Source organism: Pseudarthrobacter sp. L1SW, from assembly GCF_020809045.1.
In the GTDB taxonomy this organism is placed as follows: Bacteria; Actinomycetota; Actinomycetes; order Actinomycetales; family Micrococcaceae; genus Arthrobacter.
The window spans coordinates 2,620,842-2,678,512 of sequence record NZ_CP078079.1; the positions used below are offsets into that span (position 1 = coordinate 2,620,842).

Below are 57,671 nucleotides of genomic sequence, written 5' to 3' on the forward strand. Positions count from 1 at the left end.
CCTCTATCGAGACGTCCTTCAGGGCATGGAACTTCTCCGACAAATCACCTTTGCGACCTTTAGCCAGCCATACAACTGCTTCTTTGATGGATCTGGTGTGCCGTAGTACGAACTGCTTGCTGATATTTGAAACTTCTATTGCGTTGACCACTTAGAGCTCCTGCGCGAAGCGGCCCTCAAGCCGCCGAAAAGTGTATTGCCCTAGAACCAGGACCGCGAGTGCTACGCCCATCCCCAGGGGCAGCCAGAGGCTGAACAGGTGTGGGGGCATGGATGCGGTTCCATCAGTGGTGGGGAACCAGAAAGCGTAGTGGAACAATTCCACGCCTATAGTGATCGGGTTTGCCTGGTAGAGGGCGTACGCCGTCGCGCCGAGCTTTTCTTCGACCATGGTCCATGCGTACATAACGGGTGACGCCCACGTGGCTACCATCAGTAGCATGTCCACAAGATTTTCCGAGTCCCGAAAGTACACGTTCGCGGCCCCGAACAGCAGGCCCAACCCTGTGGCGAGCAGTCCCACGATGAGGAAGCCTGCAACCGCAGCAAGCAGCTGTACCAGATTCGGACGCCAGCCAGCGAAGATACAGCCAACTACAAGAACTACCAGCTGAGGAAAAAAATGGACCGCCGAAACCCAAACAGAGGCAACCGGAAACAGCTCGCGCGGCAGGTAGATCTTCTTGATCAGGTTCCCGTTGTTGACAATCGACCTTGCCGCATTTCCTAAAGCTTCGGAAAAGAAGTTTATGAGGACAATGCCCGAGAACAGATAGACAGCATAATTCGCCAGCCCTTCCGGATTCCTGGGACTCCGCTCCAGCCCCAGAAAAACGCCCAAGGCCACATAGAAAACTATGAACTGAACGCCGGGCTTGACGTAGGACCACAGCAACCCCAGTACGGAACCGCGGTAGCGGACCTTTAGCTCTTTCCGTACCAAGAGTTTGAGGAGGAAGCTGGATTGGCGAATGTCACGCAGTCCGCTCCCGAGCCCTGGCGTAGTCAGTTCACTCGGCGAAATTGCACTCACTTGATCTCGTTCTGGGTGTGCTGCTCGAACGTCTTCCTCCAGGACTCGATGGAGGTGAGTTCGTGCAGGGCAGCCTTGTACTTCTTGCTGAGCGCGGGCCACTCCTTGAGGAGGGCAGCATGAAGCCGAGCGCTTTCCGCCAGCATTTTCCGGAGCTGCTTTGGATCACGCCGGTACCAGGATGCGCCCGTTCCCTCGGCGTTCGAGACCACGGCGCTATCATACTGGGCCATGCGCCACCAGCGGTTGTCCTGGTGGGCCACCGTTGTCTGGGGCCGCTCGGCGGTCGTGCCTTGGACGGGGCTGGCCAACTGCCGGACAACTGTTTTCGCTGCCCATGGCAGCAGGGTGATTTTTGAGGGCTGCGAGGGCCCATGACCTCGGCGGGGCGGCTTGTCCATTTTCGGCGAGGGAAAGTCTTCCGGATCGGGCCGAAAAACGGAGTCCGAGTGTCCCGACATCATTTCGCGGATCTTGGGCAGCTTCGTGGCAAGCAAATCCGGCAGAACCGACGGGCCCTTAAGTACGTCTTCCAGCGCCCACTGACGTCCCTCTGCTGTTGCGTACTGCATGGAAACCAGGTGCTTCACGTCGGCGTACTGGGACTCCTTGATCACGCGGCCACCAAACTCGTAGGGGCTATGCAGGAGAGCCGCCACCACCCTGTTCCGGGCGTGGAAGTATGCCTGCCAGCCTACGAGGTCGTCCTTGTCGATCCAGGAAACATGCCAGACGGCGGAGCCCGGGAGGGAAACAGTCGGATAACCATGCGCCTTGGCGCGCAAGCCGTATTCAGAGTCGTCCCATTTGATGAACAGAGGCAGCGAAAGTCCGATGTCCCGAATCACCTTCGTCGGGATCAGGCACATCCACCAGCCGTTGTAGTCAACATCGCAGCGGCGGTGCAGCCAGGACGTCTGACGCAGGTTGGAAGACATGAAGTCGTGCCCAAGGATCATTTCATCATTGGGAAGCGCCGGCTGGAACCGGTAGGGGTTCACGATCTCGCCGAACGTGTGGAGGACAGTTCTGTTGTACAGATCAAACATGTGACCCCCGACAAGCGTCGGGGTCTTGCACCGGTCAGCGAAGGTCAAAAGCCGAATGATGCTTTCAGGTTCGACAACGACGTCATCATCCATGAGCAGCACGTAGTCACTGCCGTTTTCCACGGCTTCGAACATGCCCCGGGCGAACCCGCCGGACCCGCCGAGGTTGGACTGGTTGATAATGCGCAGTTTCCCGTCCAGCGACTTCTTAACGTCGTCGAAGCCTTCCGCGTCCGAAAGCTTCTGGGTGCCCTGATCGACGATGAGGATCTCTTGAACGTGTTCGAGCGCTTCCTCGCTCTCGGCAAGAAGCCGGAGGTTGTTGAGGCAAAAGTCGGTCTTGTTCAGAGTAGTGATCTGGAGGGTGACAGATCCCGGTGTGCTCTCTATCGCCGGCCCCTGCCACTCGGCGTCGAGCATGATGAGCGGCTCGGAGCCCGCTACCAAGTCGAACCAATACCAGCCGCCGTCGCCAAAGGGCGCGAGCGAGAGCTCGAAGTAGTTATCTGCAATTCCTTCAACACGGCGCGTGTCCACCCGCTGCAGGGAGCCCCGGGCATTGGATTTATACACGATGACGGAACCCGTACCTTGAGTCCGGACTTGCAGGCGGACCTTGTCCACCGTGGTCCAGCGCCGCCAGTAGCTGGCCGGAAAGGCGTTGAAGTAGCTGCCGAATGAGACTCGTTCGCCTGAGCGGACTGACGTGGAATGCCGCGAAAGGAAGTCCTCGACATGGGCTTCCTTGGTAGGGCTGCTGATGGTCCGGGCCTTGGTGGGTTTTCCGTCCCGGTCACCCACGGTGGGCAGTTGAATGCCGGTAGCAGTCCCCATATCCATGTAGAGGGGCACAGTGTCCATTTGGCTGGCGCTCGGAAGAATCACCCGCTGCAGTGTCTGCCAGTCGCTGCCGGCGTCATCCGATGATGCCGTCGGAGTGTTCTTCTTTGGGCTTTGGGTTGAGATGCTCATGCGTCCACGCCTCCGCTTTCCAGCTTTACGCCGCTTTCGAAGTGCGGCCGGATCTTGTTGTCGAACATGCTCAGCGCAGAACCGATGGCCATGTGCATGTCCAGGTACTTGTACGTGCCGAGACGCCCGCCGAAGAGTACGTCCTTCTCGGCCGCTGCCAGGTCACGGTACTTCAGGAGCCGTTCCCGGTCCGCCGACGTGTTGACCGGGTAGTACGGCTCATCGCCCTTCTCGGCGAAACGTGAGAACTCGCGCATGATGACGGTCTTTTCCGTCTGGTAGTCACGCTCCGGGTGGAAGTGGCGCGGTTCGATGACACGGGTGTAGGGGACGTCGTCGTCGTTGTAGTTCACAACGGACGTGCCCTGGAAGTCCTCCATGTCCAGCACTTCTTCCTCGAAGTCGATGGTGCGCCAGGACAGGTCACCTTCGGCGAAGTCGAAGTAGCGGTCCACCGGGCCGGTGTAGATCACCGGGATGTTGCCAACGACCTTATCCTTGCTGTACTCATGCGACTCGTCGAAGAAGTCAGTGTTCAGCCGTACCTCGATATTCGGGTGTTCTGCCATCTTTTCAATCCACGCGGTGTAGCCGTTGGTGGGCAGACCCTCGTACTTGTCGTTGAAGTACCGGTTGTCGTAGTTGTACCGCACAGGGAGTCGCGAAATGATGCCGGCGGGCAGGTCCTTGGGATCCGTCTGCCACTGCTTGCCGGTGTAATGCTTGATGAACGCTTCGTACAGCGGCCGGCCGATCAGCTGGATGCCCTTGTCATTGAGGTTCTGCGGATCGGTTCCGGCAAGCTCACCGGCTTGCTCCTGGATGAGTTCCCTCGCTTGGCCGGGCGTCAGGTTGGCGCGGAAGAACTGGTTTATAGTCGCCAAGTTGATGGGGAGTGAGTACACCTCGCCCTTGTGCACGCCATAGACCTTGTGGACGTAGTTCGTGAAGGTCGTGAACCGGTTGACGTACTCCCACACCCGCTCGTTGGATGTGTGGAAGAGGTGGGCACCGTAGCGGTGCACCTCGATGCCGGTCTGCTCTTCTTTTTCGCTGTAGGCGTTGCCGCCGATGTGGTGGCGGCGGTCGATGACGACGACCTTCAAGCCGAGCTCGGTGGCGGCCTGTTCTGCGATTGTCAGGCCAAAAAAGCCGGACCCTACGATGACGAGGTCAGCGGTCACAAAATCTCCTGGATTGAATGCGGGCAGCGCAATTGTGCGCATTGTCTGCTGCTCTAGCCTACCTGAGGGACTGTGGCGCCCGTCGAATCGGCCGATCCCATCCAGTTGTCCACATAGGAGATTAAGCAGGGGTTCCTGAGCGTGACGCCTGGCTAGGTTGGGTTCCAAAGGCACCGAAGGATCCACCCATGACTCTCCACTTCACCCTTGTCCGCAGCCCCGACGCGCCCCGGCCCGGGCCACCGGTGGAACTTTCCATTACGGCACCTCCCGGCACTTCGGGCGCAAAGATCCACGCCTGTCTGGTGGAGAAATTCGGGACTGGTGCCGTCTTCATCGGCCAAAATGACCTGAGTTCCCTGAGCCTCGGCACAGCGCCCCTGGTGAACGGCGCCGTCCTGGTCGACGGCGGGAGCCGGCCCGTCAGCCGGAAAAAGCTGCGGCGCCCGGCCCCCGATCCCGCTGCACCCATCGCCCTGGCCGTGCACACCGGCGCGGGGGCAGGCATCCTCGTCCCGCTGCGGCGCGGCACCTACACGATCGGCAGAAGCAATACCCGCATCGTGGTTCCGGATCCTGAGCTCTCCCGCGAGCATGCCCGCCTGGTGGTCACCGAGAAGGACATCATGCTCGTCGATCTGGACAGCGCCAATGGCACCTACGTCGACGGCGGCAGGGTCCGCCGTGCGGTTGTCACCACTGACTCCGCCATCCGCTGCGGCAATACAACAATGTCCCTGGTCTTTTTGGACCTGCCGGACAGAGCACTGGCCGACGCCGGGACTTCAGTTAAAGTGCCCCTCACCATTGCGCGCCGCACGGAGTCCGGCAATCGCGGGATCCTGCTGCTCACGGCAGTTCTCCCCCTGGCCATCGGCATAGGGCTCGCGGTCCTCACAGGAATGTGGATGTTCCTTGCCTTCGCCGCCGTCTCGGCAGTATCCGCACTCATCCCCCTGGCGGCGGGTCGCCGACAGGGGCGCGAGTTCGCGCAAAAGATCCATTCAGCCGTGGAGGAGGACCGGAAGCGGCGGCAGCGGGCAGGCCCCTCCCTTCCGTATCTGGTGCTGGCAGCACGGCACGGCCAGCTTCCGACCTCCCCTCCCGAGGAGAATGGCCGGGTATGGCTTCGCCTTGGCCAGGCACACCAGGCGGCCAATCTGAAGGTCGATTCGGAGACCGCGCCCAAGGCCACTCCTTCAGCCGGAGAGGTCCCCGTGTTGCTGGATCCGGGTCCCCCCAACACCACGTTCCGTGGACCTCCATCAGTGGCGGAGGGGATGATCAGGTCGCTTGTCATGCAGTTGGCCGGCTACCCCCGTGGCCGGAGGACCCGCATCATCATCTGTGGGCCGCCAGGAACTCTTCCGCTTCCCGCCCGCTACCTTCCCGCCATGACCCTCGCAGCTTCCCCGGAGGCCGGCCTGCGGGCGCTGGCGGATGGCTTTGGCTCCGCGTATGTCCATGGCGTCCTCCTGCTCACCGGGACATGGACAGTGGACGGCGGAGGACTATGCGACGAGGCGGCGCGGCTGGGGTGGCAAGTGCTCCAGTTTTGTGCGCCTGACTCGGCCCCAGGTGTCCCGGATGTGGAACTCGGCGAGCGGCAGTCATACCTGCGCGGCCTGGGGAGCCAGATTGCCTTCGTCCCGGACCTGGCGCCCGAGGAGGTGTTCAGCAACTTCTGCCGGCAGGTGGCAGCTTCATCGAGGCCGCTGGAGGAACACGAGCTGGGGATTCCCGCTGCCTGCAGGCTGGGGGACGTGCTGCCGTTTTCTCCCGCGGACGTTGCCGCCCGTTGGAATGCGAGCGCCCGCGCTCATGATCTCGGCGTTGCCCTGGGGCTTGCAGCATCAGGGCCCCAGACCCTGGACCTTCAAGCCGACGGCCCCCATCTGCTGGTTGCGGGAACCACCGGCTCGGGCAAGTCTGAACTGCTGCGAACCCTGGTGGTGGCGCTGGCACTGAACCATCCTCCGGACCGGGTCAATTTCCTCTTTGTCGATTTCAAAGGCGGTTCGGGGCTTGGTCCGCTGGCAGGCCTGGTTCATTGCGTCGGAGTGCTGACGGACCTGGCCACCCACGAACTCGAACGGACGCTCGCTTCGCTCCGTGCGGAGATAAGGCTCCGGGAGGAAGCACTCGCTGCGGCCGCGGTTCCGGACCTCGACGCCTACCGTTCCACACGGGCATCCCGTATTCGTCCCCTCCCCCGGCTGGTCATCGTCATCGATGAGTTTCGGATGCTCGTGGACGATGCCCCGGAGGTGCTCCGGGAACTCATGCGGATCGCCGCCATAGGGCGTTCGCTCGGCCTTCACCTTGTCATGGCCACCCAGCGCCCCCAGGGAGCGCTGACCGCCGATATCCGCGCGAACGTCACGTCCAGCATTGCGCTTCGCGTCCAGTCCGACGCTGAATCCCACGACATCATCAGGACCGCGGCCGCAGCCGGAATCAGGCGGGATACCCCTGGACGCGCCTTTATAGCCCGGGGAATGGAGGAGCCCCGGGAATTCCAGACGGCGTCAACCGGCGGAGCGTTCCATGCCACGGCGCTGGAGGATGTCGAGGTGCAGCTCACCATGGAGTATCTGGCCGATATTGGCGGATCCAACGGTGCCGGGGCCCGCCCACCGGACCCCACGCCGGCGGAGGCGGCGGCCCCTCTCGTCTCGATGGTCCGGGATCTTTGGGCATCACAGGCAGGAGCAGCACCACGCCAGCCGGTGGCGCCTCCCCTGCCACAGAAGCTCACCCAACCCGACCGGACAAAGGCCCCCGGTGCTATGTCCAGCGAGGCAACATTGAACGCGGGCACCAGCCAGTGGTCCATTGATCTTGGTTTGATGGACTTGCCCGAGCGGCAAGAGGTGAAGCGCCTGTCATGGGACCCCGCAAGGGACAGCCATCTCGCGTTGATCGGAGGTCCGGCGTCGGGCGCACCTGAAGCCCTTGACCTGGCCGCCGGCGAAGTGGCCAGCCATGCAACCGAATCACATTGCTACTTCCTGGACGCCGGCGGAACCTTCCTCCGCCTCGCAACGCATGACCGGACGGGAGCCCATGCCGGCCTGCACGAGCTGCGGCGTGGCGTCCGCATACTTGAACGGCTTGGCCAGGAACTGGCCAGCCGCCTGAGCCGGGCTGGCCGCGGCATTCCGCTGGTCCTTGTGATCTCCGGCTGGGGATCCTGGGTCTCGGCTTTTCGGGCAGGACCGCTGGCCTGGGCCGAAGACCTTGTCCAGGACCTGGTCCGCGACGGTGCAAGGGCCGGCATCACGGTCATGGTCTCCGGCGAGCGGGAACTCGTCACGGCCAGGTTCTGCGGGTCAATTCCGAACCGTATCTACTTCCCCACAGGCTCCAACGAGGACAGCCGCATCGCATGGCCCAAGATGCCACCCACGGCTGCGGTCAAGGGCAGGGGCGTGGCTTTCGGCCCGATCACGGGCGGTACAGCGGCAGTGTGCCAGCTCTACGAACCCGCCCCTCGAAGTTCGCGCAGCACCCCGCAGAACGGCGCCAGCCCGGCTGGCTTCATCATGGCAGGCACCCGGCCTTTCCGGGTTGAGCCGCTTCCGTCCCTGATATCGGTCCCGGAGGTCCGGGCCCTGGCTGACAGGATGGACGACGTCGGGGCGGGCGTTCCCGAAGCCGCGGCACAGCGTGCAGACGGCCAGGCCATGGCGCCGCGCGGGAGCGCCGGCGAAGCCCGGTTCCCGGACCTGCTGCTGGGCGTCGCTGGCGATGAGGTGCAACCGTTCACCATTCGGTTTCCCGCCGGGGGCGTGTTCGCGGTCCTCGGAGGAGTCGGTTCAGGGAAAACGAACGTCCTGCGCACCCTGCGGGCGCTGAACCCCGCAGCGGGGCCGTGGACCTGTCCGGAGAGCGGCATTGATCCGGAGGAATTCTGGAAGTCTTCGCTGGCCCGGGCCAAGGCGGGGGAACTACCCAGGGAAGCGGTGCTGTTGGCGGACGACGTTGACCTCTTGCCTGCCGGCGCTTTACGGGACCTGACAGAGCTGCACGCCCTGGGCCACCCTGTGGTCCTCACGGCAAATTACAGCCCCTTGCTGCTGCAGCGTGTTCCGATCATCATGGACTCCCGCGCCGCAGGAACAGGACTCCTGCTATCCCCGCGGTCCACATCGGAGGGGGACCTGTTCGGGGTGCGCTTCGACGTCGAGCCGAATTCCCCGTCGGGCAGGGGCATCCTGATCTCCCGGGGGCGGTCGTCCCCGGTCCAGGTTGCCTGGGCGGGGCCGACATGAACGCACCACCACCGGCGGCAGAACGGCTAAAGCGCCGGGGGCCCCCCGCCGGTGCGCGAGGCGTAGCTGACCACCTTGCTGTGGAACAGAAGGACGATGGCAGTGATGGCCGGCACCAGCATTGCAATCCCGGCAAGCAGGAGCCCGCTGCTGAAGGTGGGAAATCCTATGGTCAGAACGAACAACTGCGCCACGAGGGCCGCAGCGCGGGTCCAGCGGTAGCCGCGGTTCAGGAAAACTGCCACCGCGTACAGCCAGGCGGAGAAGGCCAGCAGGAGCACAAGGGTGAACACCGCTCCCCAAAAGGACAGGACGGGGCTCCCCGCCACCAACTGATAGCCATACCAGGCTGCCGCGCTCAGGAGGACAGTGGCCTCCGCGGCCACCACCAAGGCCACCACGAGCACGGCCCCGGGTCGGCTGCGCGGGCCTCCACCATCCTCGCCGTTCCGGTCCTGGCCGGCATCTTCAGGGGGTAGCGGCGGCTCTGCTGGGTTTACCGGGGGTCTTGACACACTGGCACCCTACCCGACATAGTCGGACAGTGGTGAGGGCCAGCAGCGCCGGTGTGATGTATCGCTCAGCTTTCCGGGGATATCAAGCGTTATTACCCCTTGTTTACACAGCGTTAACATGACAGGCTTGATTCAGATGACCAAGGGGGCCCTGCCGGGCCCTTTTCCTTTGTAGCTACTAGTGAATAATTTCACAAGGGCTCTTCCCAGAAATGGAGCAACTGATCAGCATGGATTGGCGTAACCGCGCAGCGTGCCTCGAAAAGGACCCCGAACTCTTCTTCCCCGTCGGGAACACGGGGCCGGCCCTCCTGCAGATCGAGGAAGCAAAAAGCGTCTGCCGCCGGTGCCCCGTTGTGGATACCTGCCTGCAGTGGGCCCTGGAGTCCGGTCAGGACGCCGGCGTCTGGGGCGGCATGAGCGAAGACGAGCGCCGGGCGTTGAAGCGCCGCGCCGCCCGCGCCCGCCGCGCTTCCTGATCCAGCCGGAAGCCTCCCAACACAAACAGCCCCGGCTGCAACCTCCCAAGGTTGCGGCCGGGGCTGTTTCAGTTACTAGTCCGGGGGTTATAGGACAAAACGGAGCGGACCGGCCCGCGCAAGGCCAGCCGGCCTCCCCGCCTACTTGCCTGCCAGGCGAAGCCGGATCTCGACGGCGGTGCCGCCACCCTCGCGCGGCTTCCACTGGATGGTCCCGCCCAGTTCGCTGGTCACCAGGGTCCGCACGATCTGAAGCCCAAGCCCCTCAACGTGGGGTGTATCGGGAAGCCCCACACCGTCGTCGGCAATGGTCACGGTGAGCTCCTCGCCGTCGTCCCCGTCGGACCGGTCAGCGATCAGCCAGACGGTTCCGGCCCTCCCCTCCAGTCCGTGCTCCACGGCGTTGGTTACCAGTTCGTTGATGACCAGGGCCAGCGGGGTGGCAAGGTCGCTGGGCAGCTCCCCAAACGTGCCGGAGCGTTCGGTCCTCACCTGCTGCGACGGCGAGGCGACCTCCGCGGAAAGCCGGAACTGCCGCCCGATCAGCTCATCGAAGTCCACGCTTTGGGTCAGGCCCTGGGACAGGGTCTCGTGGACCAGGGCGATGGTGGCCACCCTGCGCATGGCCTGCTCCAGGCCCTGCTTCGCTTCGTCGCTGACCATGCGCCGGGACTGCATGCGCAGCAGCGCCGCGACGGTCTGCAGATTGTTCTTGACCCGGTGGTGGATCTCCCGGATGGTGGCGTCCTTGGTGACGAGCTCCATTTCACGCCGGCGCAGCTCGGACACGTCGCGGCACAGGACCAGCGCGCCAAAGCGCTGCTGCTCGTCACGCAGCGGAATCGCACGAAGGGACAGGCTTACGCCCCGCGACTCGATCTCACTGCGCCATGGCATCCGGCCCGTGACCACCAGGGGCAGTGTCTCGTCCACCATGCGGCGGTCCTTCAGCAGGCTCGCGGTGACTTCCGCCAAGGACCGGCCCTCCAGGGACTCCCCGTCACCCAGACGCCTGAAGGCGGAGACGCCGTTGGGGCTGGCGTACTGCACAATGCCCTCTGCATCCAGCCTGATCAGGCCGTCCCCCACGCGCGGTGCGCCGCGCCGGGAACCCGTCGGCGAGGCGAAGTCCGGCCACAGCCCCAGCGTGCCCATCCGCAGCAGGTCATAGGCGCACTGCCGGTATGTCAGCTCCAGCCGTGACGGCATCCGCGAGCTGGACAGGTCCATGTGCGTGGTGACCACGGCCAAGGTTCGCCCGTTGCGGACCATGGGGACCGCCTCCACCCGAAGCGCCATGTCGCTGCTCCAGTTGGTTTCGCTGGAGCGTTCGATGGAACGGCTGTTCCAGGCCTTGTCCACGAGGGGCTGCAGGTCGGACCGGATACCCTCCCCTACGAAGTCGCCATGGAAGACGGTGTGCGTGGTTGAGGGCCGGACGTGCGCCAACGCCACATACCCGTGGTCCGGGTGTGGGAACCACAGCGCAAGGTCGGCGAACGCCAGGTCCGCAACCATCTGCCAGTCCCCCACCAGGAGGTGCAGCCATTCAGCATCGCCCGGCCCAAAATCAGCGTGTTCCCTGATAGGGTCCGTAAAGATTGCCACTGCACCTCCATTTGCGACGCCGGACTTGGCTAGCGTCGAACGATTGACCTCAAGAGCCTCAATGCTACCGACAGTGACGCCATATCGTCGGCCTCGAGTGAATTGACCTCGTCGAACATGGTCTTCGCCCTGCTCAGCTGCTCGGCGTTCTGGGCCTCCCAGTCCTTCAGGCGGGCCTCCGGCGAGTCGCTGGCAGCGGTGGCGTCCAGCACCGCCATCGTTATGTCCGAGATGGTTGAGTACAGGTCGTCCCGCAGGGCCGCCCTGGCCAGCGCCTGCCACCTGTCCTGCCGTGGCAGGCTGCTGATCCGTTCCAGCAGCGAGTCGGCGTGGAACCGGTTAAAGACGGTGTAGTAGACGGCCGCGATCTCTTCCACGGGGTCCTTGCGGACATGCGCAATCTTGGCAATATCCAGCAGCACGAAGCTTTCGAAAAGCTCCGCCCAGCGGAGGGCCAGGCCTTCCGGCAGCTCCCATTCCCGCGCCGTCTCCAGCCAGCCCGCCACCCTTTCCCGGTCATCGCCCCGCAGGTAGTCCAGAAGGTGGGCGCGCATCGGCTCCATCACCGGCTTGAACTCAGACACAACATCGGCAATCGGCCGGGATACGGCCCCCTGCCCAAGGAGCCAGCGGACCGCTCGGTCAAGCAGCCGCCTGATGTCCAGGTGGACAGCGCTCCAGTGCTCGGTGGGGAAGGACGCCGGCAGGCTGTTCAGCTCCCCCACCATGACGTCCAGCTCGTAGATCTCCCGCAGGGCAACAAATGCCTTGGCCACGGCGGCCTCGCTGGCCGAGGTTTCTTCCATTACCCGGAACGCGAACGTGATGCCGCCGAGGTTGATCATGTCGTTGGCGACCACCGTGGCTATGATCTCGCGCCGCAGCGGGTGGGTGTCCAGCTCGGCGTCGAACCGCTCCCGCAGCTGGGCAGGGAAGTAGGAGCGCAGCGTCTGCCTGAACCAGGGGTCGTCCGCCATGTCGCTTTCCCGGAGGGCGGTTGCCAGCTCGATTTTGGCGTAGGCGGCCAGCACCGACAGTTCCGGCGACGTCAGCCCTTGCCCCTGCTGCAGGCGCTCCCGCAGCGTTTCGGTGGTGGGAAGTGCCTCAAGGTCCCGCTTCAGGTCCGCTTTCTTTTCGAGCCAGTCCATCAGCCGTTCGTAGCTCGGGCTCCATTCGGCAACCCTGGTCCGGTCATTGAGCAGCAGGATGTTCTGGTCGATGTTGTCTTCGAGAACCAGCCGCCCCACTTCGTCGGTCATCGCTGCCAGGAAGCCGGCGCGTTCTTCCGCCGACAGCTTTCCGGCAGCCACCATCCGGTCCACGAAGATCTTGATGTTGACTTCGTGGTCGGAGCAGTCCACGCCGGCGGAGTTGTCGATGGCGTCCGTGTTGAGGATGACGCCCTGCAACGCCGCTTCAATACGGCCGCGCTGGGTCATGCCGAGGTTTCCGCCTTCGCCCACCACCTTGACGCGCAGGTCCCGGCCGTCCACCCGGATGGCGTCGTTGGCCTTGTCCCCCACCATGGCATTGGTCTCGGTGCTCGCCTTGACGTAGGTCCCGATGCCCCCGTTGTAGAGCAGGTCCGCAGGGGCCAGGAGGATTGCACGGAGGAGTTCCGGCGGGCTGAGTTCCGTGGTCTCGGCCGGCAGCCCCAGGGCGGTCCGTACCTGGGGCGAAACCGGAATCGACTTCGCCTGCCGGGCAAACACTCCGCCGCCCTCGCTGATGAGTGCCTTGTTGTAGTCGTCCCACGAGGACCTCGGCAGCTGGAACAAACGCTGCCGCTCCACGAACGAGGCTTCCTCGTCCGGGTTGGGGTCGAGGAAGATGTGGCGGTGGTCGAAGGCAGCGAGGAGGCGGATGTGGCGGGACAGCAGCATCCCGTTGCCGAAGACGTCCCCTGACATGTCCCCCACGCCCACCACGGTGAACGGCTGCGTCTGGGTGTCCAGGTCGAGTTCGCTGAAGTGGCGTTTCACCGACTCCCACGCGCCCCGCGCGGTGATGCCCATTGCCTTGTGGTCGTACCCCACGGAGCCGCCGGACGCGAACGCGTCCCCAAGCCAGAAGCCGTACTCCGCCGCCAGGCCGTTGGCGATGTCGGAGAACGTCGCGGTGCCCTTGTCGGCAGCCACCACGAGGTAGGAATCGTCGTCGTCATGCCTTACAACGTCCGACGGCGGCACAAGCCTTTCACTGTCACCCTCGGTGAGGAGGTTGTCGGTGATGTCCAGCAGGCCCCTGATGAAGGTCTTGTAGCTTTCGATCCCCTCCGCCATCCACGCGGCCCGGTCAACGGTGGGGTCCGGCAGCTGCTTGGCGAAGAATCCGCCTTTCGCTCCCGTAGGCACGATGACGGCGTTCTTCACAGTCTGCGCTTTCACGAGCCCAAGGATCTCGGTGCGGAAATCCTCACGGCGGTCGGACCAGCGCAGCCCGCCGCGCGCCACCTTGCCGAAGCGGAGATGGACGCCCTCAACGCGAGGGGCGTAGACCCAGATCTCGAACATCGGCCGCGGGAACGGCAGGCCTTCGATCCGTGCCGGATCGAGCTTGAAACTCAGGTGGGGCTTGTCCTGGTAGTAGTTGGTCCGAAGCGTCGCCTCGATCAGGTTGACGAAGGTGCGCAGGACCCTGTCGGCGTCGAGCGTTTCCACCTTTTCGATTGACGCGTCCAGGTCCTTGCGGGCGGATGCCTGCGCCTCGAAGCGCTCGGCATCACTGAGGGAAGGATCGAAGCGGGCGGCGAAAAGCGCAGTCAGCCCCCTGGTCACGCGCGGGTTGGCCAGCAGGGTGTCTGCCATGAAGCCGAAGGAGTTCGTGTTGCCCATCTGGCGCATGTACCGCGCATAGGCCCGGAGCACGGTGATCTTCCGCCATTGCAGCCCCTCGCGCAGGACCAGCCGGTCGAAGCTGTCCGACTCGGCTGCACCGGTCACGGCAGCGCCGAAGGACTCAGCCAGCAGCTGGCCGGTGGAGACCGGGTCCACCTTTGCCGGATACTTCAGGCCAAGGTCGTACAGGAAGAAATCGCGGCGGTCCGCAGTCTCGATTTCGAAGGGCCGCTCATCCAAAACCTCCAGTCCCAGGTTGTGGAAGTACGGCAGGATCTGGCTCAGGCTCTTGGGCTCCAGCATGTAGAGCTTGACCCGCGCGTCCTCTTCCAGCGTTGCCCCCGCGCCTTCCGGCAGGTAAACATGGACGCCGGGCCGCTCCTGGACAGTACCTTCAGCGCGCTCGGCGGCCGCGCCGTACTTCTCGAACCGCGCAATGTCCTCGAGTGCATCTTCGACCTCGTAATCCACCCGGTAGCTCGCGGGAAACGCCTCCGACCAGATGGCGGCCAGCTCCTTGGCCTCCGCAACGTCCCGGCCCTCGCGCAGGACCTCCGCGATCCCTTCGCTCCAGGAGCGGGCAGCACGCACAAGGCGCTTCTCCAGCTCCTCGGCGTTGACGTGGCTGACGTCAGCGTTCTTGGGCAGCCGAATGCGGAAGAAGAGGCGGGCCAGCGCCGACTCCGTCATCCGGGCTTCGTAGTCAATGGAGACGGCCTGGAACGTCTCCCGGAGTTCCTGCTCGATGCGGAGCCGCACGTTCGTGGTGTACCTGTCCCTGGGAAGGTAGACGACGGCAGACATGAACCGGCCGTAGATGTCCGGCCGGAGGAACAGCCGGGTGCGCCGCCGCTCCTGCAGTTTCTGGATCCCGAGGGCAGTGGCGGCAAGGTCCGGTACCTCGATCTGGAAGAGTTCATCCCTGGGGTACGTTTCCAGGATGCCCAACAGGTCCTTGCCGGAGTGTGAATCCGGCGGGAAGCCCGCGCTCCGGAGCACCGCGTCAACCTTTTCGCGCACAATCGGGATATTGCGGACAGAGCCGGTGTAGGCGCTGGTTGCCAGGAGGCCAATAAAGCGGCGCTCGCCGTTGACGTTCCCCGCGGCGTCAAAGCTCTTCACACCGATGTAGTCCAGGTAGGCCGAGCGGTGGACGGTGGAGCGGGAGTTAGCCTTCGTGATGACCAGGGCGCGTTTTTCCCGCGCTTTCTTCCGGCCGGTATCCGTCAGGTGCTGGATGTGGGGCGAGTCGGTGGAGGCCCGCAGAAGTCCGAGGCCGCTGTCTTCACGAAGTTCCAGGACATCTTCGCCGTCAACGTTGACCAGGTCGTATTCCCGGTAGCCCAGGAACGTAAAGTTCCCGTCATCGAGCCAGCGGAGGAGGTCCTGCGCCTGCCGAAGTTCGGCGATTTGCGAGGGGTTGGCTGTCTGGTCAAGGCTTTCCGCGATCTCGATGGCCTTCTGGCGCATCTTTGGCCAATCCTCGACGGCGGCGCGGACATCCTTGAGGACCCGTTCAATGCCTTCGAGGAGGGCTGCTTTCGCGTCTTCCGAGACACGGTTGATCTCGACGGCGATCCAGGACTCCATGTGGGAGGCGTTCTCGCCCTGGGCGATGAGGTGGGACAGGCTGGGCATGGCGGCGGTGTCTCCGCTGGAAATCCCGAGGTGCGCCGGGACCCTGTTGACCTTGGCGAGCTCGCCGCTCTCCCTGTTCCGGGTGGCGACGAAAAGGGGGTGGATGACCAACTTGATGGCGGCATGCTGCCGGACGAGCTCGGCGTTGACAGAGTCCACCAGGAAAGGCATGTCATCTGTGACGACGAAGACCACGCTGCTGTCTTCCTCGTCCATGATGGCGACCTTCGCCTGGCCGGGGCGCCGGACGGAGGCGACATCCCGGTGGTGGCCGGCCCGCGCCACCAGCACGTCCCGGGGGTACGTCCGCGCGTCCTCTTCGGCTAGGTGCTGGTAGTAATCCCCAATGAAGCCCTCATCGCCTTCAAGAGAAAGGGGCTGATCCTCCACGCTGGATCCAGACGACATCGACAAACGCCTCCATCACAAGATATTTGCTGCACCGTTGCAGCTCTTATGGCGAGCCTAGTCCTTCGCCCGGCGCCGTGCTGTGGAAGAAAAGACAGAGGATTTGCGATTTCGCTGGTCGGATGCACAAACCAAATCGCGAATGGCATGCCGGAGGGAAGATTCGGGGGCCACCTCGAGCAGCAGGGACCCTCCCAACAGCGCGGCATCCGCCGCGGCCATGTCGTATGGCAGGAATGCCCTGAGTTCCGACGCAGGACCAAACCTTTCCCAGGCTTCCCTCAACTGCCGCTCCGGTCCCCTGCCCACGGACGAAGCACGCACCCGGTTCATCACAACAATGGGTGACGCCTGGGGAACGGCTGCCTCAAGCTCAGCCAGGCCACGGACCAGCCTCGGAACGCCCACCGGGTCCGCAGCGCCCACGGCATAGAGCGTGTCAGCCAGTTCAAGGGACCGCAGTGTAGCTGCGTTCCGCCGCGGGGCAAGAGTGTCAAAACTGAGTTCCTCGTCCGCTTCAAGGCAGAATCCGGCATCCACCACTACAACCTCGGCAATCTGCCGCGAGCGTTCGAGGACCAGCGCAAGGGCGGATGCCCGGAGCTCGGTCCAGCGGTCCGCCCGGGTAATCCCGGTCAGCACCCTGAAGGTGCCCGCTTGGGTTGCCACTGGCGCCGCGATCTTCTCGAGGGCTTCCCGATCCAGCAGGCCTTGGTCCGCGAGCCTGCATGCCTGGGCCAGGCCCGCCGACTCATCGAGCAGGCCCAGGACGGCCGCTATGCTGGCGCCGTAACTGTCGGCGTCAACAAGGAGTACAGCTTTTCCTTCCGCCGCGAGCTCCCCAGCGATGTTGGCCGCCACGGTGGTCCGCCCGGGAGCTCCGGCCGGCCCCCAGACCGCAATGATCCTGCCAGGACCCGGCTCGTCCGGCCCAGCCGGCGGTTCCGCCTGGAGAGGCTTCAGCGCAGCACCGGGATCAGCCGGGCCGCTTCTCCGGGCGGCACCAGGCCCCGTTCCCGTAAGTTGGGCTACCGCCTCGGCAATCCTGTCGGAGAGGGCGGCGGACTCCACGCCGGTCAGCGCTGAAGCCACCCCTATTGACCGCAAGCGAGCGGCTTCGTCGGCGTTGTCAGTCAGGGCGATGATAGCCACGCCGACGGCCGAGAGCCTGTCCACAAGGGAGGACGTCAGGCCTTCGGACCCGTCCGCCACAACCGCAGCCCGGGCCAGGCCACTCTGGCACGCCGCCAGAAGCTCGGGAAGTTCCGCGCACCTCCTGACCACAGTGACCGGTCCGTGCAGGCGTTCGAGCCCGCCCACCAGGTCTTCCCGGCTCTGGCCAACGGTAACTACCGGGATACTCATTTGGCGCCGCCACCCGGGTTCCAGACCACGGAGATCTTCGCCTTGTTGGCCTGGGCTCCCAGAAGGGCCGGCATCTGGCCGTCCTCCACCAGCACCATCAGCACGATGGTTTTTGATGATCCCAGGGCTGTGGAACCGGAAGCTACTTCCGCGATCTCAGCACCTGGAAGGAGGAGTTTCGGTTCACTGAATCCGTTGCGGGCGTCCGGCTGCGCAACCCAGACGTCCACCCTCGCGCCGGCCACTGCCTGCGCCGGGAGGGTTTCCTCGATGGTGAGCGCTACCGGCTTCCGGTCGAGTTCGTCCACTGATCCAAGGCTGGCGCGCGGCACCAGCTGGTCCTTGCCGATGCGCTGGACCGCCACCACGCCGTCGGGGAGCCCTGATTCCGCCGTGATGTACTGCTGCTCCGTCTCGCCCAGGCGCACCTTTGCCCTGACCACGTTGTCCGGCGTCAGCCGCTCCCCCACTGCGATTCCGTCACGGGCCGCAAATACCTCGGTGGTGCGGTCCGCACTGCCAACGAGCAGGACAACACCCGCCACGGAAACCAGGACCAGGAGGAAACCCACCAGCAGCCGGGGGTCCTTCCATGATGGTCGCTTCAGTCTTACCGCCGCGGCAGGTGAATCAGGAACCATGAAAATTCTCCCCCTATGTGTACCGGCCCTGTTCGCCGTGTCCAAACACCCTCATTGTTGCCGCCAAGGCGCTGGAACGAAAGTCACGATGCCAAACAGCGCCAATCTGTGGATAACAGCAGCATGCTGTCCCATTCGATGGCAAAATGGAGGCATGCCCAGGTTCCTCACGCTCGCAGATGTTGCCGAGCAGCTTCAGATCAACTCCCCGGCCGCATACGCGCTCGTCCGCAGCGGAGAACTGAAGGCCATCCAGGTCGGCGGCAGGGGGCAGTGGCGGGTCGAAGAAAAGATGCTGGAGCAATACATCGAGGAGCGTTATGCCGAGGCCAGCCGCATGATCCAGGAAGCAAAGTCCAAGTCAGTCTGAGCCCGCTTGGCAAGAACGGCCTGAGCCCACTTGGCAAGACCGGCGCCAATAGCACGTGCCGCTAGAAGTCACCGGGCCGTCGGGACCTGATGGCCGCCAACCCGGCGAAGGGGATGACCGACACCTGGCTGACCTGGCTGCTGCGGCGCACCTCCCCCGGCGTAAACGTCGCCAGGTCCAGGTAATCCTTCCCCACCCTGTCGATGACGCCAGCCAGCCTCACTGCTCCCGCACCGTGACCCACTGTCACCGCCAGTTCCGCGCGGTCCCGCGCCAGGGCGCGCAGTGCATGCGCCAGCCCCAGCGACCTGCGCACCGGCGACGGTTCAGCCACTGAGAACCTCCCCAGGCCCACATACCGGACCACGGCGGAGTACGGGACCAGGACCTGGTGCTGCTCCTCATCCAGGACCAGGGCGTCCGCGGCGGCATGGCTCAGGACGCCGCGGACAACGTCGCCACAGGCGAGATGCACCACTAGCCGGCACCCCAAGGCGCCGCGCAGCCGGTCCGCCAGACCGGCGTCCACCATCTCGGCCCGGGTCCGTTCGTTGATTTCGGCGTCCAAGGAAAGACGCTCCGACTCTGCGAACTGGCCTTCCATGTCATCAAAGAGTGCATCCCAGCGCATTGCGCCAGCGTAGGACCGCGCGGGGTGCCCGGTCAATGCAGCAAATAATTCTTTCCAGCGTATGGACAAACCCGCGCAGGCGAGATCAAACTATGCTTATGCGAATCAAACTGCATCAAAGTGCATCAAACGGGCGGCTCCGTGGCTAGGGCAGCGTGGTCGCGGTTGTCCGCCGACGCCGCCGGAGCGGCAGCAGTCCTCCTGTTGGGCATCCTGCTCTGCCTCATCAGTTCGGGGCTTCTGGCGCAATGGAAAGATTCATCGGCAAGGCTCCAAGAGCCCGGGGTCGAGGAGCTTCTGGCCACCGCGGCGGGCGCCGCCGGGACGGGCATTGTGGCCTGGTGGTTCACGTCGCTGGCGTGCGCAGCTGCCTCCGCCGTGCTGGCCAGGAAAGGCCGGACCCGGGCAGCAGCAGCCACCCGCAAACTTTCTCCTGCGTTCATGCAGCGATTGGTGCTGGGCGCATTGTCCGTTCAACTGCTGTCCGGGCCCGTTGCCCATGCCTCGGTACCGGCACCCGGTCCGGAGTGGGCACCCACGCAAGTGCACTCATCCTCGGCTCCCGCCACCGCAGGAGCCGTTTCCGGGGCCGTCCCGGCGGCAGATGCCACGGCAGGAGGCGCACCGACAGCCGGCATCGGGGCATCCTCACGGGGCCCAGCATGGACAGCGCCAGAACCAGTTCCAGTTCAATCCCTGCCCGTCGGTAAGGAGACGCCGGCCAGTGCAGGAAACCAGCCGGGAAAAGAAGCCCCTGCGGGCAGCGAGGCACCGGTCCAGGCAGGGAAGGAACACTCCGCCGTCGTAGCGACGACGCCACCCCCGTCCGTCCACCCCGGCTGGCAGCCCGTCCCGCCGGTGGTGAACCCGGGCATGCTTGCAGCTCCCGCCAGCCGGGCCCCCGCGGAGGCAACGGCTGCTGAGGCCGAGGCCGTCACCGTCCAGGCGGGCGACACCCTCTGGGACATTGCCGCCCGGGCTTTGGGACACGGTGCCTCTGACGTGGACATCGCACTTCAGTGGCCCCGTTGGTATCAGGCCAACGCGGCACTCATCGGACAGAATCCGGATGTGCTGCTCCCGGGCCAAATTCTTCAGCCACCCTCATCCGTCCACAAATAGTCCAGGGCCCTTTCCGTCGGGCCACAAACAATCCAAGCCGATCCCATCCGGGATCCAACAGACCGGCCATCCACCTTTAGGGGAAATCCGATGAGTGCAGTTACACCGATACGCGCCGCCCAGGCCACAACTACGGCAGGCCAAAGGACGGACCCGGGACCGGCGGAGGCAGGACATCCACCACCGCGCCGGGCTACCACCGCAACCACGGCACCCCTGTCGGCGCGCCGCCACACTCCCGCGTCCCTGTCTCCCGCCCACCGGGGAGCTCCCGCGCCTTTGCGTCCCGCCGACGACATGGCGGAAGTCCGCGCGATCGCCCGCAACACAGTACAGGCGGCTATGGAGGTACTCGCGGGCATCCGGCCGATCCATCAGCTCGCCCGGCGCCTTGACCCCCGCTGCCTGGCGGCACTGCAGCACCGCGCCGCCCTTATCCGGCGGGAGCTCACCCGTACCGGCAACCCGGCCCTGGCCAGGCTCCATCGAAACTCCACAGTCAGGTCGGTCCGGGTCTGCGAGGTCGCGGACGGCATCTATGAAGCCAGCGCGGTGGTGGTGGACGACGTCCGTGCCCGTGCTGTTGCCGTCCGGCTGGAGCAGAGCAAACAGGTGTGGCGGGTGACAGAACTTGTCATCGGCTGAAGACGCAACGGAAAAGGAAGAGGGCCGGGAACCCTGTTCCCCGGCCCTGCCTCCACTGCATCGCCCGCCGCCGCGGCCGGCAAGTCCGCCAGTGGTCAGCGGCGCTTCTTCTTTGCGGGCCGCTTGGCCGCATCCTGCGCGGCTGCCTTGGCCGGATTTCCGGAACGGCCGGAGGAACGGGTCTCCACCCGGGTCTGCGTTCCACCGGTTTCGCTCGGAGCGGTGTACTGCAGCTGGGCAGGCTTTTCGGGAGCTTCCAATCCGGCAGCCCGCACCTGCGGTTCAACATGCTCGGTGTGTCCGCCCTGCGCATCGGCCACCACCACATCCTGGGCGGGCGTGACTTCCACTTCAAGGTTGAACAGGAACCCGACGCTCTCCTCGCGGATCGCCTCCATCATGCTCTGGAACAGGATAAAGCCTTCACGCTGGTACTCCACGAGGGGATCACGCTGTGCCATGGCGCGCAGGCCGATGCCCTCCTTGAGGTAGTCCATCTCGTACAGGTGTTCCTGCCACTTGCGTCCAATGACGGAGAGGACCACCCGGCGCTCGAGTTCCCGCATGCTTTCGGAGCCGATGGCTTCCTCACGTGCCTGGTACACCAGCCGCGCGTCGGACAGCAGCTCCTCCTTCAGGAACTCGACGGTAAGCCTGGACTTTCCGCCGGCTTCCTCGATGATCTCTTCCGGAGTGACGCTCACAGGGTAGAGCGTCTTGAGGTTGGTCCAGAGCTGGTTATAGTCCCAGTCGTCCCCGTTGCCTTCGGCCGTTGCGGCATCGATGAAGGCGGTAATGGTGTCCTCGACGAAGAACTGGACCTTCTCGTGCAGGTCATCGCCTTCGAGAATCCGACGCCTGTCGCTGTAGATGGCTTCACGCTGGCGGTTCAGGACGTCGTCGTACTTCAGGACGTTCTTGCGCTGTTCGGCGTTGCGCCCCTCAACCTGGCCCTGCGCGGAGGCGATAGCCCGGGACACAAGCTTCGACTCCAGTGCGACGTCGTCCGGCACGGAGCTGTTCATGAGCCGTTCCGCCGCCCCCGAGTTGAAGAGCCGCATGAGGTCATCGGTCAACGAGAGGTAGAAGCGGGACTCGCCGGGATCACCCTGGCGGCCCGAACGTCCGCGGAGCTGGTTGTCGATGCGGCGTGATTCGTGGCGCTCGGTGCCGAGGACATAGAGTCCGCCGAGGTCCAGGACTTCCTCGTGCTCGTCCTTGACGGACTGCTTGGCGGCCTCCAGGGCGGCGGGCCACTCGGACTCGTACTCCTCGGAGTTCTCTTCCGGGTCCAGTCCGCGCTTCGCCAGCTGGGCCACGGCCGTGAACTCGGCGTTGCCGCCGAGCATGATGTCGGTACCGCGGCCGGCCATGTTGGTGGCCACCGTGACGGCGCCCTTTCGGCCTGCCTGGGCAACGATGGCGGCTTCGCGGGCATGGTTCTTCGCGTTCAGGACCTCGTGGCGGATGCCTTCCTTGGCGAGGAGCCGGGAGAGGTATTCGCTCTTTTCAACGCTGGTGGTGCCCACCAGGACGGGCTGGCCCTTTTCGTGCCGTTCGGCGATGTCCCGCACAACGGCGTCGAACTTGACCGTTTCGTTCTTGTAGACGAGGTCCGGCTGGTCGATGCGCTGCATGTCCCGGTTGGTGGGAATGGCCACCACGCCCAGCTTGTAGGTGCTCATGAACTCGGCAGCCTCGGTCTCGGCGGTGCCGGTCATGCCCGAGAGTTTGCCGTACATGCGGAAGTAGTTCTGCAGCGTCACGGTGGCCAGGGTCTGGTTCTCGGCCTTGATCTCGACGCCTTCCTTGGCCTCGATCGCCTGGTGCATGCCCTCGTTGTAGCGCCGGCCGGCCAGGATGCGGCCGGTGTGCTCGTCGACAATCAGGACTTCCCCGTCCAGGATGACGTAGTCCTTGTCCCGCTTGAACAGTTCCTTGGCCTTGATGGCGTTGTTCAGGAACCCGATGAGGGGCGTGTTCGCGGATTCGTACAGGTTCTGGATGCCGAGGTAGTCCTCCACCTTCTCGATGCCGCTCTCCAGGACGCCAACGGTGCGCTTCTTCTCATCGACCTCGTAGTCCTTTTCCGGCTGCAGCCGGAGGACAACCTTGGCGAATTCGCTGTACCAGCGGTTGGTGTCCCCCTGCGCGGGGCCGGAGATGATCAGCGGCGTACGCGCTTCATCGATAAGGATGGAGTCCACCTCGTCAACGATGGCGAAGTTGTGCCCGCGCTGGACGAGTTCGTTCCTGTCCCACGCCATGTTGTCGCGGAGGTAGTCGAAACCGAACTCGTTGTTGGTGCCGTACGTGATGTCCGCGGCGTACTGCTGGCGCCGAACCGCCGGGTCCTGGTTGGCCAGGATGCATCCGCTGGTCAGGCCGAGGAAACGGTAGACGCGGCCCATGAGGTCGGACTGGTATTCGGCGAGGTAATCATTGACGGTGACCACGTGGACACCCTTGCCGGTCAGCGCGTTCAGGTAGGCGGGAGCGGTCGCCACCAGGGTCTTGCCTTCACCGGTCTTCATTTCTGCGATGTTGCCCAGATGCAGGGCGGCGCCACCCATCAACTGGACATCGAAGTGGCGCATCCCGAGGGTCCGCGACGATGCTTCGCGGACCGCGGCAAATGCCTCGGGGAGCAGGTCGTCCAGCTGCGCGCCGTCCTGGTGGCGTTCTCGGAGCCGGTCGGTTTCTTCCCGGAGTTCGGCATCCGTGAAGGTTTTGAAGGAGTCTTCCAGGGCATTGATGGAGTCGGCATAGTTCCGCAGTTGCCGGAGTGTCTTTTTGTCACCGGTGCGGAGAAGTTTTTCGATAAGTGATGCCACGTGAAGATGCTCCCAGTCTCATGCCGCCGAATTCTGGCGTTTTTAGTCTACGGGAGAGACACCGCCGCGAGTCCCGTTTGTTCCCTCAGAGCGGATACTCCGCCCCCGGCGACTGCAGCGGCGAGGCTGCCGGCCAAGTCACCCACCGGGAAAACTTCCACTTCGGACAGCCCGAGCCAGTCGGCCATGAGCCGAAGCTCCGCAGCGAGTTCGACGGCGGTGTCCGGCGGGGCGTCCGGCTCCGCGAAGGCAGACCTGGCCAGCAGCCTTCCGCCTTGGCGGTCCGCCTTCAGGTCCACGCGGGCGACGATCCGGTCGCGGAGGAGGAAGGGCAGGACGTAATACCCGTGCCGCCTCTTGTGTTCGGGCGTGTAGATCTCGATCCGGTAGTGGAAGCCGAACAGTTCCTCAAGCCGCCGGCGCTCAAAGACCAGCGAGTCGAACGGGCTGAGCAGGGCACTTCCGCTGGCCCGCCGCGGCAGCCTCGACTCGACGTGGCGGAAGACGTCACGGTCCCAGCCCTCCACGGTGATGCGTTCCAGCCTGCCCAGCTTCACCAGATGTTCGACGGCGGCCCCCGCGGCCTTCGGAGGCGTGCGGAAGTAGTCGGCGAAACAGCGGACGGTGCCAATGCCGTGCGCCTGGGCTGCAGCATCGATCAGCCGGTTCATCGCTTCCGCAGGGGCGGCATCCCCTGCTGCCGCCGTGGGCATCCCGGGCAGCACCTTGGCAGTCAATGTGTACCGCCGCTCGAACTGCTCGGTCCGCGATGCCACAGAGACCACACCTTCCTCGAACAGGTGCTCGAGGACCCGTTTGACGGCGTTCCAGTTCCAGCCCCAGTTGGCCGTTTCCTTTTCCTCGACGTGGCCCATCCTGACAGTCAGCTGGGCTGCGGTCAGGGGCCGGGAATGTGCCAGCGTGTCAAGGATCTTCCCCGTGATGGCAGTGCGAAGGTCAGGGTCCATGCGGGAGGCGCCAACCCAGGACCGTTTCTGCCACAGGAGGAGGTCCGCGTAGTGCTCCGGACGGATGTAGCTCGCCTCGTGTGCCCAGTACTCCACCATGCGGCGGGGATGGACGGTGGTCATTCGCTGCAGGATGGTCCGGTCGTAGTTTCCCAGCCGCGAAAAGAAGGGCAGGAAGTGGCTCCGGGAGAGGACGTTCACGGAATCGATCTGGACGAGCTGGATTCGGGCAAAGGTGCGGCCCACCGCCCGCGGGGTCACGGGGCCGGTGGGCCGTCCTTTGTCGAGTCCCTGTGCTGCCAAAGCGATCCGCCGTGCCTGGTCCAGGCTCAGCGTCGCTGACACATCAGTCCTCTCTGTGGATGGTGTTCACCACCCTAAGCGTTGGCGGCGGCGTCGTCCGAACGGTACGCAATGACTTTTTCCTCCACCACGGTGTCCCCGGGCTCGCATTCATGGTCCAGGGTAATGACCCCGTAAGTCCAGCCGCGGCGCCGGTACACAACCGACGGCGTATTCGTGGCTTTGTCCACGAAAAGGTAGAAATCGTGGCCAACAAGTTCCATGTTGTCCACGGCGTCGTCGAGGGAGATGGAGGCGGCAGGAAAAACCTTGCGCCGGATCAGGACCGGGGAGTTGCCGGCGGGGATGTCATTCTCGACATCGTAGGGAGACTTTTCTTCCGGGGCGGCGACGGCCTCATTCCGGTGGCTGGCCTCGACATATAGCGGCTCGTGCGCGCTGGCGGGTTCGAGGGTGGCCGTTGCTTCCCGGACGGCCTTAGGGGTGTGCCGTCCATGATGGACCTTCTTGCGGTCCTTGGCCCGCCGGAGCCGTTCAAGCAGTTTGTTGTAGGCGAGATCGAATGCTGCGAACTTGTCAGCGGCGCTGGCTTCGGCACGGATCACGGGTCCCCGGCCCAGTACTGTCACCTCAACGGTCAGCTGATCGCCGGTCTGCCGGGCATTGGTCTCCTTTGAGACTTTCGCGTCGACCCGCTGGACCTTGTCCCCAAGCGACTCGATTTTCGAAATCTTTTCCCCGGCATATTCACGGAACCGGTCTGAGACTGTCAGATTTCGTCCGCTGATCATAAACTCCATGGTGCCCTCCAAATGACTTCGGTGACACGACGGCGGCGCTTCCCTGGGCCGATCTGTGTGACAGTCGAGCCCCTCTCCGAGCCGCCATCGAAAGGTACATTCTGTTCTTGGTACCCACCACCGACGTTAGTTCATAGGCACCCTTTATTCATCCTTTCTTGGTTTATTTTTTTCTAAGTCACGGTGGCTTCCGCGGGTCTTCGGGGGCGGGGCGCTGTGGCCCTCGGCGTCGGGCGGGCGTGTCGCAGCGAGGACGACGGCGCCCGCCACGTGTGCCCCTGCTGCACGCAGTGCACGGGCTGCTTCGGACAGCGTGGAGCCGGTGGTCAGGACGTCGTCGATGATGACGCAGCGGCGGCCCGCCACCCTTCCCTGCCCCCGCCTTGAGACCCGCATGGAGCCCCGCACCCGCTGCGCCCGGGCGCCCCGGCCCAGGCCCTTTTGGCCGCCCGGCAGCTGCAACACGGACCCGCCGGTCTTTGCGAGGACATCAGCGACGGCCAACCCGGCAAGCTGCGAGGCCCCGCCGAGCAGCAGGTGGACAGGGCTGAAACCCCGGTTCAGGTAGGCCTTGGTGCTGGTGGGCACCGGGACGAGGCGGATCTCCCCCGAGCCCTCACAGGCAGCGCGGACCGCCCCGCCGAGCGCCCGGCCAAGGCTTCGCTTGAGCTGATGCTGGCCGTGCCGCTTGAACGAAAGCATCGCCTGGGCGAGCTCTTCGCGGTAGACGCCGGCAGCCACCACCGGAAGCAGCACCAACCCGTCCACGTCCATGAGCGCCGGCGCTCCGCGTTCTGCCCGGAACGGGACTGCTGTAAGGCGCCGGATATGGCGGTCGCAGGGGACGCAGAGCGCCCGGTCCTCCGCACCGCAGCAGACACAGTCAACAGGAACAGCCAGCGACAGCAGGTCCGCGGCCGCGCTCGCGAGCTGGTCGGTGAACCGAAGGAAGGCGCTGCCGTGGTCCGAACGGTGCCTGGCGGGAATCCCGGGGGCAGGGTTGAGGTCGGGGTCGAGCCGGACAGGCGCCGCGGCCCTTCCGCCGGATGCTGGTGTGCTGCTCACCCCTTCATCTTCGGCCTGCACCCCGCTGCCGGGCAGCAGGCAGGGGCGCTATGTGGACAGCGCCCGGGAACACAGGACTCCGCCCGGCGCACCTGGCCGGCCCGTGTTACCCGCCGGGTTCCTCAGCCCGGAAATGCCGGATCGATAGGGCCCTTGATCTGCGGCGACCAGCCGTTGCCAAGCCGCTGGAAGATCCCCTCAGCGGACTGGGCATAGATCTCCTCGGCCCCGTTGCCCGCGCTGAGGGCCACGAGGCCGGGCCAGGGGGCCAGCTGCTGCGGCTGCCCGGAGGTCAGTGACAGCAGTTCCGGGGTGACGTTCTGCCCGGCTGCCCCCTTCATCACTACAAGGGTTGTATCCGTGACCCAGGCACCCTGGTCCGGATCGCTGCCGGTGGCCAGGGTGACCGGCGGTGTCAGCTCGCGCGGCGTCCCGTCGGCGCCCCGGATGATTCCGGTCACCTGGACCCGGGTCTTGCCGTTCTGCTCCGAAATCACCAGCGCCCGGACCCCTTCCCGGGAAATCCGGAACTCCTTGACAGTTCTTCCGGCCAGCCACGCAGGTGACAGGGTGACGGTGGGAACCGCGGCGCCTTCCGCGACTCCGGCCGGACGGAACGCCACGACTTCAGTGCCCCCCGTGGCTCCCGGACCTGCCGACCAGACCCATTCACTGAGGCCGAAGGACGGCCGGCTCAGCGTGCTCCTCGTGGTCAGGGCCCGCGCCGGCTGCCCGGGACTGATGCTGTACAGCGTGGTGCGGCTTTCATTGAGGAACGCGGCCGTCTGCGACACCGGCGATTCCGCCGGGAACCGCGGCGCGAGCGATGACACGGGCTGCATGTCCGGAAGGGGGGAGACCCGGTTGTTTTCGTACCGCGCCAGCTCGTTGCCGCTGATGGCAATCTGGCGGGACGGCACGCTCTTGTCCTGGACTGGCGGGAGGACGGCTCCGTTGTCCTCCACCCGCACCAAATCCTGGTTTGCGCGCAGCTCGACATTGACGACGTCGGGCTGGCTGCGGAACGTCAGCGTCAGCTGCATCTGCATCCTGAGCCGGTCCTCCGGGGACGTCTCCATCAGTTCCTTGGCTGTCAGGTCCACCTGCGCAGCGCCTGAGACGACGGGAACCGACTCCCGCGCAAGCTTGATGCCGGAGGGGAAGGCACTCGCCACTGCCCCGCGGAGGTAGGGCGCCGGCCCCGCCAGCAGTGCGCTGGTCATTGCCTTGACCGTCTTGTTCTTGATGAACCAGCGGACATCCGGAACAGCGAACGTGAACGTGGGGTCGTAAAAGTAGATGGGGTAGGCCCCGTAAATCACCTTGAACGTTTCCTCGGCGATGGCGGTGCCGTCCGGGAGGCCGGAAATCCGCCATTCACCGTCCACCTGGGTGAGGGTCACCGGAATATTCTCAATGGTTCCCTCCGGCGACTGGGTGGCGATGCCGTCCGCGTCCACGGTGTAGGCGACATCCAGTTCGTAGTTGTAGACGTTCTCCTTATCCGTTGCCACCACCCGCGCCTCGCGGTAAACGAGCGCCCGCTGGTCCGGCTTCCAGGACACGGAGGAGGCCTGTGTCAGGTATTGGCGGGCCACAGCGTAGTCGTCCTCGTAGCCGCTGCCGGCCCGGTAGAAGTAATCGATGATGGTCTCCGGCAGGGCGCCCGGCTGGGGCGCTGCCGGCAGGAACACCGGTGCGCTGACGTTCCCCGCGCTGCCCTCGCTGCTCTTGCCCACCGGCCCCGATGTGGGAATACGGGCGCAGCCGGCCAGCAGGACCAGCAGCAGGACCAGCAGTGAAGCACGCAGCTTCGCCAGGCGGCCGGTGCGGCCCATCATGTTCCTTCCTTCGGGGACGACGCCGGTGCAAGCGAAGCGGTGCCCGTTTCCAGGACCAGCATGTTCCTGGAGCCCGGCCCACCGGGAAGCGTGATGTCCTCCGGCTCCAGCTGGACCGGCGACTTGTCGATCTCTTCTCCCTGGCGGAGCGGCAGCGTCAGGCGGAAGTTGGCGCCGCTGCCCTTTTTACCCCACGCCTGGAGCCAGCCGTTGTGCAGCTTAGTGTCTTCCATGGCGATGGACAGGCCAAGGCCGCTTCCGCCGGTAGTGCGGGCACGTGCAGGGTCCGCCCGCCAGAAGCGGTCAAAGACGCGCGCCGCTTCCGCCGGCTCCATCCCGATGCCTTGGTCCCGGACGGCAATCCCGACGGCGGTCTGGCTTGCTGCCACGGTGACAGTGACGGGTTTTCCTTCGCCGTGCTCCACGGCGTTGAGGATCAGGTTCCGCAGGATCCTGTCTATACGGCGGGCATCCATCTCCACGATGACGGCACCTTCCGGCGCCCTGAGGACAATCTCGGAACCGTATTCGGCGGCCACCGGGGCCGCGCCCTCGATGGCGTGGGCAATCACCTGCAGGATGTCCTCCGCTTCCGCATCCAGTACCGCCACGCCGGCGTCGAACCGCGAGATCTCCAGCAGGTCTGAGAGGAGCGACTGGAAACGCTCCACCTGGTTGTAGAGCAGTTCGGCCGAACGCTTGTTGATGGGGTCGAAATCGTGGCGGGCGTCATACAGGACCTCTGCGGCCATCCGGACGGTGGTCAGCGGTGTCCGCAACTCGTGGGAAACGTCGGAGACGAAGCGCTGCTGCATCTGGGAAAGGGTTGCCAGCTGGGTGATCTGTTCCTGGAGGCTCGCTGCCATGTGGTTGAAGGACGCGCCGAGCCGGGCCACTTCGTCCTCACCCCGGACCACCATGCGCTCCTGCAACTGGCCCGCTGCGAGTTTCTCGGAGACCATGGCGGCGTGACTGACGGGGCTGACGACATTCCGGGTGACATACCAGGCGACTGCGCCGATCAGGAGCACCAGCACCGCCCCGCCTGCCCAGAGGACGCTCTGGATCTCGTCCAGGGTCTTCTGCGCGGTGTTGAGGTCATAGATCAGGTACAGCTCGTAGACGGTGCCGTTGAATGTCACTTTGTTGCCCACGGCAATACCGGGCCGGTCCTCGGTACCCACCGGGATGACCGTGGACGCCCAATACTGGTCCTTCCCGGATTCCTGCACGGCCTTGCGAAGCTCCGGCGGAATGACGCTGACGGTCAACTGGTCGGACGCCCGGGATTCAACCCAGCGGTTCCGCGGCTTGGTCTGTTCCGGCACGGCCTCGAAGACGTACCTTCGCTGGATGACAGAACCGCGGCCCTCCACTGCGTTCAGCGTGTCGTAGACGAGGGTGATCACACTGGCCTGGTCGGTGACCTGTGCGCCGTCGAACGTGTCCTGCACCTGCTTGACGTTATAGCGGGTCTCCGACTCGGCCTGCGTCAACCGCTCCTGGAAGAGGTTGTTGGCAATCTGGTTGGACAGGTACGCGCCCACCACCGCGAAAGACGTGACGGCCAGGAGCAGGGTGGTGAGGACCGTGCGGAACTGCAGGGACCGGCGCCACCGGCGGTGGAGGGAACGCCCGATGTAGCGCAGGGCAGGCAGGAAGCGGCGGACTCCGGTCTTGACCAGCCGGGCAACGCGCAGGCCCACGATCAGGGACCGCCGCTGCCAGAGGTGGGCGCGGAACGTCAGGCGGCGCAGCCGCAGGCTGATGGCATCCGTGTGTTCGGGGGGTGGCGGCGGGCCCGTGCCACTGTGATGCCCGGAAACTCCCCCGGGGGTGTATGGTCCCGCGGGAGTGGGCACGCCCGTACCGGGTGTACCGCCGTGCGCCGCGGGTTCAGGCTCCTGCTTTGTAGCCGACACCACGCACCGTCAATACGACTTCCGGAGCTTCCGGATCCTGCTCGATCTTGGAACGGAGGCGCTGGACATGGACGTTCACCAGGCGCGTGTCCGCGGCGTGGCGGTAGCCCCACACCTGCTCGAGCAGCAGTTCGCGGGTGAACACCTGCCATGGCTTCCGGGCAAGGGCTACCAGGAGGTCGAACTCCAGTGGCGTCAGCGAGATCCGCTCATTGCCCCGGCTGACGGTGTGCCCGGCGACGTCGATCGTGATGTCGGCGATGCGCAATGTTTCGGGCGCCTTCTGGTCGCCGGGACGGAGCCGGGCACGGACGCGGGCCACGAGCTCGGCCGGCTTGAACGGCTTGGGCACATAGTCGTCGGCGCCGGATTCGAGTCCGCGGACGACGTCGGACGTGTCCGACTTGGCGGTGAGCATGACAATCGGAACATCCGACTCCGCGCGGATCTGCCGGCAGACCTCGATGCCGTCCACACCGGGAAGCATAAGGTCCAGCAATACCAGGTCCGGCCGGGATGACCGGAAAACGTCAAGCGCCTGGGCGCCGTCCGCGCAGAAGACGGGCTCGAAGCCGTCGTTGCGGAGAACAATTCCAATCATTTCGGCCAGCGCTTCGTCATCGTCTACCACCAGAATGCGTGCCTTCATAGCTATATATTCCCTTATCAGGATGGCTTTGTCCTATTGGACGCCCTCCGGCATGGCGGGGCGCTAGGATGCCCGACGCCGGAACTATAGGCTGGTGCCACGCCGGGCGTTTGCAGCGCCGCGCCTGAGCCAGTGGAGCGGGCGCCCCGCTGACGGCGCACTGGTACGGGGGAAGGAACATTGGTGTCACCACAGGATTCGGACGCGCAGGAGCCGCAGGACCGGCAGGCTGCCTGGCGGCACCCTTCCGGCCAGCAAACGCCGGGACCTCACCCGCCGGGACACGAGATTCCGGGACAACAACCTCCCGGCTGGCAGCAGGCACCGCAGCAGCCGTGGGGTCCGCCGACGTGGCAGCAGCCGTCGCAGCAGCAGCCCTGGGGCCAGCCCGGTTCTGCCTACCCTGGGCCTCCGCAGCCCCGCTATCCGAGCCAGCACGGTCCGAACCAGCATTATCCGAACCAGGGCACTTCCTTTGGCCAACCGCGGTATGTGGCTCCCCCGAAGCCGGGGATCGTCCCGCTGCGTCCGCTGATGTTCGGGGAGATCATGGACGGTTCCTTCCAGGTGATCCGGCGGAACGCGAAGGCCATGCTGGGCGCTTCGCTGCTGGCGCAGTCCCTCGCCGCCATCCTTACGGCTGTCCTCACAGCTGCCACGGCAACGTCGATGGTCTCCGTCGAAGCCTGGGCCAGCAGCACCAGTGATGCCGACCTGGCAGCCCTCGGCCTGGGATTCGCCGCCGCCGTCCTGCTGGTGGCCGTCCTCACCCTCTTCATCGCCTCGGTCCTGCAGGGCGCCATGGTGGTGCCCGTGGCGCGTTCCATCCTCAACCGGCCCACCAGTTTCAAGCAGATGTGGTCCCTTGCCCGCCCGCGGGTCGGAGCGCTTGTCCGGCTCGCTGCCCTGCTGATGGCCGCCACCCTGCTGGCGATGCTTGTCCCCGCAGCGTTGGCCGTCGCGCTGACCGCAACCATGCAAGGGATGGGCATCCTGTTGCTCATCCCCCTGTTCCTCGGCTTTGTTGCCCTGTACGTCTGGATCTACGTGAAGCTGATGGTGGCCCCGGCCGCCGTCGTCATCGAGGAACTCGGCGCCCGGGCTGGCCTGCGCCGATCGTGGGAACTGACCCGGGCCAACTGGTGGCGGATCCTGGGGATCACGCTTGTGGTGGGCATCATGGTGGCAATTGTCAGCCAGATCGTCATGATCCCGGTGGGACTGCTGCCCCCGCTGGTGGCCAGTTTCCTTTCCCCCCACGGCGGCAACGGACAGGACATGGCCATTGCCGTCGCGATCGGCATCGTCACGGCCATCCTCGGTGCCCTGGCGGGGGCCCTCGGCTACGCCTTCCAGACGTCCGTCATGGCACTGATCTACATGGACCTCCGGATGAGGAAGGACGGACTGGATATCTCGCTGCTCCGCCAGATGGAGACGGGCGCCGATCCGGACGGCGTCCCAGGCCGCGGCCACGTAACGGGCAGGCCCGGCTGGAACCCACACGGCTGGAACCCAGGACCCGGACCGGCGGCAGGGGCATGGCCGGATGGCCGCTGAACCCCCGGTCCTGCCCGGCGCAGAGGAGGCCCGCCGCTGGGCCGCCGAGGAACTGGCAAAACCCGAGTACCGGGAAGCTGCTCCGGGCTGGCTCGAGGCGCTCTGGCAGGGCTTCGTGGACTGGCTCCAGTCCTTGGACGGTTCCGCAGCTGAGGGGAGCACGGTGCCCAGCCCGGTCATTGGGATCGTCATCGCCGTGGTGATCGCGGCCGCCGTGATTATCGCCAAGCCACGGCTGAATCCGAAAGCGCGGCGGGCCAAAAACGTGTTCGAACCAGACAGCGTTTTGACACCCGCGGACTACCGGCAGCGCGCCGAGGCGTCCGCCGCGGCCGGGAAGTGGGGGGACGCCGTCGTCGACCTCTTCCGTGCGCTGGTCCGCTCTGCCGAGGACCGCACCATCCTCGATCCGCAGCCGGGGCGGACGGCTGATGAGGTGGCCCGTGAACTGGCTGCACCGTTCGGCGCCGAGGCGGAACGCCTGGGCAGGGCAGCCGGGACCTTTGACGCCATCCGGTACGGGAACCGGACGGCAGACGCCGCCGACTATGAGGCAATGGCCAGCCTGGACAACGCGCTCGAAGCCATGAAGCCGGCGCGCACCACGGGCCGGCAGGAACGGGCCCAGCCGGATCAGGCCCAGCCGGATCAGGCACAGCAGGTACCCCTGGCGCCGGACAGGGCGGCACGGCCATGACCGCCGTCGTTCGCGCACCCGCAACCCAGGAGGGGCCCGGGCCGGGACAAGACAGCGCCCCGGGGAAAGCCGGCAGCATGCCGGGGTGGCTGGGCCGCCACCGCACACCCGCGGCACTGTGGGCCGTGGTGGCCGCAGCCCTGGCCCTGGTTCTCTGGGCGCAGCTGGCCCCTCAAGGAGATGCCGTTCCCTTGTCCCCCAACAACGCCGGCCCAACCGGCGCGCGGGCCGTTACGCAGATCCTTGGCCGGCACGGCGTCGAGGTCCACGCCGCCGGGAATTTCGAGGCGGCCATGGCGGCGCTGGAGGCGGGAGCCTCCCCCACCCTCCTGCTGTATGACAGGGGCGGTTTCCTCGACGAGCCGCGGCTCCAGGAACTGGCGGCGTCCGCGGAAAGGGTGGTGCTGGTTTCGCCCAGGCTGCCGACCCTCGCGGCGCTCAGCAGCAGCATCCACCAGGCAGGGGTGGTGCCGGACGCGTCCCCCGAGCTGGAGCCCGGGTGCGGCCTCCCCGATGCGGAAGCGGCCGGACCGGTTTCCGGCAAGTCAGGCTTTATCTACGACGGCGGCACCTCCTGTTACCGGCCCGCCGGTTCTCCCGCCGGGGTGCTTGCCATGGAGGACAACGGCAGGCTCACGGTCCTGGGAAGCACCGGCATCCTCAACAACGACCGCCTGGACGACCTCGGCCACGCGGCGTTGGCCGTCCGCACCCTCGGCGCCTCCCCGGACCTGGTCTGGTACCTTCCCACCGTCGAGGACCTGCAAACCGGCAGCTCCCCGCAAACCCTCGACGAACTCGCCCCGGACTGGGTGCGTTTCCTTGGGCCGTGGCTCGCCCTGGTGGCGGCGGCCGCAATCGCCTGGCGGGGCAGGCGCCTTGGCCCGCTGGTGTTCGAGCCCCTGCCCGTGGTGGTCAAGGCTGTGGAGACGGCAGAGGGCAGGGCCCGGCTGTACCACGATTCCCATGCCGTGGACCAGGCCCGGGACAATCTCCGGGCCGGAACCCTGGTGCGGCTCTCCGGGCATTTGCGGCTGGGTGCCGGGTCCACTGCCGCCCAGGTGATCGACGCCGCCGCCCAGCACCTCGGGCAGCCGGCCCGGCAACTCCACCAACTCGTCAACGAACATCCCCGCACCGAGGCACGGCTGGTTGCCTGGTCGCGGGAACTGGACACCCTAGAGAAAGAAGTCAAAAGCCGATGAGCGAGCAAGGCAGCGGCCCCCGGGTCCTGGACCACATGGAACACGATGCCGCCCGGCAGGCCCTCCTGGACGTGCGCCACGAGGTGGCCAAGGCGGTGGTGGGGCAGGACGCCACCGTGACCGGACTGTTGATCGCGCTGCTCTCGCAGGGGCACGTGCTCCTGGAGGGCGTTCCCGGCGTGGCGAAAACCCTGCTGGTGCGTGCGTTGTCCGCGGCGTTGAGCCTGGACACCAAGCGCGTCCAGTTCACTCCGGACCTGATGCCCGGCGACATTACAGGGTCGCTGGTTTATGACTCGCACACCTCCGAATTCACCTTCCGGGAGGGGCCGGTCTTCACCAACATCCTGCTGGCGGACGAGATCAACCGGACGCCTCCCAAAACCCAGGCCTCCCTGCTGGAGGCCATGGAGGAGCGGCAGGTGTCCGTGGACGGCGAATCGCGGCCGCTGCCGGCTCCGTTCCTGGTCGCCGCCACCCAGAACCCGGTGGAATACGAAGGCACCTACCCGCTGCCCGAGGCGCAGCTTGACCGGTTCCTGCTCAAGCTGACCATGCCGCTGCCCGGGCGCCAGGACGAAATGGAGGTCATCCGGCGCCACGCCGCCGGCTTCGACCCCAGGGACCTAACCGCTGCCGGTGTCCGCGCCGTGGCAGGCGCGGAAGACCTGGCACGGGCGCGGCAGGCGGTGGCTTCCGTGGCCGTGGACCCTGAGGTCATCGCCTACATCGTGGACCTGGTGCGGGCCACCCGCTCGGCACCTTCCTTCCTCCTTGGCGTCTCGCCCCGCGGCGCCACCGCCCTGCTGAACACCTCCCGGTCATGGGCCTGGCTCTCCGGCAGGAGCTTTGTCACCCCCGACGACGTCAAAGCCCTGGCCCTCCCCTGCCTGCGGCACCGCGTAGCGCTCCAGCCCGAAGCCCAAATGGACGGAGTACGGGTGGACGACGTACTGGGCAGCATCCTGGCGTCCGTTCCCGTTCCGCGCTGATGGCCGTCTCCGGGCGTTTTGTGCTGCTGGTGCTGCTCGGTGTGGTGCCGGTCCTGCTGCTTCCGAACTGGGGAACGGTGCTGCTGGTGGCTGCCGCGCTGACGGCCCTTGCCGCCGTCGACCTCCTGCTCGCGGCCTCGCCGCGCCGGGTGCGCGTCCTGCGTTCCGAGCCTGGAAACGTCACGCTGCATGCGGGCGTGGACGCCGTGCTGAAAGTGCAGAACGACGGCGGCCGGCGGCTCCGCGGCGTCATCCGCGATGCGTGGCAACCGTCGGCGGGAGCACAGGACCCGGTACAGGACATCGATGTTCCCGCCGGCGAAGGCAGGCGCGTCACCGTGCGGCTGCGGCCCGTCCGGCGTGGGGACCTGAAGGCGCCGCACGCCACCCTCCGATCTTTCGGCCCGCTGCTGCTGGCGGCGCGCCAGCGGACCATCGATTGCCCCGGTTCGCTGCGGGTGTTGCCGCCTTTCCATGCCCGCCGGCACCTGCCGTCAAAGCTGCGTAAACTGCGCGAGCTGGATGGCAAGGCCGCGGTGCAGATCCGCGGCGCGGGCACCGAGTTCGATTCACTGCGTGACTACGTCCGGGGAGACGACGTCCGCTCCATCGACTGGCGGGCCACCGCCCGCCGGTCAGCGGTGGTGGTGCGGACCTGGCGGCCTGAACGGGACCGGCGGGTGGTCATGGTCCTGGACACGTCACGGACGTCGGCGGCAAGGATCGACGACGAAACCCGACTGGACACGGGCATGGAAGCGGCACTCCTGCTGGGGGTACTGGCCGAGCGGGGCGGGGACCGGGTGGACTTCCTGGCGTTTGACCGCCGAACCCGCGCCCGGGCGGGCTCTGCCGGGCAGGGGAACCTCCTGGGCCAGTTGGTCCAGGCGATGGCCCCGCTGGAGGCCGAACTCATCGAGATGGACTGGCCGGCGGTCCCCGCCCAGGTCCGCGCCGTTTCCGCGCACCGCTCCCTGGTGGTGCTGCTGACATCGCTCGACGGCGGCGCACCGGAGGAAGGCCTCCTTCCCGTCGCGGCACAGCTGGCGCGTCAGCACGTCGTGGTGGTGGCGGCCGTCCGGGACCCTCAGCTGGGTGCCATGCTCCAGGAACGCGGCGATGCGGCAGGCGTATTCCGCGCAGCCGCCGCGGAGCGGGCGCTGCTGCAGCGCGCGGCCATCAGCGCCGAACTCAGGCAGCAAGGCGTGGAAGTGGTGGACGCCGAACCGCACCAGCTGCCCCCGAAGCTGGCCGACATGTACATCAGGCTCAAGGCGGCCGGTACATTGTGAGGTCACAGCACGTTGTTCCCGCCCTTTCGCAGGAGGTCCCATGAACGTCCCCATCTACCAGCAGGCGCTCGGCACGGGCTTTTCCCGGCTCCAGCCCGAGCTGCAGGACTACTTTTCCCTGGTTCCGGGTTCCGGCAGCTACGGGGTGGGCGAAGGGACCTTCGACGTCGTGGGCTGCCGGCAGGAATGGCTGCGCCCCCTGCTGAGGCTGACCAGCGGGGAGGAGGCATTCTTCCCTGAGTACGGCGAGAACGTCCCTTTCCGGATTGAGAACCATGCCCACCAGGACCCCTTTGGCCGCTCCAGCCTGACAGCCCGCCGCGAGATCCGGTTCCCGGGCCGGACGCGGATCTTCCAGGACACCACCAGCGCCACCCGCCGGGACGGCGCCTCCCAGCTGGTGGACTACGTGGGACGGTACCGGCGGCTGGTGACCGACCTGAACTTGAGTGTCACGCCGGAGGGCCGGCTTCGCGGGGTGTCCGAGGCATCCCGGCTCTTTCTTGGCCCACTCCGCATCCCGCTTCCCGCCGCCTTGGATGCCAAAGCCTACGCGGAGCAGTGGTGGGACCCGGCAGAAGGCAGCAATGGCAGGCACCGCATCCAGGTGAAGGTCATCCAGCCGCAGATCGGCCTGGTGCTGGTCTACGCCGGTGCTTTCGACTACCGGCTGCGCCCCTACACCGGCGGCAGTTCGGCGCAGAGTTTCCTGCCGCGCTACGCACAGCCGGACCGCTGGGAAAACCGGGTCTGACCCCTGCTATCCCAGCGCCCGCTGGTTCAGCCCATCGGCCACCTGCGTGAGGCGGCCAAGGACCGCCGTCGCCTGGGCCGGACTGCCGCCGGCGAGTCCCTGCGAGGGCGTGATCCGCACCGTGCCGAGCGCTGTTGCCGGCAGGCCCAGCTGACGCCAGGGACGCCACACGGCATCGACGCAGTCCGGCACCTTTGGCAGCGACTTTCCCCCGGTATCCAGCGCGCCGATCCACAGGCGCTTCTCCGCTTCAACCGCTCCGGCCAACTGTTCCCACTGCCGGGAGGTCAGGGCGTTCAGCGGAACGGCAATGCCGTCGGCTCCTGCCGCGAGGATCTGTTCAAAGGGCGCCTCGATTTCCGGCACCGCTATGACCACTTCGGCTGCGCCGGAAGCGCGCAGAGCGTCCAGGACCACCCGCCAAGATTCGCGCGCTTCGGAGGCCGCCACCGCACGCAGGGTCCGGTAGCCACTGGAGGTAGGGATGGTGCCGGCCAGCACCGCGGCGATGTCCGGCTCGTCCACCTGGACCACCAGCCGGGCACCCGGCACGGCGGCGGCAACCCGGGAAAGGTACCGTCCCACCCCGGCAGCAAGGGATGCCGCAAGGTCCCGGCGGGCGCCGTAGTCGATGAGCGCCCGTTCGCCGTTGTGCAGGTGGAGTCCGGCCGCAAGGCTCAGCGGCCCCACCAGCTGCACCTTGATTTCGGCTGCCGGCTCTTCCTCGGCCCCGGCAACGTCGGCCAGCACGTTGATGTCCGTGGCAAGGGCGGAAGCCGCGCGCCGGAAGTCCTTGCCGGGACGGTCCACGAGCCGCCAGCCATACGGCTGGACGTCAACCGCCAGCTCCTCCAGGAGGCAGGCAGTGCGTCCCAGCGCGTCTGAGCCGACGCCCCGGTCCGGCAGCTCGGCGAGGAACGGCAGGTGGGGGCTGCCCAGCTCGCCGCGGATGATTTTTGCCGCTTCCACCGGGTCTTCACCGGGCCAGGGTCCCAGCGCGGTGGCCGTTACCTCCCGTGGCGGCGCTTCGTTTCCCAGCGCGGAGCCGGAACCGGCCTGGCGCCGTTCACCCCCGGTCACGCGCGCGCTGATGCCTGCGGATGCTGTCCGGAGGCCGCCTCGTGGTCTTCGGCGATCGCTTCGTGATGCCGGATGACCTCACCGATGATGAAATTCAGGAACTTTTCCGCGAAGGCGGGGTCCAGGTGGGCGTCTTCGGCCAGCCTGCGCAGCCTGGCGATCTGTGCTGCCTCACGGCCTGGGTCGCCGGCGGGGAGCCGGTGGGCAGCCTTGAGGAAGCCAACCTTTTGGGTGGCCTTGAAGCGCTCGGCCAGCAGATAGACCAAGGTGGCGTCGATGTTGTCGATGCTGGAACGGATGGACAGCAGCTCAGCCATCACCGAGTTGTCCACCTGGCCGGCCAAGGAGCTGGCGGAGGGGTCGTAGTCGTCGGAATCAGGAGAGTGGGGGTTGTGCTGCGTCATGGCTCAAGTCTATGGGAGGGCATGCGGATAGCCCGGGTGTTAAGCGCCGGTGCCGCATACGGCACCGGCGCCAACACACTACAAGCGAGTCCCCGCCCTCAGCCCGTCAAGTGCCCGGCACCATCAGATGCCCAGCAGGGCCCGGTGCTCCTCCCGGCGCCGCGCCTGTTCCTGCGGGTCCGGCACCGGCAGGGACGCGATGAGCCGCCGCGTGTAGTCATGCTGCGGGTTTCCCATCACCTGGTTCCCGATGCCCTGCTCCACCAGCCGGCCCTTATAAAGCACGCCCACCCAGGAGGACAACGTGTCCACGACGGCCAGGTCGTGGCTGATGAACAGGCAGGCGAAGCCGAACTCCTGCTGGATGTCCCTGAACAGCTCCAGGACCTTCGCCTGCACCGAAACGTCCAGGGCCGACGTCGGCTCATCCGCTATCAGCAGGCGGGGGTTCAGGCTGAGGGCCCGCGCCAGGGACGCGCGCTGGCGCTGCCCGCCGGACAGCTCGTGCGGGTACCGCCCAGCGTACGACGCCGGCAGCTGGACTGATTCGAGCAGCTCACCCACGCGTTTGCGCGCCTGCGCCGGGCTTGGCTTTGTGTGGATGACCATGGGTTCGGCAATGCAGTCCCCAATGGTCAGTTGCGGGTTGAAGGACGCCGCCGGGTCCTGGAACACAAAGCCGATGTCCTTGCGGAGCGGCTTGAAGGTGCGCTCCCGGAGGTTCAGCATTTCGTAGCCCAGCACGCGGAGGCTGCCGCCCGTGGTCTTGTTCAAGCCGGCGATGGCCCGGCCGATGGTGGTCTTCCCGGAACCGGACTCCCCCACCAACCCGAAGACTTCGCCCCTGGACAGGGTGAAACTGACGCCGTCCACTGCCTTGAAAGCCGGAGTTCCCAGCCTGCCCGGGTACTCGATGGTGAGGTCCTTGGCCTCCACCAGGATTTCCTCATCCTGGTGCGCCCTGCCCGTCAGGCCCTCCGACGCCGAGTTGTGGCCGAGGTGTGGCACAGCGGCGAGCAGTTTCCGGGTGTAGTCCTGCTTGGGTTCGGCAAACAGGGTGCGGGCCGGTGCCTCTTCCACAACGTCCCCCTGGTACATGACCACCACGCGGTCGGCAAGGTCCGCCACCACCCCCATGTTGTGCGTAATGAGCACAATGGACGTGCCGTACTTGTCCCGCAGGTCCCGCAGGAGTTCCAGGATCTCTGCCTGGACCGTGACGTCCAGGGCGGTGGTTGGCTCGTCCGCGACGATCAGTCCCGGATTCAGCGCCAGCGCCGCTGCGATGACCACCCGCTGCTTCTGCCCTCCCGAAAACTGGTGCGGGTAGTAGTTGACGCGGTGTTCGGGATCGGGGATGCCCACCTTCCGCAGCGCCTCTATGGCCCGGGACTTGGCGTCCTTTACCGAAACCCGCTTTCCGCCGCTCCCGGCATGGGCCCGGATGCCTTCGGCGATCTGCCAGCCCACGGTGAACACGGGGTTCAGTGCCGTTGAGGGTTCCTGGAACACCATGGCGACGTCGCGGCCGCGGATCTGGCGCAGCTTCGCGGGGCTCACGGTGATCACGTTGTTCCCATTGATCAGGACCGCGCCGCCGCTGGTTGCGGTCTCCGGCAGCAGGCCCAGGATGGTCTTGGCGGTGACGGTCTTGCCGGAACCCGACTCCCCCACGATCGCCAGCACTTCACCCTTCCGGACCTCCAGGCTGACGTCCTTGACGGCATGGACCGGACCGCCGTCGGTGGCAAAGGTGACCTGGAGGTGGTCGATGTCGAGGACGGGGCGGCCGCCGTCGGACTCGTGGCCGGATGCGGCCCCGGATGTCGGATCGATGTTGACAGTCATAGTCCACCCACTTCTGTTGCGATGGCGGCATTGGCCACCGGGGCCGGCGAACTGCCGCCCGTGCTCTTGCGGCCCCGGAGCCGCGGATCGTTCAGGTCGTTGATGCTCTCACCCACCAGGGTCAGGCCCACCACGGTAAGCACGATGGCCAGGCCCGGGAACAGGCCGGTCCACCAGATGCCGGAGGTGGTGTCCGCGAGCGCCTTGTTGAGGTCGAAGCCCCACTCCGCGGCGGAGCTCGGCTCGATGCCGAAGCCCAGGAAGCCCAGCCCGGCGAGGGTGAGGATGGCCTCGGAAGCGTTGAGGGTGAAGATCAACGGCAGGGTGCGGGTGGCGTTGCGGTAGATGTGGCGGGTCATGATGCGGATGTTGGAGGCGCCCACCACCTTGGCCGACTCCACGAACGGCTCTGCTTTGAGTCGGACCGTTTCCGCCCTGATCACCCGGAAATACTGGGGGATGAACACCAGGGTGATTGCCGTGCCGGCGGCGAAGATGCCGCCGAGCAGGCTGGACTGGCCGCCGCTGATGACGATGGCCATGACAATGGCAACCAGCAGGGACGGGAAGGCATACACGGCGTCCGCGATGACCACCAGGATCCGGTCGAGCCACCCGCCAAGGTAGCCGCTGACCAGGCCGAGGGCAACGCCCAGGACGAGGGACATGGCGACGGCGACGACGATCACCAGGATGGCGGTCTGCGCGCCCCAGATGACCCGGGACAGGACGTCGTAACCGCCCACGGTTGTGCCCAGGAGGTGCTTGCCGCCAGGGGCCTCCTGCGTGGGGAAGTTGCCGTCGGCGTCGGAAAGCTGGGAGAAACCGTAGGGTGCCAGCAATGGCGCGAAAAGCGCGGTGAGGATGAAGATGCCGGTGAGGATCAGGCCGGCCACCAGCATGCCTCGCTGGAGGCCCACGCTCTTGTTGAAGTGGGAAACCACCGGCAGGCGCCGGTACCAGGGAGCCCTGGGGTTTTCCATGGGGACGGGAACAGCGGGAATGCTCATGGTCAGTACCTCACGCGGGGATCGATCAGCGCGGCGATGATGTCCACGATGAAGTTGGTCATGGCCACGATGATGGCCAGCAGCACCACGATGCCCTGCACTGCGACGAAGTCGCGCGCGGTGAGGTAGTTGGCCAGCTGGAATCCCAGGCCTTTCCACTCGAACGTCTTCTCTGTCAGCACCGCGCCGCCGAGCATCACCGCAATCTGCAGGCCCATCACCGTGATGATGGGGATGAGTGCGGGCTTGTAGGCGTGCTTGGTGACCAGGCGGTATTCGCTGACTCCCCTGGACCGCCCCGCCTCGATGTAGTCCCTGCCCAGGGTGCCGATCACGTTGGTCCGCACCAGGCGGAGGAAGATCCCGGCCGTCAGCAGGCCCAGTGCCACCGCAGGCAGGACAGCGTGCGCCAGGACATCGCCGAGCGCAGCCATGTTGCCGCTGCGGAGGGCATCAAGCCAGTAGATTCCGGTGGGGGCCTGAAGGGAGGTCAGGGCGAGTTCGCTGGAGGTTTTGGCCCGCCCGGCCACCGGCAGCCATCCGAGCCAGACCGAGAAGGTCAGCTTCAGGAGCATGCCGGCGAAGAACACCGGGGTTGCGTAGCAAAGGATGGCGAAAACCCGCAGGACGGCGTCAGGCGCCTTATCCCTGCGGTGGGCCGCCAACATTCCCAGCGGGATGCCCACCAGGAGGGCAACGAGCAGGGCGTTGATGCTCAGTTCCAGGGTGGCCGAGCCGTAGGTGGTGAGCATTTCGACGACGGCACGGTTGTCCGTGAGCGTGCGGCCGAAGTTGCCGGTGGCCAGCTGGCCGAGGTATTCGAAGTACTGGACCAGGAGGGGCCGGTCGTAGCCTGCAGCCTGGATCCGCTCCTGGAGCTGGTCCTCGGGCAGGCGTCCGCCCATGGCCGCGGTGATGGGGTCTCCCGTGATCCGCATCAGGAAGAAGACCATGGTCACCAGGATGAAGATGGTGGGGAAAATCAGCAGGAAACGGATCAGGATGTACTGTCCCAATCCCCCGCCGGAGGATTTCTTGGCCGCCGGAAGCAGGCCGTCCGCATCCGTTGGCGGCGCGTCGATCAATGTAGTCATGGTGCCTCAGGTTGTTTTTTACGGTGCCTGCGGAGGGCATGCACCGCTTCCCGACCAGCAGACGGGGCGGGACACGCGCACCTGTGCAGGCGCACCGCGTCCCGCCCCGTCGTGGGTCAGAGCCGGATTGTTCGGTGGACCTACTTGGACATCACGCCAAGGCGGGTCTTGAACGACGCGTCCAGGGTCTTCTCGACTCCCTTGACGTCCGTACCGGCCACCATTACCTGGGCGCCCTGCAGCAGCGGGAGCGTGGAGAGGTCCTTCGCGATGGCTTCCTGCGCCTGGCCCAGGAGCTTGCTCCGTTCCGCCTTGTCCGTGGTGACAAGCTGCTTCTTCACGATCTCCGTGACGGCGGGGTTCTCGTAGTGGTTGCCGAGGAAGTTGCCCGGGATGAAGAACGGGGTCAGGTAGTTGTCCGCGTCCGAGTAGTCCGGGAACCAGCCCAGCTGGTACACGGGGTAGGCATCCGCACGGCGCTCCTTGGTGTAGGTGGTCCATTCCGTGGACTTCAGGTCAACGGTGAACAGGCCCGATTTCTCAAGCTGCTCCTTGACCAGGGCGTACTCGTCCGCGGCTGACGTGCCGTAGCGGTCCGTGTACTGCAGTTTCAGGTCCACCACGGACGTGACGCCGGCGTCGGCCAGGACCTTCTTGGCCTTGTCCACGCTGGGCTTGCCGTTTCCGTCGCCGTACAGGCTCTTCAGCGGTTCCGCTGCTCCTTCGAATTCCTTGGGGACGTAGGAGTAGACCGGAGTGTAGGTGTTCTTGAAGACCTGGGAGGCGATGACGTCGCGGTCCACGAGGTGGGCAATCGCCTGGCGCACGGCAAGCGACTTCGCGGGATCCGCCTCGGGAGTCTTCGCGCCGAACGGCATGGTGTCGAAGTTGAAGACCATGTACCGCAGCTCGCCGCCGGGGCCCTTGTGGACCTTGACCTTGGAATCCTTCTCGAGGTCGGCGACGTCCGTGGCCGTGAGGATGCGGCCGGCAACGTCGATGTTGCCCTGCTGCACGTCCAGCTTCAGGTTGTTCGGGTCGGCGTAGTGCTTGAGCGTGGCGCCCTCGTTGGAGGCCTTGCCAAGGAGCCCCTGGTAGTCGGGGTTGGGCTTGAAGCTCACCAGTTCGTTCTTTTTGTAGCTTTCAATCGTGTACTGGCCGGCGAAGGGCTTCGCGGCGACTATGGCGTCGTCGTCCATGATCTTGTCCGCCGGGAAGACCTGCTCGTCCACGATCGGACCGGGGTTCGAGGCCAGGACGCCGGGGAACACCTGGTCATTTCCGGCCGCAAGGGTGAACACCACGGTGTTGGGGTCCGTCGCCTCGATCTTTTCCATGTTGGAGAGCAGCGACGCCGGGCCGTTGGGGTCGTCGATCGACTTGACGCGGTTGAAGGAAAACACGACGTCCGAGGAATCCAGTGTGTTGCCGTTGGCGAACTTCAGGCCGGGCTTCAGCTTGACCGTGTACTCAGTGGGGCTGGTGAAGGAGGCGGACTCGGCGATGTCCGGCGCGGCATCGGCCGTGCCGGGCTTGTAGTTGAGCAGGAACGGGTAGATCTGGTTCATCACCATGAAGGAACCGCCGTCGTAGGACCCGGCGGGATCGAGGGTGACCACCTTGTCCGTGGTGCCGTAGGTGATGGCACCGCCTCCTGCCTCGCCGGTTGAGGTTCCGCCTCCGCCTGAAGGGCCCGTGCAGGCAGTCAATGCGAGGGCGGAGATGCCTGCCAGCGCGATGGCGCCGTGCAGTGCTTTGATGCTCTTCGTCATCTGTGAACTTTCTGTTCGATGAGTGCGCGCCCGCCGACCGCTGATGGGTGCATTTGCTCAGGCGGAAAGCGCGCGGTGCTGATGCCTAGATTCAATCAGAGAGTGAACCCTCAGGCGGGGCCATTTTGTGAGTTGAGACACAAAATTTACCTGAACGGGCCGTGGTCCTTTTCGAACAGCGGCACAACAAAGAACACCGCCCCGGCAGGACCGGGACGGTGTTCGGAAGCTGATGGCCTAAAGTTCGGCGCGCTGAAGGGAGCGGGCGGCGTCGATCGTTGCCTGGCCCAGCACCCGGCTGCCTTGGTAAAGGACGATCGTCTGGCCGGGGGCCACTCCCCGCAGCGGGGTGGTGAGCCGGACAACAAGCTGGTCTCCAGCCGCTTCCGCATCCTGTCCGGCCGGCTCCATGCGGGCCGTGGCAGGAACGGGATCCCCGTGGGCACGGACCTGGGCGTGGCATTCGAACTCCTCGCCGGTCCCCACTTCGGCGATGGGCAGCCCGGCCCAGGAGACCTTGATGCCGCGGATCTCGTCAATGGCCAGCAGTGCCTCGGGGCCAACCACAACCTTGTTTTCCTTGGGCCGGATCTCAAGGACGAACCGCGGCTTGCCGTCGGCAGCGGGCGTCCCCAGTTTCAGCCCGCGGCGCTGGCCGACGGTGAAGGCGTTGGCACCGGGGTGTTCGCCCACCTTGGCGCCCGTTTCATCAACGATGTCGCCGGTGGACATGTCGATCTTTTCAGCGAGCCAGCCGGCAGTGTCGCCGTCGGGGATGAAGCAGATGTCGTGGCTGTCCGGCTTGTTGGCGACGGACAGGCCGCGCCGCTCAGCCTCCGCACGTACTTCAGCCTTGGACGGCGTGTCGGCGAGCGGGAACATCGAGTGCTTGAGCTGCTCGTGGGTCAGGACACCCAGGACGTAGCTCTGGTCCTTGGCCCAGTCGGCCGCGCGGTGCAGTTCGCGGTTCCCGTCTGCGTCCTCGATGACCTTCGCGTAGTGGCCTGTGCAGACGGCGTCGAAACCCAGGGCGATGGCCTTTTCCAGCAGCGCCGCGAACTTGATCCGTTCGTTGCAGCGCATGCAGGGGTTGGGCGTGCGGCCGGCGGCGTATTCGTCGATGAAGTCCTGGACAACGTCTTCCTTGAACCGCTCGGAGAAATCCCAGACGTAGTACGGAATGCCCAGCACATCGCAGGCGCGCCATGCGTCGCGGGAGTCTTCAATGGTGCAGCAGCCCCGGCTTCCGGTGCGCAGCGTGCCGGGCATGCGCGACAGCGCCAGGTGGACGCCGACGACGTCATGCCCTGCCTCGACGGCGCGGGCGGCGGCAACGGCGGAGTCAACTCCGCCGCTCATGGCTGCTAGAACTCGCATAGTGGCTTTCTGTTGGGGTGTTTCCGGCTCAAGGCGGTATGGGCGGCCCGGGCAGGCCGGCTTCCGGGAAACGATCTTCGCCTACCTATTCTACGGCCTCCGCCGAAAACAGGATCAGCGGCCGGGTGAACCTTGGCGGGACAGGGTTCCTGCGGTCTGGATGCTGGACTCGTGCCCTGCCATGCCCGCCTGGCGCGCCCGCGCATAGGCGTCCGGAAGCGCCGCCAGCAGCGCATCAACGTCGGCCCCTACCGACGCGTGGCCCAAGGTGAACCGCTGCGCTCCGCGTGCGGTCTCCTCGTCCAGGCCCATGGCCAGCAGGACATGCGAAGGCCTGGGCACCCCTGCCGTGCAGGCAGAACCGGTGGATGACTCCACCCCGGCAAGGTCCAGGAGGAACAGCAGGGAGTCCCCCTCGCAGCCGGGGAAGGTGAAGTGCGCGTTGCCGGGGAGCCGGCCGCTCCCCTCGGCACCCCGCAGGACGGCTTCCGGTACCAGGTCCCGCACGCCGTCAACCAGCCGGTCACGGAGGGCCGAGATGCGTTCAGATTCCGCACCCAGGGTGGCCGCAGCCTTTTCCGCCGCCGCGGCGAAGGCCGCTATGGAGGCGGTATCCAGCGTGCCGCTACGGACGTCGCGTTCCTGGCCGCCGCCGTGCTGGACGGGTGTCAGTTTCACCGCGCGCCCGAGCAGGAGGGCGCCGACCCCCACCGGTCCGCCGATTTTGTGGCCGGAGATTGACATGGCGTCCAGGCCCGACGCCTTGAAGTCCACCGGAAGGGAACCGAACGCCTGTACCGCGTCCGAGTGCACCGGCACCCCGGCTGCATGGGCCAGTTCCACGATCCGGCCAATGGGCTGGATGGTGCCCACTTCATTGTTTGCCCACATGACCGTCGCCAGCGCGATGGTGTCCGGGTCGCGGGAGAGTTCCGCTTCAAGGGCGGCCAGGTCCACCACCCCGTTGCTGTCCACGGGAAGCCATGCCACCTCGGCGCCTTCGTGCCGCTCGAGCCACTCCACGGTGTCCATGACGGCATGGTGCTCAACGGCGGAACACAGGATGCGCCGCCGCGCGGGGTTTTCTGCCACCCGGGACCAGTAGAGGCCCTTGACGGCCAGGTTGTCAGACTCCGTGCCCCCCGAGGTGAAGATGACTTCGGAGGGGTGGGCCCCCGCCGCAGCGGCAATTGCCTCCCGCGCATCCTCCACCGCCCGGCGGGCCCGGCGGCCGGAGCCGTGCAGGGATGAGGGGTTGCCGGTGCGCGCGAGCTCACGCGTCAGCACAGCCAGCGCCTCAGGTGCGAGGGGGGTGGTTGCGGCATGATCGAGGTAAACGGGCACCCCCCAATTCTACCGGCCATGCCCCGAGGCAGGAGGTGCTGCGTCCCGGGGCCGGCTAGGAGGAGGGCGGGAGCACGGGGAGGAAACGTACGACGTCGGCCCTGGCGGCTGCGAGCGAGGCTGCGTCCGGGCAGGAGATGGAGACATAGACCGACGAGCCGGCGGTACCGAAAAGCCGGGCCAGCACCGACGTTGCCCTGCCGTCCGGCTGCGCTGCCTGGTCCAGGGCCAGCACCTCCACCGTGTGCCCTGGACCTTCCGGGTTTGCGCCCCACCGCAGGGTTTCGGTCGTCAGGTAGCCGGGCAGGATGGACGGATCCAGGTATTCAAAGAGGGCAATGGTCGATTCCCGGTCATCACCACGGGCCAGGGCGGCCTGGCCGGTGCGCACTTTAGCGGCCACCAGGCATCCGTCGGCCTTGATGTACCTGCTTTCGCCCGCGACGTTGCGGCTCTGTGCCTTCCAGCCAGGGGCTTCCTTGAGTCCATCCGAGATTCCAACGGGCACGCCGGGGGCCAGGATGCCGCCCGCACCGAACGGCAGGTCCTGGCCTGCCACTGCCTCGGCGTCGTGGCCCGGCGTGATGGTGGGCGTGGCCACGGCAGGCGTGCTGGCCACGGGTTCCGGAGCGGCGGGATCACGCACTTCAACGCTGCAGCCGCCCGCGAGCACGGCCCCCAGGGCGGCTGCCAGCAGCGGCACTGTCCGCCGCCTCGCCCCGCCGGCCGTTCCCGCCGTCGTCGGCATGTCCATTCCCACCCCCATGTATCCCGCGGCGGCCGTGACGGCCGCGCATGCACGAGTCTAGAGGCATCTGCCCGGGCCAATACCCCGGCACAGGTATCTTCACGCCGGTCCCGGCTTGCCACAGGGAACCATGGAGGGCCGGAACGTCGTTGTTCAGGACGGGCCGTTAAACTGTGCGGACCGGGCTACCTGCGAGGACTGGCCGAATCAGGGGAAGGATGGGTGCTTGACCGAGAGCAGCAGCTCGTATTACCAGGTGCTTCGGGTGCCTGTGACAGCCACGGAAAAGGAAATCAAGGTGGCTTACCGCCGGGCTGCCCGCACGGCCCACCCGGATCACGGCGGCGATGCCGCGGCATTCCGGCGGGTGACCAGGGCCTATGAAACCCTGATCGATCCCACCCGCAGGAAAGCGTACGACCGCTCCTACGCCGCCGGCACCATCCGCGGTGACGAGGCCGCCGACAGGGAGCCGCATTTCGACGCCCCGCCGGCCGGCAGCCGGGCTTCGGCCACCGTGCACCGGCCAGGCAACGCCCGCAACACCGCCGGCGATCCCCCGGTGTACGTCCCGGCCTACGAGGGCGTTCCTGCCGGCGACGTTCCCCTTATCCCGCTGGCACTCGCCAGCCAGCAGGTCCACGGCATGCCCCGGAAACGGGGAATATTCGGTGCCGAGGCACGCATCCAGCGGGAGATGCGCACCGTCCAACTCCTCACCCGCCAGGTCCTGCCGGCAATTCCGGCGGCCAGGCTCATCAACGGCCTCCAGTCCCCCGCGGACAACAGCCACATCGACCACGCCGTGCTGTCCGGTTACCGGCTGGCGCTCATCGGCTCCATGCTGCTGCCCAAAGGCGCCTACGCCTGGGACGGCCGGACGCTGAACCACGGCGGCCGTGCCATCCCCCCGCCGCAACTGGCGCACGTGGTGCGGGCCATGCAGGACATCTTCCCCGAGCTGAACGTGACGGGCTGGACCGTGGTGCTCAGTCCTGGCGGCAACCTCCACGAGCCGGTAATCGACAACCACCGCCGGCAGGCGGGCGGGCTCGAAACCGTCCAGGTGGTCAATGCCGCAGGGATGGTGCGCGGGCTCAAGGAATTCCTTGCCTCCGGACCGGCGCCCAATACGGTGAACGTTCCCGTGTTGGCCAGGCTGCTGCGCGGGATGCACTGATCGCCGCGTGCACTGAACGCGGTGGCACCTGCAACGGTGGCTAGGATGGAAGCGTGTTCCGCATCCTTTTCCACGCCCCCGAAATCCCCGGCAATACCGGCAACGCCATCCGGCTGGCTGCCATCACCGGCGCTGAACTGCACCTCGTGGAACCGCTCGGCTTTGATTTCTCGGATGCGAAGCTCCGCCGGGCAGGCCTCGACTACCACGACCTCGCCGTCGTCACCGTGCACCGGAACATCGAGGACGCCTGGCAGCACCTGCAGCCGGAACGGGTGTACGCGTTCACCTCGGACGGGACCGCCAGCTACGCGGACATCTCCTACCAGCCCGGAGACGTGCTGATGTTCGGACGGGAGTCCGTCGGGCTGCCGGCAGAACTGAAGGAGGACCCCCACGTCACCTCCACCGTCCGGTTGCCCATGCTGCCGGCCCTGCGTTCCCTGAACCTGGCCAACGCCGCCTCCATTGCTGTTTACGAGGCCTGGCGCCAGCAGGGGTTCGCGGGCGCCAAAATCTGACCTGCGGGGTTCCAGGCACCCCGGCTGACGGGCCGCAACTTATTTCGCAGCCAACCCATCCGCCCCCGCGGCGGCGCCGAACTACTCCCGACAACATTCCACCGTGTTCAAGGAGCTGCAGGTGACATTGCTGGAGTCACGTTCCAGGACCTCCCGCAGCAGCCGTGGCGGCACGGCTGAGGATTCGCGATCCGGAGACTTATGCTTGGTAGTAATGGAAACCCCCAATGCCCCGCATTCCGAGGCCCCGCATGCCGAGGCGCCGGCCGCGGTGACAGACCCGCCTGCCGACCTCAGCCACCGGCTTTCAGTCCTGCTGGAAGCCATAGGCAGGGGTGACCAGGCAGCCTTCGCCGAGTTCTACCAACTTACGTCACGCCGGGTTTTCGGCATGGCACGCCGCGTGCTGATCGATCCCGAACTCAGTGAAGACACCACGCAGGAGGTCTTCCTCCAGGTGTGGCAGAACGCGGCCAAATTCGATCCCAAAGCCGGGAGCCCGCTCTCCTGGTTGATGACCATTTCGCACCGCCGCGCTGTGGACAGGGTCCGGTCCTCGCAGTCCTCCACCGACCGGGAAGCCAAATACGGCGCCAGCACCCAGGACATCGACCACGACACCGTGGCGGACCAGGTGGGGAGCAGGCTGGAGGCCGAGGCGGTAGTCCGGTGCCTGGGCACGCTGACCGAGACGCAGCAGGAATCGGTCCGCCTGGCCTATTACGGCGGCCTCACGTACCGGGAAGTCGCCGAACGACTGAACGCAGCAGTACCGACCATAAAATCCCGGATCCGCGATGGACTGATCCGGCTGAAGACCTGTCTGGGGGTGAGTTGAGATGACTGACATGAACCATGGCCGCAGTGGCCGTTCCGGTTCCTTTGGCGACACCGTTGCCATGGACCTGGCTTCCGGCCGGGCTGTGGACCTCGCAGAGCTCTATGCCCTGGACGCGGTGACCGAAAAAGAACGCCGTGCGATCGAGCAGTACATCTCGGCAGCCCCGGCGTCGGAACGTACACTCTTTTTCGAACGCGTTCGCCAGGCCAGGGAAACCCTGGCCAGGACCTTCCGGGCCGAGGAAGAGCCACCTGCCGACCTTTTCGACCGCATCGTTGCCCAACTCCCTGCCCAGGACAACCCGGCGGACGCGGGCGCACCGGCCCCGGCCGCGGGACCTGCCGGGCCGCCGGCACCAGGGCCGTCCACCACTGGGGACGAGCTCGCCAAGGCGCGGCAGCGCAGGGAGGAACGCCGCCGGCCTTCCGGCGCCCGCCGCTGGCTCGCCGGAGTGGCCGCGGCGGCGGCCATTGCCCTGGGCGGCGTGGGTGTGGGTTCCTACATTGCGGACCAGAACGATCCCATCAACCAGGTGGTCCGGGCCGGGGATATGCGGGAGGCTTCGGTGGATGTGGCCGGCGGCGGTACCGCCACGCTGCTGATCTCGTCCTCGGAGGATGCCGCCGTCGTCAGGATGAATGGCGTTCCCGCACCGCCCGCGGGCAAGGTGTACCAGATGTGGCTGATTCCCAAGGATGGCTCGGCGCCCGTTTCCCAAGGCCTTATGGACGAGGAAGCCCTCTCCAAGCCGGCTGTGGTGGAGGGCATTTCCTCCGCCGCCGCGCTGGGCATTACGGTCGAGCCCGTGGGCGGATCGAAGTCCCCCACCCTGCCCACTGTCGCTGCCGCACCCCTGGGCGCGTAAAGCAGGCTGCCGCACCAACCGAAAACGCCCCGCTCCACCTTCCAGGAAGGACATGGAGCGGGGCGTTTTCCGTTGTGGTCTTCCCTCTGCCTAGAAACCGGCGATGGTTCCCGGACCGTTGACGGCCACCACGTGGAAGGCTTCGGCGCTTCGCCCTTCCGCGAGTCCGGCCCGTGCGGCATTCGTGTGCATCCCCCGCCGGACCGTGGCTTCCATGGCCTCCACGTCGGGATGCTGGCTGACATGGACGTGGATCGCCTGGAGCTTGGACTCCACGTGCTCCGTGACGTCCACGAAGTGGTTCTCCCGTTCCTCGGGCCCGGCGTAGAGCCACAGCCAGGGAAGCTTGTAGGAAGCCAGGCCGGCTTCGGCGAGTTCAGGGTAGGCGAAGGGGTTCTCCACCGCCGGGTACACGGCGCGCGTCACGGCTTCGCCTACGGCCAGGTGGTCGGGGTGGCTCTTCTGGATCCTTTTCCAGTTGCGTTCCGGATGCATGGAAAGCACGACGTCGGGACGGATCTCGCGGATCAGCTTCACCACTCCCTTCATCACCTCGTGCGACGGTTCCAGGTAGCCGTCCCGCTGGTGGAGGTAGTGGATATCCGTGACTCCCACCACTTCGGCGGCCCGGCGCTGTTCTGCGTCGCGCAGAGCGATGATGTCCGCCCGGTGTGCCGGGTCGAAGCCGCCGGCGTCACCATCGGTCATGATGCAGTAGCTGACCTGGACGCCGGCCGCGGTCCAGGCAGCGATGGTCCCCGCAGCACCGAAGTCAATGTCGTCAGGATGTGCCGCGAAACAGAGCACCCGCCCAACCCGGTGTAGGTCCGGACTGAACGGGCTCTGTTCCCTTGCAGGAGAGGCAGTCAAGGAGTCAGCCTTTTCGCTTCTTGATTTCAGCGGTGGCCTGCGGGAGGACGTCGAAGAGGTCTCCGACGATGCCGAAGTCGGCGATCTCGAAAACCGGCGACTCAGCGTCCTTGTTGATGGCCACGATCACCTTCGCCGTCTGCATGCCGGCCTTCTGCTGGATGGCGCCGGAGATTCCCGCGGAGATGTAAAGCTGTGGGGACACGGTCTTGCCTGTCTGCCCCACCTGCGCATCATGGCTGATCCAGCCGGCGTCGGTGGCCGCGCGGGAGGCGCCCACGGCTGCCCCGAGGGCGTCGGCAAGTTCCTCCACGGGGGTGAAGTCGCCGTCAAGGCCGCGGCCGCCGGCGACCACGATGCGGGCGTCGGTCAGGTCCGGGCGGCCGCTTGCCACTTTCTGCTCACGGGCGGTGATCCGGGCCGCCGCGGCCGTGCTGCCGGCGGGAACCTCCACCGTGGTGGTCTCCGGCGAGCTTGGCGACGCAGCCGGTTCCGGGCTGACGTTGTTGGCCTTCACCGTCAGCACGCTGACCGCGGTGGAGGCCTTGCAGGCGGTGTTGTAGGAACCCGCGAGGACGGACTTGTGCGCGGTGCCGTCAGCGTCCACGGCAACCACATCGGTGATAACGCCGGCGTTCAGGCGGATGCCGGCACGGGCGGCGATCTCCTTGCCCTCAGGGGAATTGTCCAGCAGGACGATGTCCGCGCCCACGTGCCCGGCCGCAGCTGCCAGGTAGGCCGCCTTGGGGGCGACGAGGAAGTCGTCGAGGTCCTCTGCTGCGGGGAGCAGCACCGAGGTGACGCCGTACTCAGCGAAGGTGGCTGCGACGTCGTCGTGCAGCTTGCCGTTCAGCGCAACGGCCGTCTGGCCGAGGGAGCGGCCCAGGGTGAGCAGCTCCAGGCTGCCCTTCTTGAGCGCAGCCCCGGGGTTGTCAATGAATACAAGTACGTTTGCCATGTCTGTGGTCCCTCTTAGAGCAGCTTCTGGGCGGCCAGGAAGTCAACGAGCTTGATGCCGGCGTCGCCTTCGTCGGTGATGATGGTGCCGGCTGTCCGGGGCGGGCGTTCCTCGGCGCTGAGCACACGGGTCCAGGAACCGGCGTGTCCCACCTGCGCCGGGTCCACTCCAATGTCAGCGAGCGAGAGTGTGGTGATGCTCTTGCGCTTGGCTGCGATGATGCCCTTGAAATTGGGGTAGCGCGGCTCGTTGATCTGGTCCGTCACGGAGACAACAGCGGGGAGCGGGGCCTCGACCGTCTCGGACGACGTATCCGCGTCGCGGCGTGCGGTGAGGCGTCCGCCGTCCACCTCCAGCGTGGAAGCGAAGGTCACCTGGGGCAGGCCGAGCCGTTCCGCGAGCTGGGCGGGGACCAGGGAGGTTTCACCGTCGGTTGACGCCATGCCGGTGATAACCAGGTCCACGCTGCCCAGGTGCCGGATTGTTTCCGCCAATGCCAGGGACGTTGCCGCAGCGTCCGAGCCGGCCAGGGCGTCATCCGTCAGGTGCACGCCCTCCGTGGCTCCGATCTGCAGCGCCTTCTTGATGGCGTTGACTGCACCCGAGGGGCCCATGCTCAGCGCGATGACCTGGTTGCCTGCCTTGACTCCCCCGCGGGCTTCGGCCAGCTGCAGCGCTGCCTCAAGTGCGTATTCGTCAAGCTCGGACAGGATGCTCTCGTCGCGGTCAGTCGTGTAGCCCTCCCCGTTGAGGTGGCGGTCAAACTGCGCGTCCGGTACATGCTTGACCAGGACGATGATCTTCAATGTATCTTCCACTGTGTTTACAGCAGCCTTCCATGCTTGTGGACAGCCAGCCGGGTAGGGTCATGGCCGCGGAATGCCCGGCATGCGGGTAGCTCCTAGCTAACCATATAGGCGCGCCCCGGCGCCCTGTTCCGTTAACGCCTGTGTCAGCGGGCTGGACATGGGCACCGCCTGCCTTCCTACCGTGCCATGTCCGACGGCGGCGCCCCCAAGGTGGGGACGCCGGCCGCCGTCGGGCGTTGCTGATGGCGCCTTGCCGGGCTGGCGCTGCTAGCCGGCCGCGGTGCCGAGCGTGACGTCGAAGGTCTGCTCCGCGCCGTTGCGCAGGACGGTGATCTTCACATTGGCGCCGGCACGCTGTTCGCGGACAGCCGCGGTCAGCTGGTTCGGTTCACCGATGGCAAGGTCATTGAACTTCGTGATGACGTCGCCCACCTTGATCCCGGCCTTGCCCGCAGCCGAATTCGCTTCCACCGTGGCAACGTCCGCGCCTACCGAGAACTCGGACGAGGTGCTGGATGCGGCCTTCTTCCGGACGCTGACGCCCAGCTGGCCGTGGGATGCCTTGCCTGTGTCGATGATCTCCTGGGCTACGCGCTTGGCGTGGTTGATGGGGATGCTGAAGCCCACCCCGATGTTGCCGCTGGTGGATGATGCGCTTGACCCCGCCGAGGCGATCGCCACATTCACGCCGATGATCTCGCCGCTGCTGTTTACCAAGGCGCCGCCGGAGTTGCCGGGGTTGATGGCGGCGTCTGTCTGGATGACGTTGATGGCAATCTCGCCCTTGTTGGCGGGCTGCTGGCTTTCACCGCCGCCCGGAGGTGCGAACTGGAAGCCGTCGCCGCTGTCCTCGCTTTTGTCCCCTTCCGGTGCGGCGGCGGAGGCCACGCTGATGGTCCTGTTGAGGGTCGAGACGATACCGTCCGTCACGGTGCCGGTCAGGCCCAGGGGCGAACCGATGGCAATGGCGGTGTCCCCGACGTTCAGCTTGCCGGAGTCGCCCAGGGTTGCGGAGGTGAGGCCTGAGGCGTTGTCCACCTTGATGACGGCGAGGTCGGACAGTGGATCCGTGCCCACGAGTTTGGCGCCGAGGACACGCCCGTCACTGGTCCGCACTTCGAGGGCTGCGTTGGCCGTTTGGCCGTCCAGGGTGACCACGTGGGTGTTGGTGAGGATATGCCCCTGGTCGTTGAGGATGATGCCGGAGCCGGTGCCGCCGGCGCTGCCGGTGGAGGCGCTGATGGTCACCACGCTGGGTGATGCCTTCACGGCAGCTGCGGTGATGGCATTGACGCTGTCCTGGTTATTGACGATGACCGTCCCGGGCTGGCTGTTGCTGCCCACCGTGGTGCCGGCACCGGCGTTACCCAGTCCCGCGGAACCAACCGTGGCCACTCCGCCTCCCACAAGTCCGGCAGCGAGGATGCTGGCCACCAGCGTGCCGACGCCGAACGAGGCTTTCCGCCGCGGCGCGTCCTTGGGGTTGGGGGCAAGGCCCACCGCGCCTCCATACTGGCCGCCCTGGCCGTAGTAACCGTAGCCGGGCTGCGGTGGTGCCTGCTGGTGACCAGGCGCTGGCTCCTGGGAGGCACCCTGTCCATAGAACGGCTGCCGCTCGGGATAGACCGGACGCGGTGCTCCGGGGATCTCCTGCGTGGGGTTGTCCCCTTGCCGGTCCAGCCGCTCCGTGGGGTACTCCCGTGGACCGCGCTCACCGGTTCCCGCCCCGCCGGACTGCTGCGGTCCCGCAGCATTGTCCTCCGGCTGGCCGGGGTGCTGGCGCTCCCAGGGATCCCGTTCCGCGCCGCCATTCCTCGGGGCCTGCCCGGGCGTCTGGTTCTCAGTCATGGGACTTCCTTTCATCCTCGTCTGCATTAACTATGGACTCCCCGGCTGGAACAAGTTCGGATGTTTGCTGAGAGCTTGCTGAAAGACCTTTTTGGCGCCCCGCGCCCGCGGGCTGGCGTTTCGCTGGTGGCATAGTCGGGCCAATGGACTGGCTCTGGGGTGCACCATAGAATCAAGATGAATTGCCACAGCGACCTGCGGCTTCACACCAAGCGTGGGGGCGCTGTGCATTCTGAGATGACCGGTTCGTCCCGAACTGGCGTCAGGCGTGCTGAAGGGTTGCACATGCGGTCAAAGTTCAAACGTATCCTCGCCGTGATCGGCCTGGCCGGGCTGCTGGCGGTACCCGCCGGAGCGGCCTGGGCGGAGGATCCGGTCACCATCCCGTCCGGCCAAAACATCGTGGACAACGCGAATGTACTGGGAAGCCGCAAGGGCGAAGTCCAGGAAGCAATCCAGAAGCTGCTGAAGGACGAAAAGTACAACCTCTACGTCGTGACCGTGGACACGTTCACCAACCCGACAGTACCCGCAGACTGGGCCGCTGCCGTTGCCGCGAAGAAGGGCATGGGCAGGTCCGACGCCATCCTCGCCATAGCTAAAGACGACGGAAAGTTCAGCTTTGTCCTGAACTCTGCCAGCCCCATCAAGTCCAAGCAGGGAGCCATAAGCCAGAACGCGGTAACGGCTAACCTGGCCGGTGGAAAACGCGATTTCGCCCAGGCGGCGATTGACACAGCGGCGGCGATCGGCGACGCGGCCCGGGGCGGAAGCGGCAACGTCCCTTCCGATAGCGGAGCCGGTGCAGCTGTCCTGGTAGGAACAGGCGTGGTGGCGGCCGGAGGTGCCGGCGCGTACCTCTACTTCCGCAACAAGCGGAAGAAAGCTGCGGCAGTCCAGGCGTCCAGCGGCAGCTACGGCCCGCAGGGCACCGCCGTCGATCCGTTGGCATCCCTGAGCGTGGAGGAACTGCGGCGCAAGAGTGGTTCACTGCTGATCGAGGCGGACGACGCCATCAAGTCCAGCGAGCAGGAACTCCTTTTCGCCCAGGCACAATACGGCGATTCCGCCGTCGGCAACTTCACGAAGGCGCTGGAGGAAGCCAAAGGCCACATGACGGAATCCTTCAAACTGCAGCAACAGCTGGACGATCACATCCCCGACACCGAGGAGCAGCAGCGCACGTGGCTGGGCGAGATCATCCGCCGTTCCGAGGCCGCGCTGGCTTCCCTGCAGGAGCAGAAGGCCGACTTCGATGCGCTGCGCGAACTCGAGAAAAACGCTCCGCAGGCACTTGCCACCGTCAATGATGGTGCCCGCCAGGCCGACGCGAAGATCGCCAGCGCCGAAGCCTCCCTGGCGACCCTCCGCACCAAGTATGCGGAAAGCGCCCTGGCCCAGGTTTCGGACAACATCCTGCAGGCCAAGGAACGTCTGGCATTCGTGCAG

46 protein-coding genes (2 of these 46 cut by a window edge) are annotated in these 57,671 nt (G+C 66.1%); 16 read left to right on the forward strand and 30 right to left on the reverse strand.

The genetic code is table 11. The features are described from left to right. The 4 genes in view from KTR40_RS12090 to glf are tightly spaced (each overlapping or abutting the next) and all read right to left on the reverse strand, a layout consistent with a single transcriptional unit that may run on beyond the window. Positions 1–151, reverse strand: partial view of an ABC transporter ATP-binding protein gene (locus tag KTR40_RS12090; protein WP_228403895.1) — the 5' portion only. The gene continues 575 nt to the left of window position 1, outside the view; the window shows 151 of its 726 coding nt (coding positions 1–151); its start codon is at positions 149–151; the stop codon falls past the left edge of the window. Further along, positions 152–1,033, reverse strand: a complete 882-nt coding sequence (locus KTR40_RS12095; RefSeq protein ID WP_228403896.1) for an ABC transporter permease — start codon at positions 1,031–1,033, stop codon at positions 152–154. It lies immediately after the preceding gene. Further along, positions 1,030–3,054: a glycosyltransferase gene (locus tag KTR40_RS12100; protein WP_228403897.1), complete on the reverse strand. Its 2,025-nt coding sequence runs from the start codon at positions 3,052–3,054 to the stop codon at positions 1,030–1,032. The genes KTR40_RS12095 and KTR40_RS12100 overlap by 4 nt, the downstream gene beginning before the upstream one ends. After that, entirely contained in the window at positions 3,051–4,238 is a 1,188-nt protein-coding gene (glf, locus tag KTR40_RS12105) for a UDP-galactopyranose mutase (protein WP_139029710.1), read from the reverse strand. The genes KTR40_RS12100 and glf overlap by 4 nt, the downstream gene beginning before the upstream one ends. A 188-nt stretch (positions 4,239–4,426) precedes the next feature. On the opposite strand from glf, the gene KTR40_RS12110 reads away from it, so the two are divergent. Beyond that, complete coding sequence (locus tag KTR40_RS12110) at positions 4,427–8,512, forward strand: FtsK/SpoIIIE domain-containing protein (RefSeq protein ID WP_228403898.1); 4,086 nt, start codon at positions 4,427–4,429, stop codon at positions 8,510–8,512. Between the two features lie 26 nt (positions 8,513–8,538). Here the strand turns inward: KTR40_RS12110 and KTR40_RS12115 are convergent, their stop codons facing one another. Next, a complete protein-coding gene (locus KTR40_RS12115) occupies positions 8,539–8,919 on the reverse strand; it encodes a hypothetical protein (RefSeq protein ID WP_370633198.1) in 381 nt (126 codons plus the stop codon). A gap of 338 nt (positions 8,920–9,257) precedes the next feature. Here KTR40_RS12115 and KTR40_RS12120 point away from each other — a divergent pair, with 338 nt between their 5' ends. Then, positions 9,258–9,506, forward strand: coding sequence for a WhiB family transcriptional regulator (locus tag KTR40_RS12120; protein ID WP_015937605.1), 249 nt, complete (start codon positions 9,258–9,260; stop codon positions 9,504–9,506). A gap of 141 nt (positions 9,507–9,647) precedes the next feature. On the opposite strand, the gene KTR40_RS12125 is transcribed toward KTR40_RS12120, so the two are convergent. Genes KTR40_RS12125 through KTR40_RS12140 form a run of 4 tightly spaced genes read right to left on the reverse strand, consistent with a single transcriptional unit; the run spans position 9,648 to position 18,003 of the window. Continuing rightward, positions 9,648–11,114, reverse strand: a complete 1,467-nt coding sequence (locus KTR40_RS12125) for a sensor histidine kinase (protein WP_228403900.1) — start codon at positions 11,112–11,114, stop codon at positions 9,648–9,650. Positions 11,115–11,143: 29 nt separating this feature from the next. Then, positions 11,144–15,997: an NAD-glutamate dehydrogenase gene (locus tag KTR40_RS12130; RefSeq protein ID WP_228403901.1), complete on the reverse strand. Its 4,854-nt coding sequence runs from the start codon at positions 15,995–15,997 to the stop codon at positions 11,144–11,146. Positions 15,998–16,054: 57 nt separating this feature from the next. After that, positions 16,055–17,362, reverse strand: coding sequence for a P-loop NTPase (locus KTR40_RS12135; RefSeq protein WP_228403902.1), 1,308 nt, complete (start codon positions 17,360–17,362; stop codon positions 16,055–16,057). Then, positions 17,359–18,003: a hypothetical protein gene (locus KTR40_RS12140; RefSeq protein ID WP_139029716.1), complete on the reverse strand. Its 645-nt coding sequence runs from the start codon at positions 18,001–18,003 to the stop codon at positions 17,359–17,361. The genes KTR40_RS12135 and KTR40_RS12140 overlap by 4 nt, the downstream gene beginning before the upstream one ends. A gap of 154 nt (positions 18,004–18,157) precedes the next feature. Between KTR40_RS12140 and KTR40_RS12145 the strand changes: the two genes are divergently transcribed. Then, on the forward strand, positions 18,158–18,373 hold the full coding sequence (locus KTR40_RS12145) for a helix-turn-helix domain-containing protein (RefSeq protein ID WP_015937610.1): 216 nt from the start codon (positions 18,158–18,160) through the stop codon (positions 18,371–18,373). Positions 18,374–18,434: 61 nt separating this feature from the next. Here KTR40_RS12145 and KTR40_RS12150 read toward each other — a convergent pair whose 3' ends face one another. Then, on the reverse strand, positions 18,435–19,004 hold the full coding sequence (locus tag KTR40_RS12150; RefSeq protein ID WP_139029717.1) for a hypothetical protein: 570 nt from the start codon (positions 19,002–19,004) through the stop codon (positions 18,435–18,437). Between the two features lie 141 nt (positions 19,005–19,145). Here KTR40_RS12150 and KTR40_RS12155 point away from each other — a divergent pair, with 141 nt between their 5' ends. Next, positions 19,146–20,126, forward strand: coding sequence for a LysM peptidoglycan-binding domain-containing protein (locus tag KTR40_RS12155; RefSeq protein ID WP_228403903.1), 981 nt, complete (start codon positions 19,146–19,148; stop codon positions 20,124–20,126). 90 nt (positions 20,127–20,216) lie between these two features. Continuing rightward, positions 20,217–20,771, forward strand: a complete 555-nt coding sequence (locus KTR40_RS12160) for an Rv3235 family protein (protein WP_228403904.1) — start codon at positions 20,217–20,219, stop codon at positions 20,769–20,771. A 95-nt stretch (positions 20,772–20,866) separates the two neighbouring features. Here the strand turns inward: KTR40_RS12160 and secA are convergent, their stop codons facing one another. The 7 genes from secA to mtrA form a co-directional block, all read right to left on the reverse strand. After that, positions 20,867–23,605, reverse strand: coding sequence for a preprotein translocase subunit SecA (gene secA, locus KTR40_RS12165; protein WP_139029719.1), 2,739 nt, complete (start codon positions 23,603–23,605; stop codon positions 20,867–20,869). A gap of 47 nt (positions 23,606–23,652) precedes the next feature. After that, positions 23,653–24,918 carry a winged helix-turn-helix domain-containing protein gene (locus KTR40_RS12170; protein WP_228403906.1) on the reverse strand — a complete coding sequence of 422 codons (1,266 nt, stop codon included), beginning with the start codon at positions 24,916–24,918 and terminating at the stop codon, positions 23,653–23,655. A 32-nt stretch (positions 24,919–24,950) separates the two neighbouring features. Further along, positions 24,951–25,676 (reverse strand): ribosome hibernation-promoting factor, HPF/YfiA family, encoded by a 726-nt coding sequence (hpf, locus tag KTR40_RS12175; RefSeq protein WP_139029721.1) that lies wholly within the window; start codon positions 25,674–25,676, stop codon positions 24,951–24,953. A gap of 144 nt (positions 25,677–25,820) precedes the next feature. Next, complete coding sequence (locus KTR40_RS12180) at positions 25,821–26,741, reverse strand: ComF family protein (protein ID WP_228403908.1); 921 nt, start codon at positions 26,739–26,741, stop codon at positions 25,821–25,823. A 122-nt stretch (positions 26,742–26,863) separates the two neighbouring features. Then, positions 26,864–28,579, reverse strand: coding sequence for an LpqB family beta-propeller domain-containing protein (locus tag KTR40_RS12185; protein ID WP_370633199.1), 1,716 nt, complete (start codon positions 28,577–28,579; stop codon positions 26,864–26,866). Then, on the reverse strand, positions 28,579–30,330 hold the full coding sequence (gene mtrB, locus KTR40_RS12190; protein ID WP_228406121.1) for an MtrAB system histidine kinase MtrB: 1,752 nt from the start codon (positions 30,328–30,330) through the stop codon (positions 28,579–28,581). The genes KTR40_RS12185 and mtrB overlap by 1 nt, the downstream gene beginning before the upstream one ends. Positions 30,331–30,478: 148 nt before the next feature. Beyond that, positions 30,479–31,153: an MtrAB system response regulator MtrA gene (mtrA, locus tag KTR40_RS12195; protein WP_104998452.1), complete on the reverse strand. Its 675-nt coding sequence runs from the start codon at positions 31,151–31,153 to the stop codon at positions 30,479–30,481. A gap of 492 nt (positions 31,154–31,645) precedes the next feature. Between mtrA and KTR40_RS12200 the strand changes: the two genes are divergently transcribed. Genes KTR40_RS12200 through KTR40_RS12225 form a run of 6 tightly spaced genes read left to right on the forward strand, consistent with a single transcriptional unit; the run spans position 31,646 to position 37,653 of the window. After that, entirely contained in the window at positions 31,646–32,713 is a 1,068-nt protein-coding gene (locus tag KTR40_RS12200; RefSeq protein ID WP_228403909.1) for a hypothetical protein, read from the forward strand. Next, the gene (locus KTR40_RS12205) at positions 32,703–33,410 is read left to right on the forward strand and encodes a DUF4129 domain-containing protein (protein ID WP_228403910.1); all 708 of its coding nucleotides are present in this window, start codon (positions 32,703–32,705) and stop codon (positions 33,408–33,410) included. Before KTR40_RS12200 ends, KTR40_RS12205 begins: the two co-directional genes overlap by 11 nt. Beyond that, entirely contained in the window at positions 33,407–34,615 is a 1,209-nt protein-coding gene (locus tag KTR40_RS12210; protein WP_228403911.1) for a DUF4350 domain-containing protein, read from the forward strand. Before KTR40_RS12205 ends, KTR40_RS12210 begins: the two co-directional genes overlap by 4 nt. Then, positions 34,612–35,607 (forward strand): MoxR family ATPase, encoded by a 996-nt coding sequence (locus KTR40_RS12215; protein ID WP_139029727.1) that lies wholly within the window; start codon positions 34,612–34,614, stop codon positions 35,605–35,607. Before KTR40_RS12210 ends, KTR40_RS12215 begins: the two co-directional genes overlap by 4 nt. After that, entirely contained in the window at positions 35,607–36,899 is a 1,293-nt protein-coding gene (locus KTR40_RS12220) for a DUF58 domain-containing protein (protein WP_228403912.1), read from the forward strand. Before KTR40_RS12215 ends, KTR40_RS12220 begins: the two co-directional genes overlap by 1 nt. A gap of 40 nt (positions 36,900–36,939) precedes the next feature. Then, entirely contained in the window at positions 36,940–37,653 is a 714-nt protein-coding gene (locus KTR40_RS12225; RefSeq protein WP_139029729.1) for a DUF4166 domain-containing protein, read from the forward strand. A 6-nt stretch (positions 37,654–37,659) separates the two neighbouring features. Here KTR40_RS12225 and KTR40_RS12230 read toward each other — a convergent pair whose 3' ends face one another. The 9 genes from KTR40_RS12230 to KTR40_RS12270 form a co-directional block, all read right to left on the reverse strand. After that, the gene (locus KTR40_RS12230) at positions 37,660–38,691 is read right to left on the reverse strand and encodes a hypothetical protein (protein WP_139029792.1); all 1,032 of its coding nucleotides are present in this window, start codon (positions 38,689–38,691) and stop codon (positions 37,660–37,662) included. A 38-nt stretch (positions 38,692–38,729) separates the two neighbouring features. Continuing rightward, positions 38,730–39,137, reverse strand: coding sequence for a chorismate mutase (locus KTR40_RS12235; protein WP_139029730.1), 408 nt, complete (start codon positions 39,135–39,137; stop codon positions 38,730–38,732). 123 nt (positions 39,138–39,260) lie between these two features. Further along, the gene (locus KTR40_RS12240) at positions 39,261–40,985 is read right to left on the reverse strand and encodes an ABC transporter ATP-binding protein (RefSeq protein WP_228403913.1); all 1,725 of its coding nucleotides are present in this window, start codon (positions 40,983–40,985) and stop codon (positions 39,261–39,263) included. Beyond that, a complete protein-coding gene (locus tag KTR40_RS12245; RefSeq protein WP_228403914.1) occupies positions 40,982–41,995 on the reverse strand; it encodes an ABC transporter permease in 1,014 nt (337 codons plus the stop codon). The genes KTR40_RS12240 and KTR40_RS12245 overlap by 4 nt, the downstream gene beginning before the upstream one ends. A 2-nt stretch (positions 41,996–41,997) precedes the next feature. After that, positions 41,998–43,089 carry an ABC transporter permease gene (locus KTR40_RS12250; protein ID WP_139029733.1) on the reverse strand — a complete coding sequence of 364 codons (1,092 nt, stop codon included), beginning with the start codon at positions 43,087–43,089 and terminating at the stop codon, positions 41,998–42,000. Between the two features lie 140 nt (positions 43,090–43,229). Then, positions 43,230–44,861 carry an ABC transporter substrate-binding protein gene (locus KTR40_RS12255; RefSeq protein ID WP_139029734.1) on the reverse strand — a complete coding sequence of 544 codons (1,632 nt, stop codon included), beginning with the start codon at positions 44,859–44,861 and terminating at the stop codon, positions 43,230–43,232. 237 nt (positions 44,862–45,098) lie between these two features. After that, entirely contained in the window at positions 45,099–46,238 is a 1,140-nt protein-coding gene (gene mnmA / locus KTR40_RS12260) for a tRNA 2-thiouridine(34) synthase MnmA (protein ID WP_139029735.1), read from the reverse strand. A 114-nt stretch (positions 46,239–46,352) separates the two neighbouring features. Then, positions 46,353–47,582 (reverse strand): cysteine desulfurase family protein, encoded by a 1,230-nt coding sequence (locus KTR40_RS12265; RefSeq protein WP_228403916.1) that lies wholly within the window; start codon positions 47,580–47,582, stop codon positions 46,353–46,355. A gap of 55 nt (positions 47,583–47,637) precedes the next feature. Further along, positions 47,638–48,336 carry a hypothetical protein gene (locus KTR40_RS12270; protein WP_370633129.1) on the reverse strand — a complete coding sequence of 233 codons (699 nt, stop codon included), beginning with the start codon at positions 48,334–48,336 and terminating at the stop codon, positions 47,638–47,640. 220 nt (positions 48,337–48,556) lie between these two features. On the opposite strand from KTR40_RS12270, the gene KTR40_RS12275 reads away from it, so the two are divergent. The 4 genes from KTR40_RS12275 to KTR40_RS12290 all read left to right on the forward strand — a co-directional run bounded on the left by KTR40_RS12275 (position 48,557) and on the right by KTR40_RS12290 (position 51,737). Next, complete coding sequence (locus KTR40_RS12275) at positions 48,557–49,510, forward strand: J domain-containing protein (protein ID WP_228403918.1); 954 nt, start codon at positions 48,557–48,559, stop codon at positions 49,508–49,510. 53 nt (positions 49,511–49,563) lie between these two features. Next, positions 49,564–50,031 carry a tRNA (cytidine(34)-2'-O)-methyltransferase gene (locus KTR40_RS12280; RefSeq protein ID WP_228403919.1) on the forward strand — a complete coding sequence of 156 codons (468 nt, stop codon included), beginning with the start codon at positions 49,564–49,566 and terminating at the stop codon, positions 50,029–50,031. Between the two features lie 214 nt (positions 50,032–50,245). Next, entirely contained in the window at positions 50,246–50,869 is a 624-nt protein-coding gene (locus KTR40_RS12285; protein WP_228403920.1) for a sigma-70 family RNA polymerase sigma factor, read from the forward strand. Between the two features lies 1 nt (position 50,870). Continuing rightward, positions 50,871–51,737, forward strand: a complete 867-nt coding sequence (locus tag KTR40_RS12290) for an anti-sigma factor domain-containing protein (protein WP_370633130.1) — start codon at positions 50,871–50,873, stop codon at positions 51,735–51,737. 90 nt (positions 51,738–51,827) lie between these two features. Here KTR40_RS12290 and KTR40_RS12295 read toward each other — a convergent pair whose 3' ends face one another. The 4 genes from KTR40_RS12295 to KTR40_RS12310 all read right to left on the reverse strand — a co-directional run bounded on the left by KTR40_RS12295 (position 51,828) and on the right by KTR40_RS12310 (position 56,222). Continuing rightward, the gene (locus KTR40_RS12295; protein ID WP_228403921.1) at positions 51,828–52,607 is read right to left on the reverse strand and encodes a PIG-L deacetylase family protein; all 780 of its coding nucleotides are present in this window, start codon (positions 52,605–52,607) and stop codon (positions 51,828–51,830) included. Positions 52,608–52,611: 4 nt separating this feature from the next. Then, on the reverse strand, positions 52,612–53,565 hold the full coding sequence (locus KTR40_RS12300; protein WP_228403922.1) for an electron transfer flavoprotein subunit alpha/FixB family protein: 954 nt from the start codon (positions 53,563–53,565) through the stop codon (positions 52,612–52,614). A gap of 14 nt (positions 53,566–53,579) precedes the next feature. Beyond that, complete coding sequence (locus tag KTR40_RS12305; protein ID WP_228406126.1) at positions 53,580–54,371, reverse strand: electron transfer flavoprotein subunit beta/FixA family protein; 792 nt, start codon at positions 54,369–54,371, stop codon at positions 53,580–53,582. A 270-nt stretch (positions 54,372–54,641) separates the two neighbouring features. Beyond that, entirely contained in the window at positions 54,642–56,222 is a 1,581-nt protein-coding gene (locus KTR40_RS12310; protein ID WP_228403923.1) for a S1C family serine protease, read from the reverse strand. A 285-nt stretch (positions 56,223–56,507) separates the two neighbouring features. On the opposite strand from KTR40_RS12310, the gene KTR40_RS12315 reads away from it, so the two are divergent. Next, positions 56,508–57,671 carry the 5' portion of a TPM domain-containing protein gene (locus KTR40_RS12315; protein WP_228403924.1) on the forward strand. It continues 891 nt past the right edge of the window, so 1,164 of the gene's 2,055 nt are visible here — the first part of the coding sequence; its start codon is at positions 56,508–56,510; the stop codon falls past the right edge of the window.

Excerpts from the sequence above, each read along its gene's own strand:
- KTR40_RS12130 (WP_228403901.1), bottom strand. The coding sequence starts at position 15,997 with ATGTCGTCTGGATCCAGCGTGGAGGATCAGCCCCTTTCTCTTGAAGGC.
- KTR40_RS12245 (WP_228403914.1), bottom strand. The coding sequence starts at position 41,995 with ATGAGCATTCCCGCTGTTCCCGTCCCCATGGAAAACCCCAGGGCTCCC.
- KTR40_RS12145 (WP_015937610.1), top strand. The coding sequence starts at position 18,158 with ATGCCCAGGTTCCTCACGCTCGCAGATGTTGCCGAGCAGCTTCAGATC.
- KTR40_RS12160 (WP_228403904.1), top strand. The coding sequence starts at position 20,217 with ATGAGTGCAGTTACACCGATACGCGCCGCCCAGGCCACAACTACGGCA.
- mtrA (WP_104998452.1), bottom strand. The coding sequence starts at position 31,153 with ATGAAGGCACGCATTCTGGTGGTAGACGATGACGAAGCGCTGGCCGAA.
- KTR40_RS12100 (WP_228403897.1), bottom strand. The coding sequence starts at position 3,054 with ATGAGCATCTCAACCCAAAGCCCAAAGAAGAACACTCCGACGGCATCA.
- KTR40_RS12185 (WP_370633199.1), bottom strand. The coding sequence starts at position 28,579 with ATGGGCCGCACCGGCCGCCTGGCGAAGCTGCGTGCTTCACTGCTGGTC.
- KTR40_RS12150 (WP_139029717.1), bottom strand. The coding sequence starts at position 19,004 with ATGCGCTGGGATGCACTCTTTGATGACATGGAAGGCCAGTTCGCAGAG.
- KTR40_RS12310 (WP_228403923.1), bottom strand. The coding sequence starts at position 56,222 with ATGACTGAGAACCAGACGCCCGGGCAGGCCCCGAGGAATGGCGGCGCG.
- KTR40_RS12255 (WP_139029734.1), bottom strand. The coding sequence starts at position 44,861 with ATGACGAAGAGCATCAAAGCACTGCACGGCGCCATCGCGCTGGCAGGC.
- KTR40_RS12290 (WP_370633130.1), top strand. The coding sequence starts at position 50,871 with ATGACTGACATGAACCATGGCCGCAGTGGCCGTTCCGGTTCCTTTGGC.
- KTR40_RS12210 (WP_228403911.1), top strand. The coding sequence starts at position 33,407 with ATGACCGCCGTCGTTCGCGCACCCGCAACCCAGGAGGGGCCCGGGCCG.
- KTR40_RS12215 (WP_139029727.1), top strand. The coding sequence starts at position 34,612 with ATGAGCGAGCAAGGCAGCGGCCCCCGGGTCCTGGACCACATGGAACAC.
- KTR40_RS12225 (WP_139029729.1), top strand. The coding sequence starts at position 36,940 with ATGAACGTCCCCATCTACCAGCAGGCGCTCGGCACGGGCTTTTCCCGG.
- mnmA (WP_139029735.1), bottom strand. The coding sequence starts at position 46,238 with ATGCGAGTTCTAGCAGCCATGAGCGGCGGAGTTGACTCCGCCGTTGCC.
- KTR40_RS12285 (WP_228403920.1), top strand. The coding sequence starts at position 50,246 with ATGGAAACCCCCAATGCCCCGCATTCCGAGGCCCCGCATGCCGAGGCG.
- hpf (WP_139029721.1), bottom strand. The coding sequence starts at position 25,676 with ATGGAGTTTATGATCAGCGGACGAAATCTGACAGTCTCAGACCGGTTC.
- KTR40_RS12250 (WP_139029733.1), bottom strand. The coding sequence starts at position 43,089 with ATGACTACATTGATCGACGCGCCGCCAACGGATGCGGACGGCCTGCTT.
- KTR40_RS12135 (WP_228403902.1), bottom strand. The coding sequence starts at position 17,362 with ATGAGTATCCCGGTAGTTACCGTTGGCCAGAGCCGGGAAGACCTGGTG.
- KTR40_RS12205 (WP_228403910.1), top strand. The coding sequence starts at position 32,703 with ATGGCCGCTGAACCCCCGGTCCTGCCCGGCGCAGAGGAGGCCCGCCGC.
- KTR40_RS12235 (WP_139029730.1), bottom strand. The coding sequence starts at position 39,137 with ATGACGCAGCACAACCCCCACTCTCCTGATTCCGACGACTACGACCCC.
- KTR40_RS12140 (WP_139029716.1), bottom strand. The coding sequence starts at position 18,003 with ATGGTTCCTGATTCACCTGCCGCGGCGGTAAGACTGAAGCGACCATCA.
- KTR40_RS12300 (WP_228403922.1), bottom strand. The coding sequence starts at position 53,565 with ATGGCAAACGTACTTGTATTCATTGACAACCCCGGGGCTGCGCTCAAG.
- KTR40_RS12240 (WP_228403913.1), bottom strand. The coding sequence starts at position 40,985 with ATGACTGTCAACATCGATCCGACATCCGGGGCCGCATCCGGCCACGAG.
- KTR40_RS12270 (WP_370633129.1), bottom strand. The coding sequence starts at position 48,336 with ATGGACATGCCGACGACGGCGGGAACGGCCGGCGGGGCGAGGCGGCGG.
- KTR40_RS12110 (WP_228403898.1), top strand. The coding sequence starts at position 4,427 with ATGACTCTCCACTTCACCCTTGTCCGCAGCCCCGACGCGCCCCGGCCC.
- KTR40_RS12220 (WP_228403912.1), top strand. The coding sequence starts at position 35,607 with ATGGCCGTCTCCGGGCGTTTTGTGCTGCTGGTGCTGCTCGGTGTGGTG.
- KTR40_RS12120 (WP_015937605.1), top strand. The coding sequence starts at position 9,258 with ATGGATTGGCGTAACCGCGCAGCGTGCCTCGAAAAGGACCCCGAACTC.